We start from the raw sequence: 50,594 nt of genomic DNA, 5'->3' as shown, positions 1-50,594 counted from the left end.
TTTAGGACAGTATTGCAGTCGGTACTATTTAATGCTTGCAAGTGGATGACGCTCTCCATTAAGCTGTAAATCTTGGTGAAAAATCTACATTTATTAGTCAAGATGATTAGCTCTTGGCGGGATTTATTTTGGCTAAAAAGCTAAGTTATTTTGCGAAAAAAGCGCCATAAATATATTAAAAAAAATCAACTATTTCAGTTTAGTTGATTTCGGGAGATTTGATAGGTACCCGTGACGTTAAAACCGCATAAGTTAAACGGAAAAACTTTTTGACTCCAACTTTTCACAACTGATAAAAAATTTCCACACACATCTGCGGAATGTGGGGTACATGGTAAACCCAGGCTATCGCGGATGGGGAATGCCCGTTTGCGTAATGGCTTGTATTGGCCTGCAATTGTCGCTATGCGACATAATCCCTTGCTTAAAGCCTTCAGCGAGCGATTACTCTGTCACGGTAAGGCCAAGATGCAAGTCATTGGAGCCGTGATGCGAAAGCTGTTGCATTTGGCTTTCGGGATTTTAAAATCCCAAAAGCCTTTTGACCCAAACTTTTTATCCACAACCCCTTGACAGGTCCATACAGTATCTACAGGCACTCCGATCGCGGGTTCGCGTCATAAGTGCAAGTCTTGTAGTTCTAAGCTAAGGAAAAAACGATCGTGAACGACAAACAGCATCATGAAAACCCCGACTCCACTCCAGAGCAATCTAGTTCCCATCCCCTCGCCACAAGTCTTGGTGCAGCAGGCGGTGGTGTTGCCGGTGCCGCAATTGGGGGTTCAGTCGGTGGGCGCGTGGGCGCAACGCTGGGAGCAGTGGCGGGGGCGATCGCCGGTAGCATCGCCGGAAATGCCCTCGCAGAACAGACCGCAGAAGTAGCTGAGCAGGTAAACGATGCCATAGGATTGGACTTGGAAGCCGATAACCAGGAGATTGAGTTGCCTCGGCACTACTCTTGGGATGAGTTACGCGCTTTATCCAAGCCCCATAGCTAAAAACTAGGGGCTTGTGCCCTCCGATTCCCGATCACGATTTCTGGTCTCGATCGTCATGACTTAGCATATTCAGCAATTTTTTGGCAACTATAGCGCCCACGACTACTCCACCAACCACTTGAGCAACCTTGACAGCTTGCTTTACCCCATCACCAGAATTCATGTGTTCGTGGAATATCTCGTCTTTTAGCCAGTTTGTAGTGACTTTGAAGTTATGAACCGGAGTTGGCAATAGTTCTAGATAAGTGCCTTGGCGAATCAGATGACCGACTTCGCCTGTCACTTCAAAAACGTCGTAAATGTTAGCGGCACTATTTTCTAACCCTAGTTTGAGGAGGGTTCCGCGTAGGTTAATTTGAGCGGGTTTTGGCTCATGTCCTAATGCGATCGCTTTCAGATTATGCGCGATCGCAGCTCCTTGCTGATAGGCTACTTGAGCAGTGGGAGGTAAAGGTTTAGTATCATGGGATTCAGAGGAATTAGATATTAAATCTTGATGTAGTTCTAAATGCTCGTACTCACGACCCTCAACCGTTGAGGATTGCACATCAACCGCACAATCACCACCAGCAAAAACTTCTGGAAAATCGGGTAACTGTAAAGTGGGAGTAACATGAACGCGGCCATGTTTGTCGCGATGTTCGTCTGGAATCTGCAAATTTTTAATCAGTGGATGGGTAGCCGTTCCACTTGTCCAAATCGTGGTAGATGCTGATAAGATCTCAGACTTACCATCGCGCTTATATTCAACAGAGTCTCGACGAATAGCAGTCGCTTCTGCTCCTGCGATTAACTCCACTGGTACGGCGCGTTTTTCTAATTCTTGCTCGGCGGTTTCGCGGAGATGACTATTAATATCACCCTTAAGAATTTCTTTGCCGTGATTAATTAGTACCACCCGCACTTCTTGAGGATTACCTCCCAATGCCTCATACCAGTGAGGAAGTAAATCAGCTAAAGTAGCTGCCATTTCCACACCACTTGGTCCACCACCGATCGCAGCTACAGTTAGCAGCCGGCGACGTTGTTCGGGGTCTTCGATTTGAACGGCTTGCTGTAAGCAGTCGCGCAGGTGGCGATCGAGGGCGATCGCATTTTCTTGGGTGCGAAAATCAAAAGCATAATCTTTGGCACCCTCAACGCCAAAATAGCCCGTAACGCTGCCTAAACCTAAAACTAAGTTGCTGTAGTTGTAGCAGTCTCCGGAAGTTAATTTGACTTCCCGTCCATGGAGGTCGATCGATTGCACCGTATCTTGGACAAAAATGACACCGCTATCCTTAAGCAGTTCCTCAAAACGCGGTACTACCTGATTAGCATCCATCTCGCCACTGAAATACTCGTAAAGTAAAGGCTTAAAACAAAAGCGTTCAGAGCTATCAATTAGGATGACGCTTCGAGGATAGTGTTCATGCGCTAGATGCAAAGCTGTAAACAGACCAGCAAAACCACCACCAAGGATGACAGTCTGATAAATTGGGTTGTTCATACAATCATTTTCCTCCAGTAATTGAGAGTACAGTTGACAGTTGACAGTTGACGGTGAATCGAAAATCGGAGCTGCAACGCAAGTTCTGCTATTTAATGAAAAAGAAAGCAATTAATGCCAAGCTGAGAAAGATAGCGAGCAGAATAGCGTGTTCAACTTTCGGGCTAATAATCTTGACAGCAATCACTAAACTAACCGCCAGGAGGACAACGCCAACGTGCACAATGGTTTCTCCGCGTTGGTCAATTAGCGGATCTTTTTGAACTGATTCAGTAGCAGCGAGAAAGTAAATTGCGATGATTTCTGGTAATTGTTGAGTTAGCCAATTCATAAAAAACCTCCTTGAATTTGACCGGAAAAGCTAAGAATGTCTGGGGTTATAGCTGTAATAAAGATTTCATAATCTCCTTTTATTCCTAGTACCGTATCTGCAAACTCATCTCCTTAATATAGCGGTTTTCAATGAAATGAGGTAGGTCCAATTCAATCCGGAGCGGGAAAAGGAACCATCAATGCCCAATGCCCACGAGTACCTAATTTACCTGAGAAAAGCTATGTAGCAATATTTAAATACGATTTGGTGACAAAGAACCATCCATCTTGAGATTGTAAATTGCTAAGTTCGCCAGAGATATATCAGCGAAAATAGGACAACCCAAATCACGTCAACGAAGTGCCAAAACAGAGTACTTGCACTGACGCCGAAGTGACCTTTATTGTAGTTGCCCCGAATGAAAGAACGAGCCAGCATCAGCAACTGCAAGATAATGCCCGCAAGCACGTGCAGCCCGTGGAAGCCAGTCAGCAGGTAAAATGTGCCACCCATCAGCCCTGTAGTCAGCCGGAAGTTAAGGTTACTCCACTCGATCGCCTGACCAACTAAAAAGTAAATTCCCATCCCAGAAGTCAATGCCCAAAGCCAGCGAAATCTAATAATTTTATGGCGTTTGAGGGCATTTTCTGCGGCTTGGATAACAAAGCTACTTGAAAGCAGCACCACAGTATTAATAATAATAAATTTAGACAACTCTGGCCCTTTGATACCAGGCGACAACCAGTTGGAATGGGTCAATCTGAGAGCAATATAGGTGAAGAAAAAGCTAAGAAAAACTAGGCTTTCCGACAGCAAAAATACGGTAACGCCGAACATCCCTTTACCATGATGATCGTGAGCTATGCCACCACCAATTGGCAAGAACCTTTGCAACCAATTGGGGAGGGATTGTACTAAGCGATCGAAACGGATCGGGCTTTCATCTATATGATGTGTAGGATTTGGCATAACTCAGATGATTTTGAATTTTGAATTTTAGATTTAATAAAACTTCTCAATTACTCCTCCTTGTCTGAATCTATTCTTGAGTAACAGCAGCCTCTGGTATCGCTTTAGAGTTGTAATGATAAGGCGGCTCATTGACAACAGGAATTTCCTCAAAGTTCTCCCTCGGTGGCGGTGAAGAAGTCTTCCACTCTAACCCTGTAGCGTGCCAAGGATTATCGGATACTTTTGTACCCAATAGCAAAGAACCGACCATATTGGCAATAAAGGGCAGCGTAGACATCCCTAACAAAAACCCTCCCAAGCTAGCAACAATATTCCATCCTTGGAACTGCGGATCGTAAGAGGAAACTCGGCGCACCATACCTTGTAAACCCAGTGGGTGCATGGGGAAAAATGTAAGATTAGCGCCGATAAAAGTTAAGAAGAAATGCACTTTTCCCCAGCCTTCGCCGTACATCCGCCCGGTTATTTTTGGAAACCAGAAGTAAATCGCCGCAAAGATTGCCATCGTGATTGTATTGTGGACGACGTAGTGGAAGTGACCTACCACAAAGTAGGTGTTGTTGACATGAATATCAAACGGCACTGAACTAAGCATGATGCCAGTAATTCCACCGAAAACAAACATCACCACTCCTCCCAAGGCAAATAACATGGGGGTTAAAAGATGCAGCCTACCATTCCAAACTGTGGCAGTCCAAGCAAATACTTTGACACCAGTAGGAACAGCTACCAACATTGAAGAAACCATAAATAGTATCCGCATCCAGTTAGGTGTAGCACTGGCAAACATATGGTGTACCCAGACAAATATGCTGACTAAACCAATTCCAAAAGAAGCGATCGCAACCGATCGATAGCCAAACAAAGGATTGCGAGAAAAAGCGGGGAGAATTTCCGAAAAGATGCCAAAAGCAGGCAGCGCCATCACGTAAACTGCCGGATGGGAGTAGAACCAAAATAAGTGCTGATAGATAATTGGGTCGCCATTCTCCAGGGGTTTGAAGAAATTTGTCCCAAAAGTGAGGTCAAAAAATAACAGTACGATCGCGCCCGTTAGGGAAGGTAAACAAATTAGTTGCAGCAACTGGGCACTGAGAACTGTCCAAACGAAAATCGGCATCCGAAAAAACGTCATTCCCGGTGCCCGCATCCAAACAATTGTAGTAATAAAGTTGACTCCCCCCATAATCGATGAAATGCCCAGAAGCATTACACTTAGTATCCAAATTGATTCCCCATTGATGGGATAACCAGTTGGGTTTTGGAGGCTGATTGGTGGGTAAGACCACCAGCCAGCTTGAGCGGGTCCACCTTGTACTAAAAAGCTCGATAGTAGCAGGATACCTGCGGGGGGAATTATCCAAAAGGCGATCGCATTCAGAACTGGAAACGCCATGTCTTTTGCCCCAATCATCAACGGCACTAAGTAGTTGGCAAGACCAGCATTGAATGGGATAATCCACAGGAAAATCATCACCGTGCCGTGCAAGGTGAATAAGCCATTATATAAAGAGCGATCGACCAAATCTGATTCGGGAGTAAGCAGTTCGCCACGAATAATCATCGCCAACAGCCCACCAATCAAAAAGAAAATAAAAGTCGTCACCATGTACTGAACACCAATCACTTTATGGTCGGTGCTAAAGCTGAAATACTCCCGCCAGTTGCTGTCAGGTTTGCTGTTGCGAGCTTCGGAGTCGTCAGTAATTGGGATAGAATTATTTGTCATATATTTTTTATTTAGGGGTAGCAGCTTGAGAAAGCCATTGACTATAAGTTTCACTTGAATCAACGTATACATTCGCCACCATTAAGGCAAAGTCGGTGCCGCTGAATTGGGAATCGCGCAGGTGATATTTGCCGATTTGGGTGGGTGTTAATACAAGGTTAATGTTGCGGTTGGGGATCATATCTTGCTTTAACCGGAATTCCGGGACATAAAAGCCGTGAATTACGTCTTGGGAATGTAAATTTAAGCGGGTTCGTTCATTTACTTTTAGATGTAATTCGTTACTAATAACATTATTTGGATAGCGGAAAGACCAAACCCACTGTTTAGCAACAACCTCAATATTTTCAGCCACAGGTTGACTGGGGATTTTGACCGTTGCAGCGGTAGCAGGTTCTTCCAATAGGTGCAGATGCACGATCGGTTGTAGCCCCTCAATATCTAGTTGTTGATAAATGCTGAAGCTTTGAGCTGCAAGCCATAAAACTAGGAGGGTTGGGGCGGCAGTCCAGAGGATTTCTAGCCTGACATCGCTTCTGGCAGGATGACCGTGACTCCAGTCTCCCTTGGGGGCGCGACCGATGAGAATTGAGTATCCAATTGTGCCTGCGATCGCCAAAAAGATGAACGTTCCTACTGAGGTTAAAAAGCTAAATATCTGATCGACTCGTTTCGCTTCTGCCGTTGCCTGAATTGGCATCCAAGAGTAGGCTTGGTCTCCAATCCAGCGGGCTATTACCATAATTACCGCGATAAAAACCATCAATAACAGCGTGTCGAAAATTCTCCTCATTGCATCCCCTGGAAAATCAATTCTCCTAGTATCTTTGTTGCCATAATTTGAGTAGTTTGTAGAGTGGGTCAGACGCAGTTATTGACTGATATAATCAGGGCTTGATTGTGTGACGCACCCTACTAATTGGGCCAGTTGCGTAAGTCCTAATTCTAGTATCTTTGTTGGCATCATTTAAGTAACAAATTTGGATTTTCACCTTGTCTGAGTAAGCCCGCTGCCGTATTATGTATCCCGAACTCGTCTCCCATCTGCGCTCCTAATGTTCCGTGAACAAATAACAGTCCCAACATGGCAATACCCACCAACAAGTAACTCCATTGCACTTGGATCGTGGCATCTTTGCGCCAGCGGTAGCGCTGCAACCCCCTCCACACGGTCATGGCAACGATCGCTGCTAATAGTAAAATCCCACCGATACCATGCAACAGCATCGTTGTACCAGCCCCCAACCCCCAAGCACTATTCATATTTGTGGGTGGGTTTGCCAGCATTATCTCAAAAAAGCCCGCTGCAACGGTAAAAAATGTGATAACAGCACTTGCTAAAAGATTGTACCAACCAACATCAAAAAAGCTGGAACGAATAGCAGTCAGAGCCAAAAATTTGAGGATTGGTTTTTCAAACCGAAACAGCGTTCCCGCAATATCAAAAATTATGGCAATAATGAATAAACCCAAAGTGAAATGCACTAGCTGCGGATGAATTGGCACCTCGTAGGGTAATCCGTTTGCACCTAGTTTGAACCACAACCGATCGATAAGTTGCGAGTTCATTGTAATACTCCATTTTTTGTTGCTTCAACTACGGGTTCTACGTGCAGTCCGTATACCCAAACTAACTGACTCCCTAAATATTGTTGAAAGAATACTAAACAAATTAAAAATGTTGCCACACCTAGATAAGCAACAGGTATTTTCAGCGGATTGCGGGCGCGAATCGCGAATCGCCATGCGGTAATCGCGACAATAATTGCCGAAAGCGACCAGCCAGTAATTGTGTGCAAATTCAGTGCCGGCTTGACGGCTTCGTAAGGTTGAGCCAAACCAGCTTCAAACTGACCAAAGATGACGGCGACGAAAATACTGACTGAAGCAACAAACATATTCCAGAAACTTACCTCTAACAAACGATGATTGCGGGTAAAATAGCCTACCACGTCGCAGAAGAAGGAAAAAAATATCATCGCGATCGCGAAATGGACGACGATCGGATGGAGCGGATCTGGGTAGGGTAGATTCGCATTATTGAGAGGTAGAGGCATCGCTTTCTCCTGTTTTAGTAGACTTGTTCCCGGAGGCAAGCTGACAGGGATTTCTCTAAATATAGATTGAGACTAATTCTACAAAAACATATCTATCTAAAGATTGATCTAAGCCTGAAAAATAACCATAGCTTCTCACACTATTGGGCTTTCAACCCTCTAAAGTTTTAAGGCGATCGATTGTCATATTCTTGAAACATTAATGACACAGTAATGACATAAAACTTACTTTATCACAAAAAGTATTGTTTAAAAATTAAAAAAATATGTAAGTTTTTCGATAAATAATCATGAAATTTTATTGTCTTCTCAGAAATAGACACTAATTACCCCATTAGATAGACGTAGTTAGTTCTATAAATCCCTAAAGTTAGCAGAAACCAAGAAATAAATATTTAAGTAGCTACATTAAGTAGGGTGGGCGCTCGCAGACAACCAGATTAGCTATTAGTTACACATTTTGGGCGGCGAACGCCCACCTTACGTTTAATTATGTCCATCTACTTAACTGGTTGTTAATCGTATTTATTAGGTACAAATTTACTTGACTAGGAAACAAGACAAGGAAAAAACATGAGCTATTCCCCTAATCTTCTCAAAGGCCAAAAAGCACTCGTAACGGGTGCAAGTTCTGGTATTGGTGAAGCGATCGCCCGTGCTTTGGCTGCATCGGGTGCTTCTGTTGCAGTCAACTACCATTCTGAACAGGAAGCAGCCGAGAAGATTGTTAGCGAGATTAAATCGGTCGGTGGGGAAGCGATCGCCATTGGTGCAAACGTTGCCAAAGAAGAGGAAGTTTTGTCCATGTTTGACCAAATGTACCAGCACTTTGGCACGATCGACATCCTGGTAAACAACGCCGGATTGCAAAAAGACTCAGCCTTTGTAGACATGACCCTCGACCACTGGAATTTAGTTATTGGCGTGAACCTAACCGGACAGTTTCTCTGCGCCCGTGAAGCAGCAAAAGAGTTTCTCAAACGGGGCGTGAAGCCAGATATCTCCTCTGCCGCAGGCAAAATCATTTGTATGAGTTCGGTACACGAGGTGATTCCTTGGGCAGGTCACGTCAACTACGCTACCAGTAAGGGCGGCATCCACATGATGATGGAAAGTATTGCCCAAGAACTCGCACCCCACAGGATTCGGGTCAATAGCATTGCACCCGGTGCTATTAAAACCCCAATTAATAAGGCAGCCTGGGACACGCCAGAAGCGGAGGCAAAATTACTAAAACTCATTCCCGCAAAACGGGTCGGAGATGTAACAGACATTGCTAAAGCTGCTGTTTGGCTTGCGTCGGATGACTCAGATTATGTCAATGGTGAAACTCTATTTGTAGACGGCGGCATGACTCTGTATCCAGGGTTCGCGACGGGGGGCTAAATGAACGCAGAACAGCAAAGGTTAGAGGAGAATCGCGAACCGGAGGAACCTTGGTATCGTTGGGGTTCCTACTTGAGCGATCGCCAATGGGGTACAGTGCGGGAAGACTATTCACCTGACGGTTCAGCTTGGGACTACTTTCCTCATGACCATGCGCGATCGCGCGTTTACCGTTGGGGTGAAGATGGACTGGGTGGATGGTGCGATCGCCACAGTCAACTCTGCTTTGGTCTAACACTGTGGAATGGTCGCGATCCAATTTTAAAAGAACGCCTATTTGGACTCACTAACGAACAAGGTAATCACGGTGAGGATGTCAAAGAATATTACTTCTACCTAGACAACACGCCTACCCATTCCTATATGCGCTGGTTGTACAAATATCCTCAATTGGAATTTCCCTACACTCAGCTTGTAGAGGAAAACGCTCATCGCCATAAGGATCGACCAGAATTTGAATTATTGGATACGGGCGTGTTTGACGATAATCGTTATTTCGATGTGGTTGCCGAATACGCTAAAGCCTCTACAGACGATATTTGCATTCGCATTAGCATCACGAATCGGGGGGCGGAAACTGCCAGCCTTGACGTGCTACCTACCCTTTGGTTTCGCAATACCTGGATCTGGACGGGTAATAAACCGCAGTCACAGCTATCAAAAGTTGCTGATGGTGTAATTAAGGCGAACAGTGAGAAATATGGGGATTATTGGTTGTTTTGCGATGGAAATCATCGGCTTTTATTTACAGAGAATGAAACTAACAGCCAACGCCTTTACGGAGTTGCTAATGCCTCACCTTATGTTAAAGACGCTTTCCACGAGTATGTAATTCACAACAACCAGGATGCAGTAAATCCGAATCAAGTTGGTACAAAAGCAGCAGCTTGGTATCAATTGGAAATTGGGGCGGGACAGACGAATGTAATTCAACTTCGCTTCACCAACCAATATACAGAAACGCCATTTAATGCAGCCTTTGCTGATACCTTCAGCCAGCGTCAAACAGAGGCAGACGAGTTTTACGAAACGCTCACCCCCGGTCTAGAGGAGGATTGCCGCAACGTTCAACGACAAGCGTTTGCCGGACTGCTGTGGAGCAAACAGTTTTACTACTATGATGTCCATACTTGGCTGCATGGAGATTCAGCAGAACCTATCCCACCCAGTCAACGCCTTAATGAGCGCAATGCTGAGTGGTGGACTCTTTACGCCGAAGATGTTATTTCCATGCCCGATAAGTGGGAGTATCCTTGGTTTGCTGCCTGGGATTTGGCGTTCCACTGCATTGCTTTGGCATTAATCGATGGAAACTTTGCCAAGCAGCAATTACTGCTATTAACTGGCGATCGCACCATGCACCCCAACGGTCAATTACCCGCTTACGAGTGGGCCTTTGGCGATGTCAATCCCCCCGTACAAGCATGGGCGGCGTGGCGGGTCTACAAAATTGAGGAAAAACGAGTTGGAAAGGGCGATCGCAAATTCTTGGAGCGAATGTTTCACCGCTTGATGCTCTACTTTACCTGGTGGGTAAACCGCAAAGACTTACAAGGGCAAAACTTGTTTCAAGGAGGATTTCTCGGACTGGATAACATTGGGCTATTTGACCGCAGCAAGCCATTACCAACGGGGGGATATTTAGAGCAGGCAGATGGCACGGCATGGATGGGGATGTTTTCATTAAATATGCTGGCGATCGCTCTGGAATTGTCCAGTGAGGACGAAACCTACAGCGATATGACGTTGAAGTTTTTTGAACACTTCCTCTACATTGCTAACGCCATTAATCATGTAGGGCCTGAAAAAATTGTGCTTTGGGACGACGAAGACGGCTTTTACTACGATGCCTTGCACTTACCCAACGGAGAGGACGTGCGAATCAAAGTACGGTCAATGGTGGGACTAATACCGCTATTTGCCGTCGATACTATCGAGCCAGATTTGTTAGAAATTGTACCGGGGTTAAAAGACAAAATTGAGTGGTTTCTCAACAACCGTCCCGAACTGGCAAAAAACATTGCTTGTATGACCAGTGAGGGAGAAGGCGATCGCCGCCTGCTTGCCATTACTAGCCCCGAAGCGCTACGCCGTATCCTGCGACCATTGTTGGATGAGGATGAATTTCTCTCACCCTACGGTATCCGCTCGCTTTCCCGCTATCACCAAGATCATCCCTTTATCTTCGATTGGGATAGCACTCGCTATCAAGTAGACTATGAGCCTGCTGAATCTACTTCTAACCAATTTGGCGGTAACTCGAACTGGCGCGGCCCCATCTGGTTTCCAGTTAACTTTCTACTAATTGAATCCTTGCAAAAGTTCTATCACTACTTAGGCGATGACTTTAAAGTAGAGTGTCCCACAGGTTCAGGAGTAATGCTCAATCTCTGGGAGGTTGCGGCTTACTTGGAGAAACGGTCGATCGCTATTTTCTTGCAAAATCAAGATGGGCAGCGTCCGGTTTACGGTGGTATTGCAAAATTTCAGCAAGACCCTCACTGGCGCGATTTGATTCTTTTTTACGAATACTTTCATGGTGATAACGGGGCTGGATTGGGAGCAAGTCACCAAACCGGATGGACAGCACTAATTGCCAAGTTGATTCAGCAGGTAAACGATAAACCGTGATTGCCTACTCCTAATACCAATTCTTGAAACTATGACTAGAAATCTCTACCCCCTGGCTGCGCCGTCCCCCCTTGCCAAGGCTACCGTGTACAGACAAGTCAAAGTAAACTAGAAAAAGGATTCACAGAGGTATAAGTTGCTGTACTTCTTGGTCACGCAAAGTGCTGTATATTGAGTAAAGCCGCAACTAAAATCCCGCCAGATATGAAGCCAAATCCAAACAGTACAGAACAATCTGCACAGCATCGCACGATCAAAAAGCTGCCAGAAGTTACCATCTTTTTCTGGATTATCAAGTTGCTGACTACGGGAATGGGCGAAACAACTTCAGATTACCTAGCCCATCAGATGAACCCAATTTTTGCGGTCGCTCTGGGGGGAAGTGGATTAGTGATTGCTTTAGTAATACAGTTTTCAGTACGGAAATATATTCCCTGGGTCTATTGGTTAGCTATTATTATGGTCGCTATATTCGGAACAATGGCTGCTGATGCTATCCATGTTGTATTAGGTGTTTCGTATCTCCTATCGACTGTAGGATTTTCCATCGTACTTAGTATTATTTTTGCAGTTTGGTATATGAGCGAGAAGACTTTATCTATTAATCATATTTACACACTTCGCCGCGAGATATTTTACTGGGCAACCGTTATGGCTACATTTGCGCTTGGCACAGCCGCAGGTGATATGACAGCATCAACTTGGGGTTTGGGGTACTTCACATCAGGTGTATTGTTTGCCTTGTTATTTGCTCTACCAGCGTTCGCATACTGGCGATCAGGACTTAATGAGGTAGGGGCTTTTTGGCTCGCATATATCTTGACTAGACCATTGGGCGCTTCCTTCGCAGATTGGATCGGTAAATCTCAGGATAGTGGTGGAGTAGGTTTTGGTACGGGGCAGATCAGCCTTGTCTTAGGTATTCTGATTGTTGGTTTTGTTGCTTATCTCACATACTCGAGCAAAGACAGTTATAGCAATTAATAAATAACTACTCACTTTAGTTGTCCGTAAGCATATTTTGGCGAACCTTAGCAGTGATGGTACGATCTAGAATACATAGATAATGTTTTTTGTCAATGCTTAAGTCCTAGGAAATTTATTTTTATGACTCATCCTTCATCCCACGAACAAACTGAATCGAGATCGAGCGATCCCGAAAATCCAATACCCCCGACGATCGACTATTGGCACGTCTGGACTGACGAAGACGGCATCAGCCACCAGTCTCGTTGCCAAATTCAAGACTTCACTCTCAAGAGTATTTCACCACCTGCCTCTCCTCAGTGGCTCGAACAGATGCAGCAAGTTGGTGCTACCGTCGTCTTTACGGTGCAACCTGTTGGCTGGATTGGCACTTGGCATGAAAATCCGAAACCCCAGTGGATCGTTCCGCTATCGGGACGCTGGTTTGTCGAGACGATGGACGGGCAACGAGTGGAGATGGGTGTTGGTGAAATTTCGTTTGGAGAAGACCAGAATACGAAAGCCAACGCGCAGGGACAGAAGGGACACCTTTCTGGCACTGTCGGCGATGCGCCCGCAGTTCTGATGATTGTGCAACTTGAAGAAACGCCTACTATCGGGCAGGCTTGCCGCTTTCGATAAGCTCAAAATTTTTATGTTGAATCGCATTCAGGTACAACGAATTCGTGCTATTGGGTTAACCGTGAGTGATGCCGATCGCTCTCAGGACTTCTATACCCAAGCACTAGGATTTGAACCCGTTTCAGACATCACGGTTGAAACAGAGGATTACAACTACTTAGTAGGCGTGGCTGAGGCAACAATTCGCATTGTCACCTTGCAGCTTGGAGATGAACTCATTGAGCTGATGCAGTATCTCAATATTGAGGGAAAACCGATTCCCAAGGATTCGCAAAGTAATGATTTGTGGTTTCAACATTTGGCGATCGCAGTTAGTGATATGGATCGGGCTTATGCTCATTTGCGATCGTTTCTGATTGACCCGATTTCAGTTGAACCGCAGACGATACCGCCTGAGAATAAAGCATCTGCTGGTGTACGAGCCTTCAAGTTCAAAGACTGCGATCGCCACCCTTTAGAGTTAATTTGGTTTCCTCCTGATAAAGGGCAAGAGAAGTGGCATCACAAGAGCGATCGCTTGTTTCTAGGAATCGATCATAGTGCGATCGCGATTAGCAACACTGAACAGAGTCTAAAATTTTACCGCGATCTCCTGGGAATGCAAGTTGATGGAGGTAGCCTTAACCAAGGTAAAACGCAAGCTAGACTCGATCATTTACCAGAAGAAGTTGAAGTCCGAATTACAGCACTGCGACCTAATCAATGCGGTTTAGGAATTGAACTGCTAGACTATCTTGTGCCTACAAATAGTTGTCCTATGCCTAGTGACTGGAAAAGTTACGATATTGCCAATATGCAAATTGAGCTAGTTGTCAACGACATTGATCGGGCTGTGGAGATGTTGCGGCAGAATGGGATTGAGTTTGTGTCGTCGCGGGTTGTGGAGTTTACAGAGAGCTACTGTCCTTATCGTCAAGGTTGTTTAGTCAAAGACCCTGATGGACATGGTATGTTGCTGATTGCTGAATAAATCTCTTGCAAAAATCGGTTTAATATGCAGCTCGACCTAAAATTGCGATCGCTCCACTTCAGCCAGTCCATAAACACATTTTCTCAGCGTGTGCCGGAACTAGATACTCATTGTACTCTCTCATCCAAAGATTTTTGCAGACGATCGATCGCACAATGCAGACATTTCATTTCATGGGCAATTCGGTCTAGTTGTGTGGAAACAGGAGTTTGTTCTCGAACAGCTTGCCTCGTTGACGTTACAGAACTTGGATTTGTAGCCAACTCTGATATCCTAGTGATATGTAACTGTTCGATATCGTTGTGAATTGCTTCGATATAAATATCTAGCCTCGGTAAAGCTAGAGGTGGGTGTCCCTGTTCCAGGGCATTTGCTAAGTTCTCTAAAATTTGGACAATCGCATCAGTAAAGCGCTGGAAATCTGCAAATTGGTAGTCTCCGCTAAATTTCCGCTGATGTTCTGCTAGGGTTGTAACTGAGCTGAAAAAAGCACGAATGTAAAGTATTAGCATCGCGATCGGTTCTACTTCTCCTCGAACGTGACGGGGTTCGCTGAATAACCTTTGAGCCGCAGCAGCAGCATTTGCATTCTCTAATGCCGCTTGATGACGCAGGTTTCTGATAGTTTCAGTAGAACACTTTTGTTCTGGATTGATATAGCTAGCTGCAACCTGTTGAAAGTACGCGAGATTAGAGCGAATCGTTGTTGTTAGTTGTGCGGGAAGTTGCGATCGCTCCCAACTGGGAAATAACAAATAGCTGCCGAGTAATGCTAAAATGCCTCCAATTAAGCTATCGACAATGCGTAATACTCCAATCTCCCAGCCGCCTTTACTCGTCATATTCAGTAGCAATATGACTACGGGAGTAAGGAGAGTGATAAAGATGCCGTAGCTTAGCGATCGCACCGACATAGCAGTGACTAATAGTATCAGAAGACAGACTAATATTGCCACTGGATTATGGATAAGTATGACCAGGCAAATGCCAAAGATGCCCCCTAATGTGGTTCCAATCACCCGTTGCACAGTTGTCTGAGAAGTACCGCCAAAGTTCGGCTTTAGGGCAACTACAGCAGTGAGTGTTACCCAATAGCCTGTGGGTACTTGCAATAGCAAGGCTACTAATTGGGCAGTTGTTACTATTAGCGCCAGCCGCAAAGCGTGACGAAAAATAACAGAATTAAACGTGAGATTGTTCCGCAGCGTGTCAATAATTGAAGAACGCTGTGGCTGTATCGGGGGATAAATGTTTAGCTGGGCGATGCTGCGCCTTTCTCCCCGTTGTAAATCTGTGGCAATTTCCGCATCGGTATGAATTTGTTCTGCTAGGGCTTTGAGACTAGCCACAATCTTGCCAATACTTACTAAGTCAGCAAAGTCATCTGCGTGAGCCAAACTAGCGTGATTCAGGACTTGAGAGTGTATGACTTGCCATTGGTATTCTAGTGCCTCGATCGCCCGATCTAGATCTCCCAAGCGAACAAGGTTTTTTTCTTTGGCGAGGGATTCTGACAAGATTTGCAAAGCCGTTGCCGATGCTTCTAGCACTTGCTGAATTTCTCTGTGTAACTGCTGGAATAAGGGACGAGTAGATGCGATCGCTAACAGTTCCACCAGTGCTACAACAGAATTGGTAATTTGGTTGACATCCTCAATTAAGACGAGTAACTGATTGCCCCGCAAGTCAGCAGTTTCTCGGCCCGTCCACACCGCACCCCAAACACTCCGGGCAGAGGTCAAATCCTGTATTACGCTGTCTTGACCTTGTAAGAATTGCTCTCCCCACTTCTGACGCTCCTCCAGAGTTAATGGTATCTCGCTTGCCATTCGCAAAAATTTGCTCAATGTGGCATAACAACTGCTGGCTGCCTCGATCGCTGGTGTATAAGGGCGTAGCACCCACAATCCTAGAGATAACACCATCGCCCAGACACCTCCAGCTAGGCACAGCGCGCATTGCAGAAAAACAGTAGATAAATCTGGGAACGAAGCGAATTTTGCTAGCGAGACGATAAACATAGTTGATGTAACCAGGCTAACCGTCGCGGCGATAGTACCAAACAGACCAGCTAAGCCAGCGATGAACATCACTAAGAACGTGGCTGGAATAGCTAGCCACAGGGTACTACTAACCAGATTCGCCATTAGCAAGGCGACAGTAACGCCAATGGTTGCTGCGAGCATGACAGTTGCTTTTTGGCGATAGGCTCCACCCGTATCGACCATCCCAACAAACATGGCTCCCATCACCGCGATCGCACTTGCAGCAGGATGACCTGTAATGAAGCCAACTGCAATGGGCCCACTCACTGCCAAAAGGGTACGCAAGCCATAGAGGATGTCAGGTTTACCTGGCTTGAGCTGAAACTGCTGCAACAGCCAGTTGAGAGATTGTCGATCGCCAGATGGCATTATTAGGCTACCTCTTTAAATTAAATTAACTGGTTTCCGCTTAATCCTGATACAAGTTATGAGAAAAAAAAAGTTTTTTAACATATTCTTTAGCAATGATTAGTTTAAAAAGCTTGACATAAAATCCATCTGAAAGGTAAGCCTTGGTTCACCGTCCAAAAATCAGAGCGTCCAGGGAATACGCACCTGGGCCTAAAACCGCGATCGCAATCAGCATGACACAATACATAAACGCTTTTTCCCAGCTTGGCGGTTCACCTTTCCCTAAAGGCCCCTGATACTGTTCTTCAGGAATTAAATAGGGATCGCGGGCAACAAAAGGCAACCCTTGTGCAATTTCTAAAACCATTGCAAAAACCATCGATCCGAGAATTGGTAGACTCGCTAATAGAGTAAGAAATCCCAGAATTAGGCAAACTCCACCGCCCAACATCGATGCTGCTGATAGAAAGCAAAGAAAGATCGGCATTTTTAGAGAATCCGCCCACTGTTGAAGATGCGTTATTTTAGGATAGCCGTGCAGGAGGAACAATATACCGACACTAACTCTTAATAGTAAAAGCAACGCGCCTTGAAGTCCAGTAGGGTAGACATTATTGAGCGAACTGAATAGGTTTAGACCTAGCTCTGGCAGATTAGATGAAATGTTAGTAGCTAATAGAAAACTGAGCGCAAAACCAATAACAAATTTGTAAATCATCTTTGCACCCCACGAGTATTAAGGTCGATCGCGTATAAAGATGTGCCTGCCGTAATAAACAGGCGATCGCGCTTCACTCCACCAAAGGTGAGGTTAGCACAAGTCTCCGGCACCAGAATTTTTCCTAAGCGATTGCCATTGGGCGCATATACCTGCACGCTATCCTGAGAGCTAGTAAAGATATTGCCGTACTCGTCCACGCGCAACCCGTCGGGTTGACCTGGATCGATGACTGCAAATACGCTACCGTTGGTTACGCGCCTACCGTTTACGACCTCGTACACGCGGATATGATGGGGCCCATCTGGAATGTTGAAAGCAGCGGTATCAGATACGTATAATAGGTTTTCGTCCGGACTGAAAGCAAGTCCGTTAGGGCGAACCATGTCCGTCACGATCGCATCGATCTCACCCGTTGCTGGGTCAAAGCGGTACACGAAACATCCCCGTTGTTCCTGTTCGCCCCCATATCCTTGGTTTGGCTCAGTAATGCCGTAGGGTGGGTCAGTGAACCAGATTGTGCCGTCACTTTTCACTACCAGGTCGTTCGGGCTGTTGAGGCGCTTACCTTGGTAACGGTCTACTAAAACCTTCCACTGATCGTAGCGATCGCGTCTGATAATAGCACGTAAACCTGACGAACACGCAACCAGACGACCCTCCAAGTCGCGGTAATTACCGCTTTGATAGTCGGACGGGTCGCGCAGGACGCTCACTCCATCACTAGCACTCCAGCGCAACAGGCGGTTGCCGTGAGCATCGCTCCACACAAGGCTGTCGTCTTCGTGGAAGTAAACGGGGCCTTCGCTATGAACGGCATCGGTGGCAAGCTTTTGGAGCGAACTATCTGGGTGTACAAGCAATCGGAGGCGATCGTCATAAATTTCGATGGTTTCAGGCATGGTATTTCTTGCCAGTTAACGCACATTGAGCTGCGATCGTTACAGCTTTAAGTTCAGGGTAATTGTCGTTTAATTAGTGTGAATTACACCTCAAACCACAGTTATAGATTAGCGAACTATTTTTGAATAAGTAGTATCGATAAAATCAGAATATTTCGTTAGGTAGATATAAAGACTAAGCCATCAGATAGATGACTTTTTTGAGTTTAAAGTTATAGTGTGGAACAAACAATCTATCCTAAGAGATATTATCTCATTCCTAATCAATCGCTCACAGCAATTTCAACAACTGCGTGAGAAACCTTACTTCCTATTTCGCATGGGAATTGATGCACAGCCTGTGTTGCTAGATGAAGCTAAGCTACTCCAAGAAGTTAATAAATAAATCCAGAATAACTTCAGAAAAAATTGCCATGAAAACGACAACAAATCACTATGATGTCATCATCATCGGGACAGGAGCAGGTGGAGGTACGCTGGCTCACCGCTTGGCACCCACAGGTAAAAAGATTTTAGTGCTGGAGCGAGGTGATTTTCTACCTCGTGAAAAAGACAACTGGAGCGCTAAGGAAGTTTACCAAAAAGAACGCTATCACACTGACGAACACTGGTACGACAAAGACGGTAAGGCGTTTCGTCCGCAGACGGGCTACTGGGTTGGTGGAAATACCAAACTTTATGGGGCAGCGTTGCTACGACTGCGAGAGCGAGATTTTGAGCAAGTAATCCACAAGGGCGGTATTTCCCCAGAGTGGGAACTGAAGTATGAGGATTTTGATCCTTATTACACTCAGGCAGAAAACCTATACGACGTGCATGGAGAGCGAGGTAAAGACCCTACAGAACCGCCTTGCAGCGAATCCTATCCATATCCTGCGGTGAGTCATGAGCCGGATATGCAGGCGCTTGCCGATTGCATCCACAAGCTGGGCTACTACCCGTTTCATCTGCCATTGGGACTGAAGCTGAACGAGAGCGATCGCACTAAAAGTCCCTGCATTCGCTGCGATACCTTTGACGGCTATCCCTGTCTGGTGGGTGCAAAAGCCGATGCCGATGTCAATGCGATTCGTCCCACCCGCGAGGCGTACTCTAACGTAACGCTGATAACAAATGCCAAAGTCCTCCAACTGCACACTAGCGCGTCTGGGCGAGAAGTGACTGCCGTTGAAACTGATGTTAATGGCGAGTTGTATCAGTTTTCTGCTGATATTGTCGTAGTGGCTTGCGGGGCTATCAACTCGGCTGCCTTGCTGCTGCGATCGGCTAATGACAAGCATCCTAATGGACTGGCGAACAGTTCCGATCGGGTGGGGCGCAATTTTATGAAGCATCAGGCGATCGCACTATTATCAATCCATCTTGAACCCAACCGAGCCAACTTTCAAAAGACGATCGCCGTTAACGACTTTTACTGGGGCGAACCGGATTTTCCCTACCCTATGGGCATGGTGCAAAATAGCGGAAATGTGCTGCCAGATATGATTCCGGCGGAAGCGCCCCCACTTTTAGCACCCTACGTGAAATTGATTCCTGGCTTTGAACTCCACCTGATGGCTGAACGATCCGTGGGGTGGTGGTTGCAAACCGAGGATTTGCCCGACCCTAACAATCGCGTGCGTGTTGTCGGTGACAAGTTACACCTGGATTACACCCTGAATAATACTGAAGCTGCCGATCGCCTGGTTCATCGCTGGACATCGGTGCTAAAGTCGATCGAGCGAAATGCCATGCACGTCATCCCGTTTAGCCTCTATCCCCGCAATAACATTCCTTTGCAAGCTGTGGGCCATCAATGCGGCACCTGCTGCTTTGGTAGCGACCCCAAAACCTCAGTATTAGACCTCAACTGTCGCACCCACGATGTCGATAATCTTTATGTCGTCGATGGTAGCTTTTTCCCCTCCAATTCTGGAGTCAACCCGACACTGACGATTATGGCGAATGCTTTGCGTGTTGGCGACGCCATTGCAGAACGTTTGATGGTAGTCCTGCATAGCAAGGAAAATCCAGGCTTTTAATTGATAGATAAACTGGCGTTATACTCATGAATAAAATACCAAATAGCCCCAATATGATTGGAATTTTTTTTGGAGAATGAAATAGTTTTTCTCGCCAATCTAGATATTCTTTGTCTCGCCGTATTATTAAATCTTTCTATATAGTTTGTCAGACCAGTCTCCTTTCCTACTGCCTTGTGTCTTTTTTGAGGAAAAACTGTGACCTAGGAAAGGACAAAAGTCTGTATAACTTACGGCACATTGACTCTGGAACAGGTCGCACAAGAATCCCATAATCCTTGAGCGCCTGCTCGATCTCTTTTGCCAATATACACTCCTACAATTTCTTTAGTCAACACATCAATTGCTAACCAAATCCACTGCTTGTTTCCCTTGTCTCCTACAAATGACTACATTTCATCACATTGAATAGTTAGCTTTCCATTTTTTTTGACTTCACTTCTACTTGTCTTTTGAGGGCTACCAACTTTTGTTAACATAGTATTGTAGCCACCTTTTTAAAACCCCCGTCGCCCTCACAATTCCAGCCAGAGATATTTTTTTAATAAAAGTTTATCTATCAACTTTTTTGTTTCTTCCGAAATCGATTGATGTCTGGGAGCCATCACAAATTATCTGGCACAATCTCGACACTTAAAACTTTGTTTACCATTGTGAGTGTGACCATTTTTTACAATATATTGAGAATCACATCGAAGACATTTCATAAGCGAAAATTTAAGGCAGATTGAATAAGTAAATTATAACAGATATTCCTGACTATGCAGGACTACCCCGACAATACTGATGATTTCTGATACTCCAACAACGATCGCGCGACTGTCGGTGCTGGCTTTAGTGGTTCTCTAGTAGCGACTCACCTGTTAAAAACAGCTAACCGCCCCTTGCTAATCAAGCCGATTGAGCGCGATCGCGATCTTGGCAAGGGAGTTGCCCATAGCACCACCAACAGTCCAGTTCGTCTTTTAACCCTTGATCTTGAGTGTGCCTTGCTGTAAGATAAAATTCAGCTATACTACGGTAAACCGAGCGATCTATAGTATAAACTGCGTAAGTCCTTATTAAACGAGACATTCAGCAAGGAGTTGAGGAGACGAATCATGAGCAAGTGGTTTGCCATTGCCAGACGTAGGTTACTGCTATTTTTTATTTCAGGGCTGTTTCTAGCGCTATTAGTCAATGCCTGTAATTCTTCCTCTCCTGGAACTGGCACTACAGCAGCATCCCCAGGCACATCTCCTACGGCAGTTCCTACGGTAGTACGTTTAGATTATGCCTACTACAATCCTGTCAGTCTCGTGCTGAAAGAAAAAGGCTGGCTGGAAGAAGACTTAGCCAAAACCAATATCAAAGTGGAATGGGTGCTCAGTCAAGGTAGTAACAAGGCATTAGAGTTTCTCAATGGCAGCAGCATTGACTTTGGCTCGACTTCTGGTGCTTCGGCACTGATTGCCAAAGCCAATGGCAATCCCATCAAGTCTATTTACGTTTACTCGAAGCCCGAATGGACAGCATTAGTAACTACGGCGAATTCATCCATTCAAAAAGTCGCCGATCTAAAAGGCAAGAAAGTTGCAGCAACGCGCGGAACCGATCCGTTTATTTTCTTGTTGCGTGCCTTGGATCGAGTCGGTTTGACTGCCAAAGATGTGGAAATTGTGCCTTTGCCCCACGCTGACGGTAAAGCTGCCCTTGAGAAAGGCGATGTCGATGCCTGGGCTGGTCTCGATCCATTTATGGCACAGACAGAAATAGAAAAAGGCTCGAAACTTTTCTTCCGCGATACTAAACTAATTAGTCAAGGCTTTTTGAATGTCCGCGAGGCATTTGCCAAACAATATCCTGAACAAGTTAGTCAAGTGCTAACCGCCTATGAGAAGGCACGGAAATGGGCGATCGCAAATCCCAGCGAACTCAAGCAAGTGGTGATTAAAGCATCGAAGCTGACAGAAGCCGTAGCAACTAAACAATTAGAGGAGCGAACCGATATATCAAACTCATCGATTGGTGACGAACAAAAAGCCGTTATTAGTGCTGCTGGGGATGTCTTGAAAAAAAGCGGGGTAATCGAGAAGTCCGTTGACGTGATTACAGTAGTTAACGATTTAATCGATCCGCAGTATGTGGCAAAGATTGCCAAATCCTAAGTAAAAAACATCTGCTTTGGATATATAGCAATTCTCAAACGAGTGAGGTACGTAGTTGGGCTTTAGCCCTCTGATTGTGCTTATGTAGTAAGTGAGGTAAGCACCTAACAACTCCCATTACCAATTAACAGTGATACCTCATCTACCTGAGAAGGGCTGTAGCGATTATCAAACAAGTGAGGTACGCTCGCAGCAATTAGCAGTTAGCAATTAGCAATTAACCATTAGCAATAAGTTATGGGACAAAGACTTGCGATCGCAATACCAAGCGCACAAACAGGTAATATTTGGCAATCCCTCAGTCGTCTGGGCAGAGTAAAAGGCTTGCTCTTGCCAGTCTTTCTCTTAATATTGTGGGAAAGTCTCTCTAGGTTTGGCTGGGTTGCTCCTAACTTGTTACCTGCTCCCTCAACTATTGTCATAACAGTTTGGCAACTCGGTGTAGCAGGGGAACTATGGCAGCACATCGGCATTACACTCTATCGAGTCTTTGTTGGCTTCTTGATTGGTACATTTTTTGCCACTATTCTAGGAGGATTAACAGGCTATTCTTGCCTAATTCACGATTTACTCGACCCACTTTTGCAGTCACTCCGTAACATTCCTTCCCTCGCATGGGTGCCACTATTCATCCTCTGGATGGGAATTCATGAGCCTTCTAAAATTGCTCTGATCGCCGTTGGAGTCTTTTTCCCCGTTTACTTAAATCTGATGAGCGGCATTCACAATGTCGATCGCAAATTGGTTGAGGTTGGCAAAATCTATAGACTTAATGATTGGCAGCTTATCAGTCGTGTGTTCTTGCCCGCGACATTGCCTGCCTACATTGTCGGTTTGCGAAGTGGCTTGGGTTTGGGCTGGATGTTTGTCGTGGCGGCTGAATTGATGGGAGCCAGTCAGGGCTTAGGCTTCTTATTGATCGACGGGCAAGCCACTGGACGACCTGCAATCACCCTCGCTAGCATTCTCCTGTTTGCGATTTGCGGAAAAGTGACTGACTCAGCGATCGGTTTTGGATCGCATTGGCTACTCCATTGGCAGGATGTTTACGCTTCCAACCATTAATTCAAAGCATTAGTTTCAAGCATTTATTCAAAGCGCCAAGGAGGAACCGTAGATGCTACTCATCGAAGGACTACAGAAGCAATTTAAAAATGGCTTTGTAGGGCTAGACTCTATTGATTTAACTGTTAATCGTAGCGAGATTGTTAGTTTAATCGGTACGAGTGGTTGTGGTAAAAGTACACTTTTACGGATCGTTGCTGGATTAGATATGCCAACTTATGGAGATGTGCAAATTGACCATATTCGCATTGACAAACCTCATCCAGAAATTGGTGTAATATTTCAAGAACCTCGGCTGATGCCTTGGTTAACCGTCTGGGAAAATGTGCAGTTTGGTTTGCATCATTTACCGAAGGATGAACGCAAGGCACGGGCAAGTGATGCTCTAGTTAAGGTTGGATTACAAGATTTTGCTCGTTTGCTGCCGCGCCAACTATCAGGAGGAATGGCTCAACGGGTGGCGATCGCGCGTGCCCTTGTTACTAATCCTTCTATTTTATTGCTAGATGAACCCTTTAGTGCTCTCGATTCCTTTACTAGAATGCAATTACAGGATCGTCTGTTAGAAATTTGGCAATCCGATCGCCAGACCATGATTCTTGTCACCCATGATGTTGAAGAAGCACTGATTTTAAGCGATCGCGCGATCGTCATGCGTGGCAACCCTGGACGTATCCACCTCGAGCTAGATATCGCTCTTCCCCGTCCCCGCAGGCGTACCGATCGCGATTTGCAATATTGGAAAGAAAAATTATTGAGTACCTTGGATTTATCCAATACGCAAACTGTTCCCTTAGAGGTTTAAACCCCAGGCGGCGATCGCAATTAATATCTAATCGAGACCGAGGAGGTTTAATTGGTAAGTTCCATAAATTTAAAGAGGCAACAATTTCTATATTATAGTGAATAAAATTGTTGCCAAAACCCCTAATTATCAAAGCAGCTATCTCAAAACCTAAATCCTAATTCAGCAAAACTTGACTTCAATCATGACTACTAAAATACTTCCCAACTACGATCCCACTCTCTTTCAAGGAGCCATTCCTTATTACCTGCAATATCGACCGCGCTACCCAAATGCTCTTTACGATTTGATCTCACAGGAATTTCAATTAGATGGGCAAGGCAAGCTTCTCGATCTCGGCTGTGGGATTGGCTTGGTAGCGATCGCCTTACACGATCGATTTCAATCTGTTTTGGGTATCGATCCCGATACAGAAATGCTCGAAGTTGCCAAGCAAGAAGCTAAACTGGCTCATGCTTCAAATATCACTTGGGTAAGGGATTTAGCAGAAAATATTTCCCCGGCAATTGGTACATTTTCCCTTGTCACCATTGGTCGTGCTTTTCATTGGATGGATCAAGAATTGGTACTACAGCGTAGCTACGATGTGCTCGATCGCACCAGTAACGCTAATAGGGGGATAGCGATTATTCAAACTGAAAAAGATATTTGGTCAAATGACTCTGTTTGGGCACAAAATGTGCTAACTACGATCAAACGGTGGCTAGGAGAAGAGCGGCGTGTGGGATTGAGTAGCGTTCCTTTGCTCTACAAGTCTGATTTAGAAGTTTTGGATCGATCGCCATTCGTTCGGATTCAGCGCCATAAGATTGACTTTCAAAAACACTGGACGATTGATAATTTTATTGGTTATCTCTACTCCACCGCTTACTGCCGTCGTGATTACTTTAATGGCGATACTTCCGAATTTGAGGCGGAAATTAAAGCAGCAATTCTCAGTGCCGAACCTTCAGGTCAGTTTGTTGAAGATGTACCGATTTCTGTTTACTTGGGTTTTAAGGACTGACCAACCTATAGGAATCCTAAATCATTTGTACGTCATTATTTACCTCAATTTTGGATCGTCAAATATGAAAATATCCGTTGCAGACTCGAAAAGCAAAACACAACAAGACAGCAAGCAAGATTATGTAGCGATCGCGAAATCGCTTGCTCAAGAATTTGCTGCTACTGCCATCGAACGAGATCGTGTTGGCGGTACGCCAAAGTATGAACGCGATCGCATTCGTTCTAGCGGTTTGCTCGGTTTGATTATCCCTAAAGAATATGGCGGTATTGGCGAAACATGGATCGCTGCACTCCAAATTTCCCGCGAGTTGGCAAAGACTGATAGTTCTCTAGCCCATGTTTACTCTTATCACCATTTAGGGGTTGTTATCCCGCATCTTTTTGGCACGGAGGAGCGCAAGGCACAGTTCTACAAAGATACGGTGACAAACAATTGGTTCTGGTGCAATGCTCTCAATCCCCTCGATCGCCGTGCCACTTTAACTCCTGATGGTACAGGCTTTTTACTCAACGGTACAAAAAGCTTTTGCTCGGGCTCTAAAGATTCTGATATCTTACCCATAACTGCGGTTCGTCAAGATACCTCGGAACTCACAATTATTGTAATTCCCACTCAAAGAGAGGGAATACAAATCCATGACGATTGGGATAATATGGGGCAACGTCAAACCGATAGCGGTAGTATTAGTTTCGACCAAGTGCGCGTTTATGACTCGGAAGTGTTTGGCGATCGCACCCGTGCTGATATTCCTTTCCGTACTTTACGAGCTTGTTTGACGCAAATCAATCTTGCCCATATTTATCTGGGTATTGCGGAAGGAGCATTTGCTGCTGCCAAAGACTATACTTACACCCAAGGACGACCTTGGTTGACTTCCAATGCTCCTAGTGTGACGCAAGATCCCTACATTCTGAAACACTACGGAGAAATGTGGGTCGATCTGCAAGCGGTTAGCAGTTTGACGGATCGAGCCGCCGCCATTCTGCAAACAGCTTGGGAAAAAGGCATAGATTTAACAACAGAAGAACGTGGAAAATGCGCGATCGCGATCGCAACGGCAAAGGTTGCTGCCACAAAAATAGGTTTAGATGTGACAAGTCGCATTTTTGAAGTGATGGGGGCGCGTGCTACCACCAGTAAATATGGTTTCGATCGCTACTGGCGTAATCTGAGAACGTTTACGCTGCATGATTCTGTTGACTATAAAATTCACGATCTGGGTAACTGGGTACTCAACGATCAGCTCCCCAATCCCAGCTTTTATACGTAGAAATCATCATTCAAAAAGGATGTTTTATATTCAATTTTTCTCCAGAAACTTGGTTGATGGAGGGAGAGCATCCCTAATTTGTACAATATTTACGCAACTGCACAATTAGTAAGGTGCGTCAGACGCTCAAACCCTAACGATCTCGTTCAATGGCTGCATCTGACGCACCCTACAAAATCTGGAGGTTCCTGATGGACTGAAGTGCTGTAACCATGAGCGATCGCACTCCAAAATCTTAAGCTCCGAAAGTGAAAAACTATTAACTCCGGTAAATTTATCGAGATTTAGTGGTATACTGACCTAAAGTTACTCTCAATCCCTTCCTTATTGATATTTATGTGGATTAAGTTCTCAGAAGCCAAGCCTTTAGGCCTTTTGACTTACTACCGCCAAAATTTCCTTTCTCCAAGAGGTCGCAGTCTTTCCCTGCTGTTTGCAACCGGACTCGGCTTGAGTTTGGGAGTAGCAGCTTGCTCTAGGAACAATACCGTACAAAACTCTGCCGCTCAACTAACCACTGCAACTAACACTCCCGCATCTACAAAAAGCGTTACTGTTAACATCGGCTTCCAAAAATCGGCTACCGTTCTCAACGCTCTTAAAACCAAAGGCGACTTAGAAAAAGCCTTAGCAGCCTCCAAATCTTCTGTAAAATTTGTAGAATTTCCGGCTGGGCCACCATTATTAGAAGGAATGAATGCAGGCAGTATTGACTTCGGCTACACAGGAGAAGCGCCGCCAGTTTTTGCCCAAGCTGCCGGAACACCATTAGTTTATGTTGCTTACGAAACATCAAATCCTCAGTCTGAAGGTATTGTGGTTCCCAAGGATTCACCAATACAAACTGTTGCCGATCTCAAAGGCAAAAAAGTTGCTTTTGCCAAAGGATCTAACACTAATTACTTAATAGTTAAAGCTTTAGAAGCGGCTGGACTGCAATACAGCGACATCACTCCAGTTTTTCTCAAACCAGCAGAGGCTCGTGCTGCTTTTGAAGGCGGAAATGTCGATGCTTGGGCGGTTTGGGACCCGTATTTAGCAGCAGCCGAAAAAACCGCAGGCGGACGACTAATCAAAGATGCCACAGGAATTGCTGCTAATCGAGGTTACTATCTGGCTCGTAAGGCTTTTGTTGACGAACATCCTGAGGTTTTAAAACTGATTTTAGATGAGGTAAAAAAGGTAGATCGATGGGCGGCGGGCAATCCAGTAGAAGTTGCTAAATTTTTGGAGACGCAATTAGGAATAGAAGCCTCCGTCTTAGAAGTATCAGAAAAGCGACGCAAGTATGGCGTTTCTCCCTTGACGGATGAAGAGATATCAGGACAGCAGGAAATTGCTGATACTTTCCATAAATTGGAGCTTATTCCTAAGCCAGTTCAGGTTAAAGAAATCGTTTTGAAAGATAGTAAGTAGAGTCATTAGCAAGAGGAAATCAAGGTGAATACTCAATTCATAAAAACCGATGTGCTGGTAATTGGTGGCGGTACGGCAGGCACTATGGCTGGGATCAAAGCTAAACAGGCAAATCCTGACAGCGAAGTGCTAATTTTAGAGAAGGCAAATATTCGTAGAAGTGGTGCGATCGCAATGGGAATGGATGGCGTAAATACTGCTGTCATTCCCGGCCATTCCACACCCGAACAATACGTCCGCGAAATTACCCTTGCTAATGACGGTATCCTCAACCAAAAAGCCGTTTATCAAACCGGAAAATTAGGCTATGAAGTCATCCAAGAGTTAGAAAGTTGGGGAGTTAAATTTCAGAAAGATGCTCAGGGGAATTACGACTTAAAACAAGTTCACCGCGTCGGCAAATATGTATTACCAATGCCAGAAGGTAAAGACCTAAAACAAATTTTAACTCGACAGGTGAAACGCCATAAAGTTAAAGTTACAAATCGAGTCATGGCAACCCGCGTCTTAGTACAAACAGGACGCGCTACTGGTGCTGTTGGCTTTGACGTGCGAAATGGCGATTTTGTAGTAATTCAAGCGAAAGCTGTCATTCTTTCTACAGGTGCTTGCGGCCGTTTAGGACTACCAGATTCTGGCTATCTTTATGGCACTTACGAAAATCCGACTAATGCCGGAGATGGCTATTCAATGGCTTACCATGCAGGCGCAGAACTGAGTAATATTGAGTGCTTCCAAGTCAACCCGTTAATTAAAGATTATAACGGCCCTGCTTGTGCTTATGTTGCCGGCCCCTTCGGCGCTCATACTGCTAATGCCGAAGGTCATCGCTTCATTAATTGCGATTATTGGAGCGGTCAAATGATGCTGGAAATCTGGAAGGAATTAAACTCTGGCAAAGGCCCGATTCAATTAAAAATGACTCATCTCGATGAGGATACGATCGCTGAAATTGAGTCAATTCTTTGGTCAAACGAGCGGCCTAGTCGAGGCAGATTTCATGAAGGAAGAGGGGAAAATTATCGCTCTCACGGCGTAGAGATGCACATTTCTGAAATCGGGCTATGCAGCGGTCACAGTGCCTCTGGTGTATGGGTGAATGAAAAGGCAGAAACAACAGTACAAGGACTTTATGCAGCGGGAGATATGGCCAGCGTTCCTCATAATTATATGATCGGCGCGTTTGTGTTTGGTAGGTTAGCAGGAACTAATGCCATTGATTACATCCAAGATGTAGATTATGTCGAGCCAGATGCTGAATTTCTGGAAGCAGAGAAAGCGCGGATTTATGCACCTTTAAATCTGCCGAATGGAATTCCTCACACGCAAGTAGAATATAAGCTGCGGCGCTTGGTGAATGATTATTTACAGCCGCCCAAAGTAGGCAATAAACTGGAAATTGGGTTGAATAATTTTGTCCGCTATCACGAAACTTTGGAGGAAATGGGTGCTCGCGATGCCCATGAGTTAATGCGCTGTATGGAAGTTCACTTTATTCGAGACTGTGCGGAGATGGCGGCGAGGGCTTCTTTGTATCGCCGCGAGACTCGTTGGGGGCTTTATCATTATCGATTAGATTACCCTGATAAGAATGATGAAGAGTGGTTTTGTCATGTTAATTTGAAAAAAGAGGAGTCGGGAGAAATGAAATTGTTTAAGCGTCCAGTTGAACCTTATATTGTGGAGGTGGATTTGCATAAAGAGGATTATGATGTTGTAGCTCGTTGAGTTTTTATAGCGAGCGAATGTATTTTGTAAGTTGGGTTTTACTTACATATTGCACCCTTGTTAAAAGCCTGTAGGGGCGGGTTCGCCAAAAACCTTAAACCGCATAGCAAAAGCTAAAAAAACCGCCCCCACACCACGATTGATTCCTTTATTAACAATGGTGCAATATCTGAATTTTAACCGGATTTCTCTATTAGACTGGATTTTAACCCAGTAGCTTAAAGAGAAGAGTGCTAAAGCACAACTACGTACCTTTGTTTATTCACAATTAACGATCGCAACTAACTATGGCTTTAATTACACAACGAATTGATGTCCCCGTCACTGTAGATGAGTCTAAGTGTTTGGAGAAATGCCATGTCTGCATTGATGTTTGTCCTTTGGATGTATTAGCAAAAAATCCAGAAACAGGCAAAGCTTACATGAAATACGATGAATGTTGGTTTTGCTTACCCTGTGAAAAAGAATGTCCGACGAATGCAATTACGGTTAAAATACCTTTCTTGTTGCGCTAAATTTGTTCTAGTTTATAGGGATTATAAAACCATGAATGCTGAGACTGATAGCGAATTAAATCAATGGCTGGAAATGTTGCGATCGCCCGATCTCAGCGATCGCCTTGTTGCCGTTAAAAATCTACAATATTTGGGCGATGAAGAAGCTACAAATGCCCTACTCATTGCCCTGTCTGATGATAGTATTGCCGTTCAGAAAATAGCAATATCTGCTCTTTGGGAAATTGGCAACCCTGTCGCTATTCCCGCTTTAATCGAGTGTCTAGGTTCCGCCGAACTCGATATTCGCCAAGAAGCATTATCGGCGTTGAATGAATTAGTTTCACCCACTGATTTAAAGCAACTCCTAGATGCACTACACCGCGACAATGTTAATATCCAACTCAACATATTAACTCTGTTGCGAAAGATTCACGATGCTCAATCTTTACCCGATATTTTACCGTTCTTTGCATCAAAAATTCCTGAATTGAGAGCAGCAGCAGTCACCACTCTCAGCTATCTCAATCAGGTGGAAAAATGCCCCCAATCTTTAGCTTTAGTATCTGATATAGATGTCAATGTTCGCCGTGCTACGGCTTTAACTTTAGGACATTTAACAGATCCAGAAATTATCTCAATTTTGTGTCAATCACTCAAAAGCGATACTGACTGGCAAGTGCGACGAAATGCAGCTAAATCTTTGGCAATTCATGCCGATTCTGCGGCAATTTCCGCGCTGGAAACGGCGGTAAGTGACGAACACTGGCAAGTTCGCAAATTCGCATTACAAGCTTTGCAAAAAATGCCAGATGAACGAGTGCTACCTGCTTTAATTAGATCCTTAGCTGATGAATATTCAGATGTGCGAAAAGAAGCCGCGATCGCGCTAGGCAATCTCAGCAATCCGGCAGCGATGAATGCGCTACAGCAATCTCTCGACGATCCCGATAAAGAAGTCTCTATCTTTTCTGAAAGAGCAATTCAAAAAATTCAAAAATTACTGCAAAATTCCCCCAATGGTTAATTCTTCTTCCTTACCAAAAACTGACTCGCATCTACCCTCAGAAAAGATCGATCCGCTGGGAGAATTGCGACAGCAAGAAGTTGTAAACTATCTCAAACAAGTCATCGAACCCTCCCTAAAAAATGATATCATCAGTTTGGGCATGGTGCGAAATTTGCGAATTGTTGATGGTTACATTTATTTGCGCCTTTATATTGGTTCGCATCAGCAAGACTTACAAGCAAAAATTGAATCTGTTTTATCACCTATAACCTGGTGTAAAAAAACTTATATTCAAATTTGCACGATCGCCAACGTGCGAACTACTTTAGCTATTTCTAGCGGTAAAGGGGGAGTCGGAAAATCTACAACTGCTGTCAATTTAGCCGCCGCTTTAAAATTACAAGGGGCAAAAGTAGGTTTACTAGATGCTGATGTTTACGGCCCGAATATTCCGCAAATGTTAGGCTTAGGACAAGCCGATATCGAGACAGTTAATACTGCTAAAGGTCAGAAATTTTTACCCTTGGAAGCGCAGGGAATCAAACTGATGTCTGTGGGTTTACTAGCCGAACCAGAACGCCCTTTAGCATGGCGGGGTCCCGTTCTCCACAAAATTATTACTCAGTTTATTCAAGATGTAGAATGGGGCGAATTAGATTATTTACTAATTGATTTACCCCCAGGAACCGGAGATGCTCAAATTACGATTGTGCAAGAAAGTCCGATTTGTGGAGTGATACTTGTTACTACGCCGCAACAAATATCTATTTCCGATGTTCGTCGCAATATTTATATGTTTCGCCAAGTTGGGGTTCCGGTTCTTGGGATTATTGAAAATATGAGTTATTTAATTGGCGATCGCGATCGAGAACCGCTGCAAATTTTTGGCAGTGGCGGCGGTAAACAGCTAGCAGAAGAACTCCAAGCACCCCTTCTTGCCCAAATTCCTATAGATCCGCGCATCTGTGCGGGGGGTGATACAGGAAAACCGCTAACAATTGCAGATCCAAACTCGGCGGTATCTCAGATTTTTATGCAGATAGCAGCAGGGCTAGATGCTACTTTTTCTCCTGCGATCGCGACCGATCTACAGCTATTTTCCGGTGAGTGAGATACAGATAAACTTGGTAATCTCCAAACTTTTGCCCTGCAAGGATTTTCGGTATTTTTTTGAGACAATTTAGCACAGTAAGTACGGAAGACCCAATTATTTAGACACAAGTTCATTTTGCAAGGATGCTTGCAACAAATAACGACACCCATCAAGGCAATATTGTAAGCGCTCAGGGTTATCGTATAAGCGTCCTAGCAATAATGCCCCCTCGATCGCACTCAAAAGCTGTTGTGCTAGCCGTTCAGGATCGATCTCTGGCTTAAGTTGAGCGCGGCCAGCAAACAGCAAACTAGCTATTTCCTGCTGCCAGTCATCAAAAACCTGGATCAGATGTTGACGAAATGTAGGGTCATGTTCCACTAGCTCTACAATCAAATTACCAAGAAAACAGCCAGCACAAGGCTCTTCAGCCCGATGAATGGTTTCTAACTGGTCAATCATTTGAAAAAGTTGGGCGATCGCATCAGTCTGAATTTCAGCAAATAGTATAGACTTTAGCTTGCTCCACTTCCAGTCAATTAGAGCATGACCTAGCTCATCTTTCGAGGCAAAATAGTTATAGAAACTACCAGAAGAAATACCACTATGGGTTAGCAACTCTTTCAACCCAGTTGAGTGAAATCCTTGGCGGTGAATCAAATCTAAAACAGCGGACAGTACATCTTCGCGAGTACGTTTGAGGTTGACCATTAATACACGAAATCTCAACAGCGAAAGTATTCTAAGCCTGAATTAAAATTGATGAGTCCATTGCTGGTAAGCAAATCTTAGCGCACTATCTAAACCATAACCAATGACACCAATAATTAAAATTACAGCCATTAGTTCTGAATAAGACAGGCGATCGCGCGTATCCAGAATGTAATACCCCAAGCCCGCACTGACACCGAGCATTTCTGCAGGAACCAGCACAATCCAAATAATACCAATTGCCAAGCGCACACCCGTTAACAGGTGCGGCACAATCGCCGGAATAATCACCCCAGCAATTGTTTCCCAACGGGTGGCACAAAGACTTTGGGAAAGTAATAACCATCGCGGATTGACGGCTAATACGCCTGCGGTTGTGTTTAATACCAGCGGCCAGATCGCGGCGATCGTCAGCAGGAAATAAACAGGCAAATCGCCAATACCTAAAACCATAACTGCCAGAGGCATCCAAGACAAGGGGGAAATCATCCGAATAAACTGGAACAGAGCAGAAGTAGTTTGCTCTAAAGGGCGAGACAAACCCAATACCACCCCCAGGGGCACCCCGATCGCGATCGCCACCGATAACCCCACCAACATCCGGCGCAAACTCGTTGTGATATGGGGAACGATCGCACCTGTGCCAAATAGCTGTATTAAGGCGACGAGAGTTCGCTCTGGGGAAAAATCAGCTACAGTCGGATCGCTGTGCCAAAGTGGAGTTGTCAACAGCCACCAGATTAGGGAACCACCGAGAAGCCCTGCTAGAGGTAGAGGAAACTTAAACTTGAAAGATGATTTGAGAGGAGTAAGAGTGGATGTCATAAATTTAATTTAGATGGCGATCGTCTCAGAGCGAGAGAAGTTATCCTGTAAACCAAAAGTCTTTAATCCACCAACCTGTTGTATCGCTTGTTTAACGAAGGAATCATCTACCAAATCTTTGGCAACCTCCTTCGGATCTAGCGCTTGCAAAAAAGCCATATCTCCCTCAACCTGAGTATCTTTTAACAACCGCACCAATTCTTCTGTATAAGAAGGAAAAGGATAGGGCTGGAAATCAATGCGATTAATGCCCCAGTCAGGATGCACAATAGCGCCCTGCTTGCCGTACACCTCTTTTTCGTAGTAAGTCAGGGTACGTTTCAGTACAGGTAAAGGATGGGGTGTATATTTGCCGCTACCATCTTTTGACAAAATCTGGGCTGTTTCTTCGCGATTGTCTCGAATCCATGCCTGAGCTTTAACAATTGCATTAACCACACTCTGCGTCCATTCTTGACGTTGGGTAAGATCGTCTTCATGTAGAAAGACAACGCAGCAAGCATGATTTTTCCAGACATCTCCCGTAAAGCGGAGAATTTTACCCGTTTTCAGGTTTTCAGCCGCCGCATTAAAAGGTTCTGCCACAATGTAACCCCCGATCGCCTTATTTACCAGTGCTGACACCATATCCGGCGGGGGAAGCACGACCAAATTCACTTCATTGGCGGCTACTTCTGCATCTTTTGGTTTTCGGGTAACTATCAATCCGTTTTTCTTCAGCACTTGTTGCAACACAACGTTATGGATGGAGTACCAGAAGGGAATAGCGATCGTTTTCCCACCCAAATCTCTCACCGTTTCTACTTCAGGCAAAACCGTGAGCGCAGATCCGTTAACGTGGTTCCAAGCCACAACCTTAGCAGGAAATTTGCGCCCATAACGCAGCGATACCGTGATGGGTGATAGCACATGAACTACATTCACCTGACGGGCGAGAAACGCTTCTACCACTTGCGCCCAAGAGCGAAAGAGGCGCGGTGGTTCAGCCGTTAAGCCCTCTGCTTCATAAAGCTTTTTAGCGTGGGCAATTAGCAAGGGGGCTGCATCAGTAATCGGTAGATAGCCAATCTTTACTGGTTGGTCAGCGCTGGATTTGCTAGGAGTGGGGCTAAGACTATTCCCTGCTTGGCGTGGAGTTGATTGGCAACCATTGGCTGCTAAAGTTAAACCTAGAGAAGTAGAAAATAGACCCGTCATTTTTATAAAATCGCGCCGACTCATACCGCAGCAGGCACAGACATTAGGCAATGTCATAATTTAGTCTCCTATAACAGCATGAGGAAGATTGGCAGATGTATCCATCACGGTGGATAAAGCCTCTAAGATGGTGAATCGAGTTTCACTTAGGGTATGGGCTTGCTCAAATCGGGGCTTAGGTTGGGTGATGTCCCAAGTTCGGTAAATTCGCCCTGGATGTCGCGCCATTAATACGACGCGATCGCCTAGTAGTAGCGCTTCGTCAATATCGTGTGTCACCATCAAGACTGTTGTTTGTTGTTGGGTAATGATTTGCAACAGCAAAGCTTGCATATCCAACCGAGTAATTGCATCTAGGGCGCTGAAGGGTTCGTCCAGTAGCAGCAGTTGGGGGCGACGCGCCAGTGTTCTTGCTAGTGCTACGCGCTGTGCCATCCCCCCCGACAACTGATGTGGATAACTGCGCTCAAACCCCTGTAGTCCCACCTGGGCGATCGCGACTGCAATGCGCGATCGCAGTTCTGGCTTTGTTAGCGATCGCATCTGTTTTAGCCTCAGTCCAAAAGCAATATTTTGGGCGACAGTAAGCCAAGGCAACAGGCAAGGATCTTGAAACACAACGCCTACTTGAGGATGACTTTTACGGACTGGAATGCCGTGCAGGTATATTTCACCGCGATCGGCTGTCTGCAAACCTGCGATCGTTGCTAGCAGGGATGACTTACCACACCCACTCGCACCCAGCAAACAAACGACTTCACCAGAGTGAACCTGTAAGTCAATACCATCGAATGCAGTCAAATACCCCTGGCGAGTTTTGTACTGCTTCTGCAAATTTTGGACTGAAAGCAGAGGAGTCGCCCGATCTTGCCAAGTTTCATTCGTTAGTGATGCAATAAAAGGCTTGCTCATATCCGTTAGAGGAAAGGGGAACAGGGGATGGGGAAAATCGGAAGAAATTTTCCCCAATTAGTAATTAGCCATTAGTAATTAGCCATTAGTAATTAGCCATTAGCCATCAGTAACTAGCCATTAGTAATTAGCCATTAGCCATTAGCCATTAGCCATTAGCCATTAGCGGTTGCTCTAGATGATGCAACATCTTTTTGAGTTGTTTAATTGCTGGTGTAACGATCGCCACAAAGTATGCTTCGCGCAGTCGTCTTGCTGGTTTAGAACCCTGTAAATAGGCGCGTGCACCGACATGGAGCATGGCAGCATTAGCAGCTCGCAATGAGAGTTCAGACCCAGTAATCCGCAACTGAATTACCTCTTTGAGCAAATCAGGAGTGATGCTTACATCTGGCTGACTCAACCGATCGGCCAGGGTGTAGGTTTTCAGACGGGCGATCGCTAGTTCAGCAGCCAGATCCTCTGCTCGATCGTCGAGAAAGCAATTGACATGACCTAAACGAGAATGAGTTGCCTCAATCATGTTGATACAATCAGCGATCAACCCTAAGCCCATCCCAACTTGTGTCAGAATAAAACCCGGACGAATTCGTTGTACATAGTCTGCACACGGTACTGCTAAAACCTGTTCGTCAGGAATAAATACTTCTTTGAAAACACAGCTAAAAGTGCCACTGCCTTCTAAGGCAATAAAGTGGGAATTTTCTCGAAGCGATAATCCAGCGAACCGATCTGAGACGATCGCCATTAAGTAATCATTCCCCTCGGAAAGTTTGGCGGCGATGCCAAAGGGTTGTCCTGTACCAATATTAGAAACCCAAGGCAATAGACCATTCAGTACATAACCATCTGGTTTTCGCTCGGCGGTGAGGGCAATTTTTTCAATCTCAGCAAAGTGTTTCATTGGGTTTGATAACCCTGTGCCACCAAGCACTTGCCCTGTTGCTATGCAGGGCAATAAATTTGTCTTGAGATAGGTATTGTCGCTGCACTGCATATACCAAGCACAGGCAATCTGACACCAAGTCATAAACCCCGTACACAAGCATTCTTCAGAGATAGCTTCAATTACTTGAATAGCTGCTTTTAAACCGTTACCCGCGCCACCAAACTCTGGCGCAACAGCTTGACCAAAGCCTCCTAATGCACCGACACGCTGCATAAAATCACGGGGATAAACACCCTCTAGATCGATACTTTGCACTTTGGGTACAAGGTCTTGAGCGATCGCGGCTTTTAATTCGGCAATCAAAGGGCTAAGGGCGATCGGTTCTTCTAAATTTTTGTTGGGAACTAATGTTGAAGCAACCTGCATAGGTCAACCTTCTTTACAAGAATGGTGAAAGAGTTAGAACTTACGCACGCAGGGCAAAAAACCTTTTCTAGAAACTGGGTTTCTGAACCAGAATTCTTCATGGTTCGCGCCGACTAAGACCAGAAACCCAGTTTTTTACAGGATATATCCACTGCGAAGCAAGCCTGTTTAAGCAAGGGATACTGCTAAATTGACAGGGTTGCGGAGTGTGTTGGCTACAGGAGACCAATTATTAGAGTGAGCAACTAGAGCTTCTAAGGCTTCGCGACTGGCATCGCCTTCTAAATCGACTTTGACGCGAATATCTGTAAAGCCAAGGCGCTTTTCTGATAAATCGCCGATTCCCCAAACACCGGTGATGTTAATGTCGCCTTCTAGTTCTAGTTCCAGCTTGGTCAGAGTAATTCCACGCACGATCGCATTGGCATGAATTCCCACAGATAGGCAAGACCCTAGTGCTGCCAGTAATGCTTCTGAGGGGTTAGGGGCTGTATCTTGTCCCAGCAAGCCGGGTGGTTCATCAATGACGTGCTCTGGTAAGTCTCGTACATAGTTCAAGTTACGAAACTGCCCTTCACAGACTGTTTTGACTTTTAATGACTTGATCGTATTTGGGTTGGCTTTCGCCGTTATTGCCAGGTTTTCTAAGCCAGCCTTGCTAACTGGGCGCAGAGAGGTTTGTGTTGAAACAGTTACTTCAGTCATAATCAAGAAAATAGAACAATCTATCCAATTGCAGCGGAATTAGTTACACAGCTTTCCTTCCTGTAGCTGTCACAACTGACAGCAGAGGTAGACTCTGTATAGTACGGTGAATCAGTAGGTTTACCGTATTTTGTAAGAATCTCATAGATTCCAAAGAATGTCAATCTTTAGGCGATCGCATTTTGTGGGAGCTGAAGCAACCACAGGAGGATTGCCACCGCCAACACTATTAATTTAAAAAAGTGATTTCTGAACTTGACTTACTTGATGTGCATCTGTAAAATTTTGTTTGCAATCCAGAAAATACGGTAAATCGATAAAGTTTAAGTATTTTATAGCAAATGACAGAACCCTATCGTTTTGAAACGCTCCAAGTTCATGCCGGGCAAGAACCTGCTCCTGGAACCAATGCCCGTGCCGTGCCTATTTATCAAACAACCTCCTATGTCTTTAATGACGCGGATCATGGGGCGCGTCTCTTTGCCTTGCAAGAGTTTGGTAATATCTACACCCGGATCATGAATCCGACAACAGATGTGTTTGAAAAGCGAATTGCCGCTCTGGAGGGGGGTGTTGCGGCCCTGGCAACCTCTAGCGGTCAGGCAGCCCAGCTTTTGGCGATCGCCAATATTGCCCAAGCGGGAGATAACATTGTTTCCACCAGCTATTTATACGGGGGCACCTACAACCAGTTCAAAGTGACGTTTCCTCGGCTGGGCATTCAGGTCAAATTTGTGGATGGCGATGAGGCAGAGGATTTCCGGCAGGCGATCGACGATCGCACCAAGGCACTTTATGTTGAAACGATCGGTAATCCCCAATTTAACGTGCCAGATTTTGCCGCCCTAGCTCATATTGCTCACGAAAATGGCATTCCCCTGATTGTAGACAATACGTTTGGTGCAGCAGGCTATCTCATCCGTCCCATCGAACACGGTGCTGATATCGTGGTGCAGTCTGCAACTAAATGGATTGGCGGACATGGCACCTCAATCGGCGGTGTCATCGTTGATTCCGGCAAGTTCGACTGGGGAAATGGCAAGTTTCCTGTGTTTACAGAACCAGCTCCGGGCTATCACGGCCTCAATTTCCAAGAAGTTTTTGGCCCTCAAGGCTCATGGGGCAATATTGCCTTCATTATTCGTGCCAGAGTCGAAGGACTGCGGGATTTAGGCCCTACTCTCAGTCCCTTCAATGCCTTTTTGTTTTTACAGGGATTGGAAACCCTTTCCCTACGGGTACAACGTCATGTAGATAACGCCCTGGAACTGGCCCAATGGCTCAAACAACATCCCAAGGTGGAATGGGTAAACTACCTGGGATTACCAGAACATCCCTACCACGAGCGGGCTAAAAAGTATTTACAACATGGCTTTGGCGGTGTACTGAACTTCGGTATCAAGGGGGGGCTCAATGCCGGTCGCTCTTTTATCAACCAGGTGAAACTGGCAAGCCATTTGGCGAATATGGGAGATGCTAAAACACTGGTCATTCATCCCGCATCTACAACCCACCAGCAACTCACAGACACGGAACAGATATCGGCTGGTGTGAGCCCTGATTTAGTTCGGGTATCGGTAGGAATAGAACACATCGACGATATTAAAGGCGATTTTGAGCAGGCCTTTGCCGGGGTTTAGCAGTTGACATCCTCACCGCCGTAAACGGACGGTGATTCCTAAGACTCACGACTTAGGTTTCTGGTTCATAGCACCTGCCTTCACAGATTTGCTCTGTTCGGGTCTTACGGTCGCTCCACAGACTGACACGGCGAGTCCCGCCGCCAAAATATTTACACTTGCATTTACGTCTCGGTCATGCACAACTCCACAACTCGGACACTCCCATTCGCGGACGCCCAGCGGCATTTTTTCCGCAACATATCCACAGTTGGAGCATCGCTTGGAACTGGGAAACCATCGGTCAATCTCGACCAAGGTACGCCCATACCATTCGCACTTGTATTCAAGTTGTCTGAGCAATTCCCCCCAAGCGCAATTGCTAATGGCGAGGGCAAGTTTGGGGTTTTTAACCATATTCTTCACAGCCAAGTCCTCAACCGCGATCGTTTGGTTTTCGCGCACCAGTCGAGTAGTCAGTTTGTGAAGAAAGTCTTTTCTGGCATCAGCAATCTCTTGATACACGGAGGCCACTTTGAGTCTAGCTTTCTCCCGATTTTTCGAGCCTTTCTGTTTGCGACTCAAGGCTTTTTGCGCTCTCTTGAGCTTGGCGCGTTTGGCTTTAAATCCCTGGGGGTTGGCAATTTTTTCGCCCGTACTCAAAGCGACCAAGCTAGTAACACCCAAATCAACACCAAGTTTATTGGAGGATTCAGGCAATGGGGCGATCTCGACATCCACCAACAGAGAAACCGTCCATCTTCCCGATGGGGAAAGCTTAACCGTGATGGTCGATGGGCTTAACCCTTTGGGAAGCTGACGACTCCAGCGAATGGGCAACGCAAGGGAACATTTCGCCAAGTAAACTTGACCGTCTTTAAACTTAAAAGCCGATTTGGTGAATTCTGCGCTGCCCCCGTTGCGTTTTTTCTTGAACTTGGGATAAGCCGCGCGTCCGGCAAAAAAGTGGGTAAAGGCTGTTTGAAGATGCCTCAACCCCTGTTGGAGGGGAACGCAGCTTACCTCATTTAAAAACTGGAGCTCCAGAAGTTTTTTCCATTCAGTCAGCATTGTCGAAGTGTCGCAATACCCAACCCGTTTCTTGTCCTCGTACCAAGATTGGGTTCTAGCTGCCAAGGCTCGGTTATAGACAAGACGGGTACAGCCTAGCGTTTGCCTCAACAGGCTTTCCTGTTCAGGCGTTGGGTAAAAACGATACTTGAAGGCTTTCTGAGTCATGCCTCAAATTATAGTAAGTATCCTGTGAGATGCGTCGCTGAATGTAAAGCCGCCCTACAAGGACGGGGTTTCAAACCCATTTTTTCTGATGAATTATCAGCATTTCATTTCCCCCCAAAGCCAGTTTTATCAGCTCCCAGAAGCTTTTGAGCTGGAGTCTGGTAAAGATTTGATTGGAGTTCAGGTGGCCTATCGGACTTGGGGACAGCTCAATGGGGCTGGAGATAATGCTGTGCTGGTTTGTCATGCTCTAACTGGTTGGGCAGATCTGGATATCTGGTGGGAACCCCTTTTAGGGCCAGGACGGGCGTTAGATCCCGATCGCAGTTTTATTATTTGCAGCAATATACTGGGTAGTTGTTATGGAACAACTGGGCCGACCTCCATCAATCCTAAAACAGGGGCAGCTTATGGCCCAACCTTTCCTGGGATTACGATTCGGGATATGGTGCGGTTGCAAGGGGTTTTACTGGAAGCCTTGGGCGTGCGATCGCTACAATTAGCGATTGGCGGTTCTCTGGGTGGTATGCAAGTGCTGGAGTGGGCATTGCTTTATCCCGATCGAGTCCGGGCGATCGCGGTGATTGCCGCCCCCAGTCGCCACTCGGCCTGGTGCATTGGCTTGGGCGAAACCCAACGGCAGGCTATTTATACTGACCCTAACTGGCAGAATGGTTACTATAGCGCGAAACAACAACCGGATCGGGGACTGGCTGTGGCCCGCATGATTGCTATGAGTACCTATCGTTCCTGGGCTAATTTTTCAGATCGCTTCGGACGACAGGTTAAGTCCGATCGCGTTACTGAGTCATTTGCGATCGTGGATTATATGCGTTACCAGGGCAAAAAATTGGTGGAACGGTTTGATGCCAATACCTACATCGCGTTGACCCATGCTATGGACAGCCACGATCTAACCCGTCCCGATCGGGATTATCACAAGGTTTTGAGCAGTATTCAGCAGCCCGCCCTGATTGTCGCTATTAATTCGGACATCCTATATCCACCCGTTGAGCAGGAAGAACTGGCAGCCCTGATTCCCAATGCAGAACTACAATGGCTGGACTCTCCTCATGGCCATGATGCCTTCCTGATTGATATGGATGTTCTCAACAGTTTGGTCGTCAGGTTTTTATACAGATAGCAGCAGTTCTAGATGCTACTTTTTCTCCTGCGGGTGCAACTGATATATTGCCCGCGAATATTAATCAAGTAAGCAACTAGAGAAGTAATACTAAGAAAAATCTACAGAATGTGCTTGCATTTTTAAAGCCATCTGTGGAATAATAGGAGCTTGTTAGAGTTAACTACGGTATATCGGTCGGCTTATCGTATTACGCTAGTCAATAATGATTAGCTCAGCTTTTACATGGCTATTGCGTTACTTGGTTTTCAATACTTAAAATTTAGGAAGGGATAGTGTTAACCCCATTGAGAGAGAGCCTATTTCCAGCTCGATTGAGGCATTTTTGGAGCAAACTAAAGCATAGTTCGCTCCAAACCTTTGCTTTGCTTTTTGCAGTTGGCTTCAGTTTGAGTTTGACAGTTTCAGCCTGTGCTCCTACTCAGCAAACAAATTCAACTACGGCCCCAACTTCTACTGCCACATCGGTGGCCAGTTCTAACGCACAACAAAGCAATGTAATTCGGATCGGCTATCAAAAATATGGAACTCTAAGCATCCTTAAATCACGGGGAAGTTTAGAGAAACGTTTGGTTTCCCAAAGCACTTCTGTACAGTGGCTTCAATTTCCCGCTGGCCCTCAATTACTAGAAGCTTTGAATGCAGGCAGTATTGACTTTGGCCATACAGGAGAAGCGCCGCCTATTTTCGCACAGGCCGCTGGCGCACCATTGGTATATGTTGCTAACGAACCTCCTAATCCTAAAGGCGAAGCTATCTTAGTACCGAAAGATTCTCCCATCCAAGATGTGGCTGGGTTGAAAGGCAAAAAAGTTGTATTTAACAAAGGTTCAAATGTGCAATACCTAGTGGTAGAAGCATTAACAGCAGCCGGATTGAAATATAGCGACATTCAGCCTATTTATCTGCCGCCAGCAGATGGACGGGCAGCTTTTGAACAAGGTAGCGTTGATGCTTGGGCGATTTGGGACCCGTTTTTTACAGTAGGGAAACGAGCTACAGGTGCTCGCGTTCTTAAGGATGGAGAAGGGCTTGTAGCTAATCGGGAATTCTATCTAGCTGCCAAACCTTTTAACGACCAATATCCTGACCGGATCAAGGCAATTTTAGAGGAACTTCAAAAAGTAGATGAATGGGCGGCGGCTCAACCAACTGAGGTAGCAAAGCTGCTGTCTCCCGAGCTGGGTATTGACGTTCCCACCTTAGAGGAAGTTGCACGGAGACGACCTTACGGTGTCCAGCCGATTACGGATGAAGTCATTACTTACCAGCAAAAAGTTGCTGATACTTTCTTGGATTTAAAGCTACTTCCCAAACAGGTCAAAATTAGCGAAGTGGCTCAGGTAACTAAACAATAAGTAATCAGGGAGAATACGGCAAATGGAATTATTTTGGTTTATCCCAACTCACGGAGACGGACGCTATTTAGCTTCAGGAATTGGAGGGAGATCTGGCAGTTTTTCCTACTTAAAGCAAATCGCCCAAGCCGTTGACCATTTAGGATTTACGGGTGCTCTGCTTCCGACTGGGCGCTCTTGCGAAGACGCATGGGTAGTGGCTTCATCGCTAATGTCTGTAACAGAAAAAATGCGTTTTTTAGTAGCAATTCGTCCGGGATTAATGTCTCCAGGGGTAGGAGCGCGGATGGCAGCAACCCTTGACAGATTATCTAATGGGCGCTTGCTGATTAATGTTGTTACGGGCGGCGATCCGGTGGAATTAGCTGGAGATGGAGTGCATCTGAGTCACGACGCACGTTATGAATTGACGGATGAATTTTTGACAGTTTGGAGAGCAATGCTTGAAGGTAGTAACTCCACTAACGTGCGAGATAACGAAGTCAATTTTAGCGGTGAATATCTCCAAATTAAGGGTGGTAAAGTTCTATTTTCACCTGTACAAACTCCCCATCCTCCCTTGTGGTTTGGCGGTTCATCGCCAATCGCTCAACAAATTGCGGCTAAGCATATTGATGTTTATCTTACTTGGGGAGAACCGCCGCAACAAGTAGCAAAAAAAATTGAAGCTGTGAAAAAATTAGCAGCAGAACAGGGTAGAACTGTGCGGTTTGGGATTCGTCTTCATGTCATTGTACGGGAAACGGAGGGTGAAGCTTGGGAGGACGCAAATCGATTGATTAAATATGTCGATGAAGATGCGATCGCAGCCGCCCAAAAAGCTTATGCCAGGATGGACTCTGAAGGACAGCGACGTATGACTGAACTGCATACAGGCAGTCGCGAAGCTCTGGAAATTAGCCCCAATTTGTGGGCAGGAATCGGGTTAGTAAGAGGCGGTGCCGGTACTGCTTTAGTGGGAGATCCCGATACCGTTGTTGCACGAATGTTGGAATATTCCGAATTGGGAATTGAAACTTTCATTTTCTCCGGTTATCCCCACTTAGAAGAAGCGTATAGAGTGGCTGAATTGCTATTCCCCCGCTTGCCTTTAAAAAACCAACCGGTTGTAAATCAACCACAAATGTTTAGTCCTTTTGGCGAAATTGTTGCCAACGAAAAGTTTCCCACACAAAAAGAAGTTGTTTCTCCCAGCGCATCATGAACAAAAAATGGTTCAAAAATTACTATTTTCAGCAGGTAATTCCTTGGATTGTACCAATTGTGCTGATTGTTAGCTGGCAATTGTTAGTACAGGTGGGTTGGCTTTCCACAAGAATTTTGCCAGCACCAACAGGTGTTTTAAGTGCAGGAATTAGATTGGCAATTACCGGGGAACTGTTTCACCATATTGGCATTAGTTCTTGGCGGGCGCTGGTTGGTTTCATCATAGGCGGAAGTATTGGTTTGATCCTAGGTTTCCTCAATGGTATTTTTCCAATCGCCGAAAAGCTGCTAGATACTTCTGTGCAAATGATCCGTAATATTCCCCACCTTGCCTTAATTCCCCTAGTAATTGTGTGGTTTGGAATTGGCGATCAAGCGCGATTATTTTTGGTGGCTTTGGGTGTATTTTTTCCAATGTATATCAATACATTTCATGGCATCCGTAGCGTCGATGCCGGATTGATTGAAATGGGAAAAGTCTATGGCTTGAATGCCACGTCTCTTTTGTGGCAAGTTATTCTGCCTGGGGCTTTGCCTTCAATTTTGGTAGGCGTGCGATTTTCTTTGGGGATTATGTGGATCACGCTAATTGTTGCAGAAACAATTGCGGCTGACTCTGGTATCGGTTATATGGCAATGAATGCTCGCGAGTTCATGCAAACTGATGTTGTAGTTTTGAGCATTATCATGTATGCTTTGTTAGGTAAATTTGCAGATGCGATCGCCAGGAAGTTAGAAGAAAAATGGCTGGCTTGGCATCCCAATTATCAGCCAGCTTAAGTCATTAGTCATTAGTCAACAGTCATTAGTCATTAGTCAACAGCCAACATTCAAGGGTCAACAGTCAACAGTCAACAGTCAACAGTCAACAATGATTTCGGTGCAACCGGAATCGATATAAGCCTTTTGAGGCAATTGTTAAAATATTGGGGAAACGCTCGACGTTCCACCGTGGAAGCACGTTTGTATCGCTGCATTTTTGCGTCAGTAACCTTCAACCAAACAATTGAGGAAAATTCAAGCATGAGTCAAGTTCTGCAAGAAGTGCTGTCTGCTAACCGGGAATATGCTGCCAACTTTGATGACAAAGGCAATTTGCCCCTACCTCCGGGTCGTCGCTTTGCTATTCTAACCTGCATGGACGCTCGCCTCGATCCAGCAAAATATGCTGGGCTGGCAGAAGGGGATGCCCATGTCATTCGTAATGCTGGAGGACGGGCAAGCGATGACGCAATTCGATCGCTCGTAATCTCTTACAAGCTATTGGGAACTGGTGAATGGTTCGTCATTCACCATACGGATTGTGGAATGCAACTCTTTACCGACAGCATCATCCGAGAACTATTGACAAACAGCCTGGAAACCGCTTTAATCGACGAAAACGGTTGGCGAGATGTTGGGCAGGGTTCGGGTTCGACGGAAGGTGAATTTGTCGATTGGTTAACGTTCAAAGATTTGGCCGAAAGCGTGTTTGTGGATGTCAAACGAATTCGCAACCATCCCCTTGTGCCACCAACCATTCCGATTTATGGCTTTATCTACGATGTGAAAACAGGGCAATTGATTGAAGTCCCCAGCGCAACTGAAGTCGGTCGAGCAAAAGTTCCAGCGATCGCGTCATCGTAATCGACGATCGCAAAAATGCAGAATGTTTTGCGGTTTTCTCAACTATGAATTAGTGCTTTTCACGTTCTAACCATTATAGCAACTATGAGCCATTTGATTGAATACGAAGACGCAAATGCTGAAGTACGCGCAGTGTATGACGACATTCGCGCGACACGCAAAACCGAGTACATCAACAACTTTTGGAAAGCACTCGCCAACCATCCGCCTACCCTGCAACGTACCTGGCAGAATGTAAAGGAGGTGATGACGGCTCCGGGAGAACTAGATCCCCTCACCCGCGAGTTAATCTACATTGCTGTCAGCGTTACAAATGGTTGCCAATACTGCATTTCATCTCATACAGCCGCAGCGCGAGCCAAGGGAATGGATGATGCCATATTTGGGGAACTGATGGCGATCGTGGCAACCGCAAACGCTACCAATCGACTGGCAAATGGCTATCAAATTCCGGTGGATGAACAATTTAAATTATAAAGAGCGTTCAATCTTAACTACTTATAATCCATCTCTATGGCAACTGAATTAACAGTAGATGTTTCTCAGATTCCCGTTATCGATATTAGTTCGCTGGTATCGGATAATCCCCTAGATATTGTTGCAAACCAAATCCGACAAGCTTGCCGGGACACAGGTTTTTTTTACATTGTTGAGCATGGTGTAGACCAAGGCTTGCAAAACCGTTTGGAGCAACTGAGCCGTCAGTTTTTTGCTCTAGATTTAGAAACCAAAATGCAAATTCGGATGGCGCTGGGAGGTCGGGCATGGCGCGGCTACTTTCCGGTTGGAGGTGAACTGACGAATGGTAAACCAGATTTGAAAGAAGGAATTTATTTCGGATCGGAATTGAATCAAACCCATCCGGCTGTTCGATCGGGTGTTCCCATGCACGGAGCAAACCTGTTTCCAGATATTCCGCAGTTTCGCGAAACAGTGCTGGAGTATCTAGCAGTTATGACCCAACTGGGTCACGCAGTAATGGCTGGAATTGCCCTGAGTTTGGGCGAAGATGCCTCTTACTTTCGCGATCGCTACACCACCGATCCCCTGCTTTTATTTCGCATCTTTAACTATCCACCACAAAGCAATCCGCAAGGGCAATCTTGGGGAGTGGGAGAGCATACCGATTACGGTTTGCTCACGATTCTCAAGCAGGATGATTTAGGTGGGTTGCAAGTGAAGACAAAATCAGGCTGGATTGATGCTCCCCCGATCGCCAACTCATTTGTTTGTAACATTGGCGATATGCTCGATCGCCTCACAGGTGGACTTTATCGGTCTACTCCTCATCGAGTCAAGAATGTGTCAGGACAGGCTCGCCTCTCATTTCCATTCTTCTTCGATCCCAATTTCAATGCTGAACTCCACCCGATCGAAATCAAGGGAGCGATCGTCGATGACAACAAGAACGAACGTTGGGATAAAGCCAGCGTTCACGAGTTTCGCGGCACTTACGGCGATTATGTCCTGAACAAAGTTGCAAAGGTTTTTCCCCAATTGCGCCAGCAAGTTTTGTAAACAGTCACCCATTGGTGACAAATTAAGGCTCAAAGCCAGTTGTCAAGGGGATTTTCGGAGGTAGCTCAAAGAAAAAAGGTTCTCCACTGCCGACATTATAACTCTAATGTCAACTGGGGCTTAAATCCCTGCCAGATGAAAGGATAAGAAGCAAGTTCTTATCCTTGGTAGTCAGCGATCGCTTTTTGCCCTATAACTACTGCAACTATTACCAGGGGAAGACACTCATCCACTTAGATAAATGATTTTATTTCAATCGCTGCTGGCTGGGCGATCGCGCTTATTCTAAATTCCCTGCTTTCTTAACAGCTTGTTTCAAGTCTTCAAAGGTAATATTACCCTCTTCATCTCGATACGTCGCTAGCAGTTCCGCGGGGCTAGTACCTGTTTCTGCTAAAATGACTGCATTTAACCCAGGACTTAAAAAAAGCTCATTACTCGATATTTTGCCATCTTGATCGCCATCCAAGGCATTAAAAAGAGATTGAAGCTGTTGCTCAGTTGCCATAAGTTTCTATTTGAATTAGTTTTTTCAATTCAATATCCCATAATGTTGAAAAAGATGCAAGTAAAGTTACCTTTTACCCTGGCAGATACAAGCTGTTGCTGTCGTTTGGGCGTGTGCGTGTAGATACCTGGAAGTAGTCGCTACCGATTCATGCCCTAACGTCTGCTGCACCAAATGAATCGGCGCGCCCCTGTCTAGTGAATGCGAAGCGTGGGCGTGACGCAACCAATGGGGCTGACCTTTCCTGTAATCCCAGCGCGGTTCCCCAGCATCGTCTTCACCCCCGCTATTTGGAAGGTAGAAGATATCAGGTGTTTTGCTTTATCCAACATTTATCCACAAGCGGGGATTTTTAATTACCTGGTTTCCAAACTACTTCTTCAACTTTGAGCTGCTTGGGAATTAAGCCGAGTTCAAAAAAAGTATCCGCAATTTCCTGTTGCTCGGCAACCATCTCAGCTTGGATCGGTTCAAATCCATAACTCCGCCGTCGAGTTACTACATCTAAGATAGAAACATCAATTTTCAGAATGGGAGCGAGAATCTTGACTACTTCTTGGGGATTCGCATCAGCCCAAGTCGCTACTGCTTGAGTTTCTTCTCTAATTGCCTCAATGATTTTGAGATTCGGCTGAGCAAATGACTGATTAGCTAAGTAAAAATCGCGGTTAGCTGCTAGTCCTTTACTATCTTTAACAACACGAATATCTATTTCCGCTTGAGCTGCTGCATAAAAGGGGTCCCAAATCACCCAAGCATCTACTTTACCTTGTTGGAAGGCAGCTCTGGCATCCGCTGGTGTCAGGTTTATCGGCTCAATATCAGTCCATTTTATTCCTGCAGATTTCAGTGCTTTTGCTAATAGGTAATTGGCGCTAGAACCTTTGGTAAAAGCTATTTTTTTACCCCGCAAATCTGCAAGGGTTTGAATTGCAGAATTAGCAGGAACTAAAATACCTGAACTGCGGTCTTTTGGGGCGCTACCACCAATGTAAAGCAGAGGTGCGTTAGCAGCCTGGGCAAAGACTGGAGGACCGTCTCCGGTGCGGGCAATGTCGATGCTACCGACGTTTAGTGCTTCCAGCATCGGGGGGCCTGACTGAAATTCTTTCCACTCAACGGATACACCTAGAGGCTGCAAGCGTTTCTCTAAACCTCCTCTAGCTTTGACTAGGGTGAAGGGGTCTAATTTCTGATGACCGATGCGGACTACCTGAGCTTGAGTTGCTGTGGTGGAAGCGGCGGGGCTTGCAGAGCTGGTAGGGGCGGGAGTATTGTTACAGGCGGCGATCGCCCAATTCAAGCCGATTCCTAATAGAAATAGCACTGCTAGGGAAAAGTGCGATCGCCATAATTGAGCAAGGAATGAAACCAGTCTTTTGAGCATAAACAATAATATTGTTTGTTGGTAACTTTCCGATCAGAGGCTTCCAACTAATTCGGGTTTGCCAGTTTGCAGGGCACCAACAAACTCTTGCAATTGCGATCGCAGTATTTGTTCTGTTTCCTCTTCAAGTTGTACGCTTGTTTCGTCATAACTTTGGATCTGCGTGTCTAAAAGATAGACACCAGCCAAGATATGACTAGCGCCCAGCTCGGATAACACTGGTTTGAGCGCGTAGTTAATTGCTAATAAGTGACCCAACGTACCTCCGGTGGCTATGGGGAGAATAACTTTACCAGCTAAACTCTTCTGCGGTAGCAAATCTAAGTAAGCTTTGAGTACGCCTGTGTAGGCTGCTTTGTAAACAGGTGTGGCGATGATTATGCCCTTGGCTTCTACTACTAAATCATTGACTGCTTTCAAGTCTGGGTTCGCGAATTGTCCGTAAATTAATACCTCTGGCGGGAGATCGCGGACGTTGATAGATGCTGTACTTAGTCCCTCTTTCTCGACAGCGCGGCGGGCGTATTCCAGGACGGCAAAGGAACGGGATGGATGAGACGGGCTACCTGCGATCGCAACAACATTAGGCATTTAATAATCCTCCTATTTTTGACTCATTTAAAAATGAACGATTTACGGAATTGCTCCTAAATACGGTAACTCAGTCGGTTTACCGTATTTAATAGATAGTAAGCTAGCACGGTCAATTTTAAAAAGCAAGTAAGTTGAGATGTAAAGTTTGATAACTCTTATACAAATTTTGTGCGATCGCGAATCTCGGCCCCAATCAACTGTCCGGTTATTTCCCCCCAATACAGCAGACTCTCACCGGACTCAATAACAGAAACCGGTTCGCCACCGGATGCGGGTTCACCCAGAAGTAAGCAGGGTAAGAGCATCTCAATCATGCTTGACAAAAGCATTTGAGAATCTGCATCATATAGTCATTGTTCATCGCAGCCCGTTTGATTTTTTGTCGCAAACTACGTTGCAGAGTTGTTTCTTGGTTGACCGCATTAAATGCGAGCCGTCTTACCAAAGCGAAGTTCTGGGGGCTATTCAACGAACGAATGCGACATTTATCTTCATTGAAGGTCA

The 50,594-nt window shown here is 45.4% G+C and carries 48 protein-coding genes and 2 pseudogenes; 27 read left to right on the top strand and 23 right to left on the bottom strand.

What is annotated here, in order from left to right:
- Positions 1-342: 342 nt before the first annotated feature.
- Positions 343-573: pseudogene (locus QUA54_RS34595) on the top strand (hypothetical protein); the annotation flags it as partial.
- An 89-nt stretch (positions 574-662) separates the two neighbouring features.
- The gene (locus QUA54_RS27270; RefSeq protein ID WP_333417359.1) at positions 663-998 is read left to right on the top strand and encodes a glycine zipper domain-containing protein; all 336 of its coding nucleotides are present in this window, start codon (positions 663-665) and stop codon (positions 996-998) included.
- Positions 999-1,029: 31 nt separating this feature from the next.
- On the opposite strand, the gene QUA54_RS27265 is transcribed toward QUA54_RS27270, so the two are convergent.
- From QUA54_RS27265 to QUA54_RS27235, 7 genes are all read right to left on the bottom strand, one after another.
- On the bottom strand, positions 1,030-2,487 hold the full coding sequence (locus QUA54_RS27265; RefSeq protein WP_333417357.1) for an NAD(P)/FAD-dependent oxidoreductase: 1,458 nt from the start codon (positions 2,485-2,487) through the stop codon (positions 1,030-1,032).
- An 88-nt stretch (positions 2,488-2,575) separates the two neighbouring features.
- The gene (locus QUA54_RS27260; protein WP_172192441.1) at positions 2,576-2,818 is read right to left on the bottom strand and encodes a hypothetical protein; all 243 of its coding nucleotides are present in this window, start codon (positions 2,816-2,818) and stop codon (positions 2,576-2,578) included.
- Between the two features lie 285 nt (positions 2,819-3,103).
- Positions 3,104-3,769, bottom strand: coding sequence for a heme-copper oxidase subunit III (locus QUA54_RS27255; protein WP_333417355.1), 666 nt, complete (start codon positions 3,767-3,769; stop codon positions 3,104-3,106).
- Between the two features lie 70 nt (positions 3,770-3,839).
- Positions 3,840-5,501, bottom strand: a complete 1,662-nt coding sequence (gene ctaD, locus QUA54_RS27250; RefSeq protein WP_333417353.1) for a cytochrome c oxidase subunit I — start codon at positions 5,499-5,501, stop codon at positions 3,840-3,842.
- 7 nt (positions 5,502-5,508) lie between these two features.
- Positions 5,509-6,294 (bottom strand): cytochrome c oxidase subunit II, encoded by a 786-nt coding sequence (locus tag QUA54_RS27245; RefSeq protein WP_333417351.1) that lies wholly within the window; start codon positions 6,292-6,294, stop codon positions 5,509-5,511.
- Between the two features lie 170 nt (positions 6,295-6,464).
- Complete coding sequence (locus tag QUA54_RS27240) at positions 6,465-7,070, bottom strand: DUF2231 domain-containing protein (RefSeq protein WP_172192449.1); 606 nt, start codon at positions 7,068-7,070, stop codon at positions 6,465-6,467.
- Positions 7,067-7,558 (bottom strand): DUF2231 domain-containing protein, encoded by a 492-nt coding sequence (locus QUA54_RS27235; protein ID WP_333417349.1) that lies wholly within the window; start codon positions 7,556-7,558, stop codon positions 7,067-7,069. The genes QUA54_RS27240 and QUA54_RS27235 overlap by 4 nt, the downstream gene beginning before the upstream one ends.
- 573 nt (positions 7,559-8,131) lie before the next feature.
- Here QUA54_RS27235 and QUA54_RS27230 point away from each other — a divergent pair.
- The 5 genes from QUA54_RS27230 to QUA54_RS27210 all read left to right on the top strand — a co-directional run bounded on the left by QUA54_RS27230 (position 8,132) and on the right by QUA54_RS27210 (position 14,153).
- Complete coding sequence (locus tag QUA54_RS27230; protein ID WP_333417347.1) at positions 8,132-8,944, top strand: SDR family oxidoreductase; 813 nt, start codon at positions 8,132-8,134, stop codon at positions 8,942-8,944.
- The gene (locus QUA54_RS27225; protein WP_333417346.1) at positions 8,945-11,575 is read left to right on the top strand and encodes an MGH1-like glycoside hydrolase domain-containing protein; all 2,631 of its coding nucleotides are present in this window, start codon (positions 8,945-8,947) and stop codon (positions 11,573-11,575) included.
- A gap of 171 nt (positions 11,576-11,746) precedes the next feature.
- Entirely contained in the window at positions 11,747-12,559 is an 813-nt protein-coding gene (locus tag QUA54_RS27220) for a hypothetical protein (RefSeq protein ID WP_333417344.1), read from the top strand.
- 123 nt (positions 12,560-12,682) lie between these two features.
- Positions 12,683-13,183: a cupin domain-containing protein gene (locus QUA54_RS27215; RefSeq protein ID WP_333417342.1), complete on the top strand. Its 501-nt coding sequence runs from the start codon at positions 12,683-12,685 to the stop codon at positions 13,181-13,183.
- 13 nt (positions 13,184-13,196) lie between these two features.
- Positions 13,197-14,153 (top strand): VOC family protein, encoded by a 957-nt coding sequence (locus tag QUA54_RS27210; RefSeq protein ID WP_333417340.1) that lies wholly within the window; start codon positions 13,197-13,199, stop codon positions 14,151-14,153.
- 107 nt (positions 14,154-14,260) lie between these two features.
- On the opposite strand, the gene QUA54_RS27205 is transcribed toward QUA54_RS27210, so the two are convergent.
- From QUA54_RS27205 to QUA54_RS27195, 3 genes are all read right to left on the bottom strand, one after another.
- Positions 14,261-16,567, bottom strand: coding sequence for an FUSC family protein (locus QUA54_RS27205; protein ID WP_333417338.1), 2,307 nt, complete (start codon positions 16,565-16,567; stop codon positions 14,261-14,263).
- Between the two features lie 148 nt (positions 16,568-16,715).
- Positions 16,716-17,267, bottom strand: a complete 552-nt coding sequence (locus QUA54_RS27200) for a DoxX family protein (RefSeq protein WP_333417336.1) — start codon at positions 17,265-17,267, stop codon at positions 16,716-16,718.
- Positions 17,264-18,169: an SMP-30/gluconolactonase/LRE family protein gene (locus QUA54_RS27195; RefSeq protein WP_333417335.1), complete on the bottom strand. Its 906-nt coding sequence runs from the start codon at positions 18,167-18,169 to the stop codon at positions 17,264-17,266. Before QUA54_RS27195 ends, QUA54_RS27200 begins: the two co-directional genes overlap by 4 nt.
- Before the next feature lie 413 nt (positions 18,170-18,582).
- On the opposite strand from QUA54_RS27195, the gene QUA54_RS27190 reads away from it, so the two are divergent.
- A complete protein-coding gene (locus tag QUA54_RS27190) occupies positions 18,583-20,190 on the top strand; it encodes a GMC family oxidoreductase (RefSeq protein WP_333417333.1) in 1,608 nt (535 codons plus the stop codon).
- Here QUA54_RS27190 and QUA54_RS27185 read toward each other — a convergent pair.
- Positions 20,187-20,897 (bottom strand): annotated as a pseudogene (locus QUA54_RS27185) (IS1 family transposase). The gene QUA54_RS27190 and the pseudogene QUA54_RS27185 sit on opposite strands and share 4 nt — an antisense overlap.
- Before the next feature lie 153 nt (positions 20,898-21,050).
- Here QUA54_RS27185 and QUA54_RS27180 point away from each other — a divergent pair.
- From QUA54_RS27180 to QUA54_RS27130, 11 genes are all read left to right on the top strand, one after another.
- Positions 21,051-21,188: a hypothetical protein gene (locus tag QUA54_RS27180; RefSeq protein WP_246276890.1), complete on the top strand. Its 138-nt coding sequence runs from the start codon at positions 21,051-21,053 to the stop codon at positions 21,186-21,188.
- Between the two features lie 102 nt (positions 21,189-21,290).
- A complete protein-coding gene (locus QUA54_RS27175) occupies positions 21,291-22,337 on the top strand; it encodes an aliphatic sulfonate ABC transporter substrate-binding protein (protein ID WP_333417331.1) in 1,047 nt (348 codons plus the stop codon).
- A 237-nt stretch (positions 22,338-22,574) separates the two neighbouring features.
- Positions 22,575-23,402: an ABC transporter permease gene (locus QUA54_RS27170; protein WP_333417329.1), complete on the top strand. Its 828-nt coding sequence runs from the start codon at positions 22,575-22,577 to the stop codon at positions 23,400-23,402.
- Positions 23,403-23,454: 52 nt separating this feature from the next.
- Positions 23,455-24,207 carry an ABC transporter ATP-binding protein gene (locus tag QUA54_RS27165; protein ID WP_333417327.1) on the top strand — a complete coding sequence of 251 codons (753 nt, stop codon included), beginning with the start codon at positions 23,455-23,457 and terminating at the stop codon, positions 24,205-24,207.
- A 184-nt stretch (positions 24,208-24,391) separates the two neighbouring features.
- Positions 24,392-25,213, top strand: a complete 822-nt coding sequence (locus QUA54_RS27160) for a class I SAM-dependent methyltransferase (RefSeq protein ID WP_333417325.1) — start codon at positions 24,392-24,394, stop codon at positions 25,211-25,213.
- A gap of 64 nt (positions 25,214-25,277) precedes the next feature.
- A complete protein-coding gene (locus QUA54_RS27155; protein ID WP_333417323.1) occupies positions 25,278-26,486 on the top strand; it encodes an acyl-CoA dehydrogenase family protein in 1,209 nt (402 codons plus the stop codon).
- A gap of 336 nt (positions 26,487-26,822) precedes the next feature.
- A complete protein-coding gene (locus tag QUA54_RS27150; protein WP_333417322.1) occupies positions 26,823-27,902 on the top strand; it encodes a sulfonate ABC transporter substrate-binding protein in 1,080 nt (359 codons plus the stop codon).
- Between the two features lie 24 nt (positions 27,903-27,926).
- A complete protein-coding gene (locus QUA54_RS27145; RefSeq protein ID WP_333417321.1) occupies positions 27,927-29,630 on the top strand; it encodes a fumarate reductase/succinate dehydrogenase flavoprotein subunit in 1,704 nt (567 codons plus the stop codon).
- A gap of 287 nt (positions 29,631-29,917) precedes the next feature.
- Positions 29,918-30,145 (top strand): 4Fe-4S dicluster domain-containing protein, encoded by a 228-nt coding sequence (locus QUA54_RS27140; RefSeq protein ID WP_172190211.1) that lies wholly within the window; start codon positions 29,918-29,920, stop codon positions 30,143-30,145.
- 31 nt (positions 30,146-30,176) lie between these two features.
- Positions 30,177-31,151, top strand: coding sequence for a HEAT repeat domain-containing protein (locus tag QUA54_RS27135; RefSeq protein ID WP_333417319.1), 975 nt, complete (start codon positions 30,177-30,179; stop codon positions 31,149-31,151).
- A complete protein-coding gene (locus tag QUA54_RS27130) occupies positions 31,144-32,244 on the top strand; it encodes an Mrp/NBP35 family ATP-binding protein (protein ID WP_333417317.1) in 1,101 nt (366 codons plus the stop codon). Before QUA54_RS27135 ends, QUA54_RS27130 begins: the two co-directional genes overlap by 8 nt.
- A 96-nt stretch (positions 32,245-32,340) precedes the next feature.
- Here the strand turns inward: QUA54_RS27130 and QUA54_RS27125 are convergent, their stop codons facing one another.
- The 6 genes from QUA54_RS27125 to QUA54_RS27100 all read right to left on the bottom strand — a co-directional run bounded on the left by QUA54_RS27125 (position 32,341) and on the right by QUA54_RS27100 (position 37,891).
- Positions 32,341-32,937, bottom strand: coding sequence for a TetR/AcrR family transcriptional regulator (locus QUA54_RS27125; RefSeq protein WP_333417316.1), 597 nt, complete (start codon positions 32,935-32,937; stop codon positions 32,341-32,343).
- Between the two features lie 42 nt (positions 32,938-32,979).
- Positions 32,980-33,762 carry an ABC transporter permease gene (locus QUA54_RS27120; RefSeq protein WP_333417314.1) on the bottom strand — a complete coding sequence of 261 codons (783 nt, stop codon included), beginning with the start codon at positions 33,760-33,762 and terminating at the stop codon, positions 32,980-32,982.
- Positions 33,763-33,771: 9 nt separating this feature from the next.
- Positions 33,772-35,016, bottom strand: coding sequence for an ABC transporter substrate-binding protein (locus QUA54_RS27115; RefSeq protein WP_333417312.1), 1,245 nt, complete (start codon positions 35,014-35,016; stop codon positions 33,772-33,774).
- 3 nt (positions 35,017-35,019) lie between these two features.
- Complete coding sequence (locus QUA54_RS27110; protein ID WP_333417310.1) at positions 35,020-35,871, bottom strand: ABC transporter ATP-binding protein; 852 nt, start codon at positions 35,869-35,871, stop codon at positions 35,020-35,022.
- Between the two features lie 148 nt (positions 35,872-36,019).
- Positions 36,020-37,186 carry an acyl-CoA dehydrogenase family protein gene (locus tag QUA54_RS27105; protein ID WP_333417308.1) on the bottom strand — a complete coding sequence of 389 codons (1,167 nt, stop codon included), beginning with the start codon at positions 37,184-37,186 and terminating at the stop codon, positions 36,020-36,022.
- A gap of 168 nt (positions 37,187-37,354) precedes the next feature.
- Positions 37,355-37,891 carry an OsmC family protein gene (locus tag QUA54_RS27100; RefSeq protein WP_333102055.1) on the bottom strand — a complete coding sequence of 179 codons (537 nt, stop codon included), beginning with the start codon at positions 37,889-37,891 and terminating at the stop codon, positions 37,355-37,357.
- Positions 37,892-38,232: 341 nt separating this feature from the next.
- On the opposite strand from QUA54_RS27100, the gene QUA54_RS27095 reads away from it, so the two are divergent.
- Positions 38,233-39,531: an O-acetylhomoserine aminocarboxypropyltransferase/cysteine synthase gene (locus QUA54_RS27095; protein WP_333417306.1), complete on the top strand. Its 1,299-nt coding sequence runs from the start codon at positions 38,233-38,235 to the stop codon at positions 39,529-39,531.
- 45 nt (positions 39,532-39,576) lie between these two features.
- On the opposite strand, the gene QUA54_RS27090 is transcribed toward QUA54_RS27095, so the two are convergent.
- Positions 39,577-40,749: an RNA-guided endonuclease TnpB family protein gene (locus QUA54_RS27090; RefSeq protein ID WP_333417304.1), complete on the bottom strand. Its 1,173-nt coding sequence runs from the start codon at positions 40,747-40,749 to the stop codon at positions 39,577-39,579.
- Between the two features lie 88 nt (positions 40,750-40,837).
- On the opposite strand from QUA54_RS27090, the gene metX reads away from it, so the two are divergent.
- The 7 genes from metX to QUA54_RS27055 all read left to right on the top strand — a co-directional run bounded on the left by metX (position 40,838) and on the right by QUA54_RS27055 (position 47,601).
- On the top strand, positions 40,838-41,893 hold the full coding sequence (gene metX / locus QUA54_RS27085; RefSeq protein ID WP_333417302.1) for a homoserine O-acetyltransferase MetX: 1,056 nt from the start codon (positions 40,838-40,840) through the stop codon (positions 41,891-41,893).
- Between the two features lie 389 nt (positions 41,894-42,282).
- On the top strand, positions 42,283-43,251 hold the full coding sequence (locus QUA54_RS27080; protein WP_333417300.1) for a sulfonate ABC transporter substrate-binding protein: 969 nt from the start codon (positions 42,283-42,285) through the stop codon (positions 43,249-43,251).
- Positions 43,252-43,273: 22 nt separating this feature from the next.
- Positions 43,274-44,455, top strand: a complete 1,182-nt coding sequence (ssuD, locus tag QUA54_RS27075; RefSeq protein WP_333417298.1) for an FMNH2-dependent alkanesulfonate monooxygenase — start codon at positions 43,274-43,276, stop codon at positions 44,453-44,455.
- Entirely contained in the window at positions 44,452-45,237 is a 786-nt protein-coding gene (ssuC, locus tag QUA54_RS27070) for an aliphatic sulfonate ABC transporter permease SsuC (protein WP_333417296.1), read from the top strand. Before ssuD ends, ssuC begins: the two co-directional genes overlap by 4 nt.
- Positions 45,238-45,480: 243 nt before the next feature.
- The gene (locus tag QUA54_RS27065; RefSeq protein ID WP_333417294.1) at positions 45,481-46,083 is read left to right on the top strand and encodes a carbonic anhydrase; all 603 of its coding nucleotides are present in this window, start codon (positions 45,481-45,483) and stop codon (positions 46,081-46,083) included.
- Between the two features lie 84 nt (positions 46,084-46,167).
- Positions 46,168-46,560 carry a carboxymuconolactone decarboxylase family protein gene (locus QUA54_RS27060; protein WP_333417292.1) on the top strand — a complete coding sequence of 131 codons (393 nt, stop codon included), beginning with the start codon at positions 46,168-46,170 and terminating at the stop codon, positions 46,558-46,560.
- 36 nt (positions 46,561-46,596) lie between these two features.
- Positions 46,597-47,601 (top strand): 2-oxoglutarate and iron-dependent oxygenase domain-containing protein, encoded by a 1,005-nt coding sequence (locus QUA54_RS27055; RefSeq protein ID WP_333417290.1) that lies wholly within the window; start codon positions 46,597-46,599, stop codon positions 47,599-47,601.
- Positions 47,602-47,881: 280 nt separating this feature from the next.
- Here QUA54_RS27055 and QUA54_RS27050 read toward each other — a convergent pair whose 3' ends face one another.
- From QUA54_RS27050 to QUA54_RS27030, 5 genes are all read right to left on the bottom strand, one after another.
- Entirely contained in the window at positions 47,882-48,109 is a 228-nt protein-coding gene (locus QUA54_RS27050; protein WP_333417289.1) for an EF-hand domain-containing protein, read from the bottom strand.
- Between the two features lie 66 nt (positions 48,110-48,175).
- Positions 48,176-48,334 carry a tyrosine-type recombinase/integrase gene (locus QUA54_RS27045; RefSeq protein ID WP_272030862.1) on the bottom strand — a complete coding sequence of 53 codons (159 nt, stop codon included), beginning with the start codon at positions 48,332-48,334 and terminating at the stop codon, positions 48,176-48,178.
- 127 nt (positions 48,335-48,461) lie between these two features.
- The gene (locus QUA54_RS27040; RefSeq protein ID WP_333417287.1) at positions 48,462-49,496 is read right to left on the bottom strand and encodes a sulfonate ABC transporter substrate-binding protein; all 1,035 of its coding nucleotides are present in this window, start codon (positions 49,494-49,496) and stop codon (positions 48,462-48,464) included.
- Between the two features lie 33 nt (positions 49,497-49,529).
- Entirely contained in the window at positions 49,530-50,087 is a 558-nt protein-coding gene (gene ssuE / locus QUA54_RS27035) for an NADPH-dependent FMN reductase (protein WP_333417285.1), read from the bottom strand.
- A 313-nt stretch (positions 50,088-50,400) separates the two neighbouring features.
- The coding region (locus QUA54_RS27030) for a transposase (RefSeq protein ID WP_445301593.1) at positions 50,401-50,594 on the bottom strand (194 nt) is incomplete at its 5' end.

The sequence above is a fragment of the Microcoleus sp. MOSTC5 genome, from assembly GCF_036701825.1.
Taxonomy (GTDB): Bacteria; Cyanobacteriota; Cyanobacteriia; order Cyanobacteriales; family Microcoleaceae; genus Microcoleus; species Microcoleus asticus.
Note: the sequence above shows the minus strand (reverse complement) of the source record. Positions and strands in the feature narration are given on the sequence as shown.

Bases quoted from the DNA above. Each gene is read 5' to 3' on its own strand.
- QUA54_RS27115 (WP_333417312.1), bottom strand. From the start codon at position 35,016: ATGACATTGCCTAATGTCTGTGCCTGCTGCGGTATGAGTCGGCGCGAT.
- QUA54_RS27265 (WP_333417357.1), bottom strand. From the start codon at position 2,487: ATGAACAACCCAATTTATCAGACTGTCATCCTTGGTGGTGGTTTTGCT.
- QUA54_RS27190 (WP_333417333.1), top strand. From the start codon at position 18,583: ATGAAAACGACAACAAATCACTATGATGTCATCATCATCGGGACAGGA.
- ssuD (WP_333417298.1), top strand. From the start codon at position 43,274: ATGGAATTATTTTGGTTTATCCCAACTCACGGAGACGGACGCTATTTA.
- QUA54_RS27060 (WP_333417292.1), top strand. From the start codon at position 46,168: ATGAGCCATTTGATTGAATACGAAGACGCAAATGCTGAAGTACGCGCA.
- QUA54_RS27210 (WP_333417340.1), top strand. From the start codon at position 13,197: ATGTTGAATCGCATTCAGGTACAACGAATTCGTGCTATTGGGTTAACC.
- QUA54_RS27095 (WP_333417306.1), top strand. From the start codon at position 38,233: ATGACAGAACCCTATCGTTTTGAAACGCTCCAAGTTCATGCCGGGCAA.
- QUA54_RS27120 (WP_333417314.1), bottom strand. From the start codon at position 33,762: ATGACATCCACTCTTACTCCTCTCAAATCATCTTTCAAGTTTAAGTTT.
- QUA54_RS27065 (WP_333417294.1), top strand. From the start codon at position 45,481: ATGAGTCAAGTTCTGCAAGAAGTGCTGTCTGCTAACCGGGAATATGCT.
- QUA54_RS27150 (WP_333417322.1), top strand. From the start codon at position 26,823: ATGTGGATTAAGTTCTCAGAAGCCAAGCCTTTAGGCCTTTTGACTTAC.
- QUA54_RS27040 (WP_333417287.1), bottom strand. From the start codon at position 49,496: ATGCTCAAAAGACTGGTTTCATTCCTTGCTCAATTATGGCGATCGCAC.
- QUA54_RS27160 (WP_333417325.1), top strand. From the start codon at position 24,392: ATGACTACTAAAATACTTCCCAACTACGATCCCACTCTCTTTCAAGGA.
- QUA54_RS27240 (WP_172192449.1), bottom strand. From the start codon at position 7,070: ATGAACTCGCAACTTATCGATCGGTTGTGGTTCAAACTAGGTGCAAAC.
- QUA54_RS27255 (WP_333417355.1), bottom strand. From the start codon at position 3,769: ATGCCAAATCCTACACATCATATAGATGAAAGCCCGATCCGTTTCGAT.
- QUA54_RS27165 (WP_333417327.1), top strand. From the start codon at position 23,455: ATGCTACTCATCGAAGGACTACAGAAGCAATTTAAAAATGGCTTTGTA.
- QUA54_RS27260 (WP_172192441.1), bottom strand. From the start codon at position 2,818: ATGAATTGGCTAACTCAACAATTACCAGAAATCATCGCAATTTACTTT.
- QUA54_RS27225 (WP_333417346.1), top strand. From the start codon at position 8,945: ATGAACGCAGAACAGCAAAGGTTAGAGGAGAATCGCGAACCGGAGGAA.
- QUA54_RS27235 (WP_333417349.1), bottom strand. From the start codon at position 7,558: ATGCCTCTACCTCTCAATAATGCGAATCTACCCTACCCAGATCCGCTC.
- ssuC (WP_333417296.1), top strand. From the start codon at position 44,452: ATGAACAAAAAATGGTTCAAAAATTACTATTTTCAGCAGGTAATTCCT.
- QUA54_RS27230 (WP_333417347.1), top strand. From the start codon at position 8,132: ATGAGCTATTCCCCTAATCTTCTCAAAGGCCAAAAAGCACTCGTAACG.
- QUA54_RS27205 (WP_333417338.1), bottom strand. From the start codon at position 16,567: ATGCCATCTGGCGATCGACAATCTCTCAACTGGCTGTTGCAGCAGTTT.
- metX (WP_333417302.1), top strand. From the start codon at position 40,838: ATGAATTATCAGCATTTCATTTCCCCCCAAAGCCAGTTTTATCAGCTC.
- QUA54_RS27125 (WP_333417316.1), bottom strand. From the start codon at position 32,937: ATGGTCAACCTCAAACGTACTCGCGAAGATGTACTGTCCGCTGTTTTA.
- ctaD (WP_333417353.1), bottom strand. From the start codon at position 5,501: ATGACAAATAATTCTATCCCAATTACTGACGACTCCGAAGCTCGCAAC.
- ssuE (WP_333417285.1), bottom strand. From the start codon at position 50,087: ATGCCTAATGTTGTTGCGATCGCAGGTAGCCCGTCTCATCCATCCCGT.
- QUA54_RS27100 (WP_333102055.1), bottom strand. From the start codon at position 37,891: ATGACTGAAGTAACTGTTTCAACACAAACCTCTCTGCGCCCAGTTAGC.
- QUA54_RS27245 (WP_333417351.1), bottom strand. From the start codon at position 6,294: ATGAGGAGAATTTTCGACACGCTGTTATTGATGGTTTTTATCGCGGTA.
- QUA54_RS27140 (WP_172190211.1), top strand. From the start codon at position 29,918: ATGGCTTTAATTACACAACGAATTGATGTCCCCGTCACTGTAGATGAG.
- QUA54_RS27170 (WP_333417329.1), top strand. From the start codon at position 22,575: ATGGGACAAAGACTTGCGATCGCAATACCAAGCGCACAAACAGGTAAT.
- QUA54_RS27110 (WP_333417310.1), bottom strand. From the start codon at position 35,871: ATGAGCAAGCCTTTTATTGCATCACTAACGAATGAAACTTGGCAAGAT.
- QUA54_RS27090 (WP_333417304.1), bottom strand. From the start codon at position 40,749: ATGACTCAGAAAGCCTTCAAGTATCGTTTTTACCCAACGCCTGAACAG.
- QUA54_RS27195 (WP_333417335.1), bottom strand. From the start codon at position 18,169: ATGCCTGAAACCATCGAAATTTATGACGATCGCCTCCGATTGCTTGTA.
- QUA54_RS27155 (WP_333417323.1), top strand. From the start codon at position 25,278: ATGAAAATATCCGTTGCAGACTCGAAAAGCAAAACACAACAAGACAGC.
- QUA54_RS27215 (WP_333417342.1), top strand. From the start codon at position 12,683: ATGACTCATCCTTCATCCCACGAACAAACTGAATCGAGATCGAGCGAT.
- QUA54_RS27105 (WP_333417308.1), bottom strand. From the start codon at position 37,186: ATGCAGGTTGCTTCAACATTAGTTCCCAACAAAAATTTAGAAGAACCG.
- QUA54_RS27050 (WP_333417289.1), bottom strand. From the start codon at position 48,109: ATGGCAACTGAGCAACAGCTTCAATCTCTTTTTAATGCCTTGGATGGC.
- QUA54_RS27055 (WP_333417290.1), top strand. From the start codon at position 46,597: ATGGCAACTGAATTAACAGTAGATGTTTCTCAGATTCCCGTTATCGAT.
- QUA54_RS27175 (WP_333417331.1), top strand. From the start codon at position 21,291: ATGAGCAAGTGGTTTGCCATTGCCAGACGTAGGTTACTGCTATTTTTT.
- QUA54_RS27130 (WP_333417317.1), top strand. From the start codon at position 31,144: ATGGTTAATTCTTCTTCCTTACCAAAAACTGACTCGCATCTACCCTCA.
- QUA54_RS27135 (WP_333417319.1), top strand. From the start codon at position 30,177: ATGAATGCTGAGACTGATAGCGAATTAAATCAATGGCTGGAAATGTTG.
- QUA54_RS27200 (WP_333417336.1), bottom strand. From the start codon at position 17,267: ATGATTTACAAATTTGTTATTGGTTTTGCGCTCAGTTTTCTATTAGCT.